The sequence below is a fragment of the Gordonia sp. NPDC058843 genome (assembly GCF_042743165.1).
In the GTDB taxonomy this organism is placed as follows: Bacteria; Actinomycetota; Actinomycetes; order Mycobacteriales; family Mycobacteriaceae; genus Gordonia.
The window spans coordinates 1-57020 of the sequence record NZ_JBHYNC010000007.1; the positions used below are offsets into that span (position 1 = coordinate 1).

Annotated in this window: 52 protein-coding genes and 1 pseudogene (1 of these 53 running past the window's edge); 32 read left to right on the top strand and 21 right to left on the bottom strand. The window is 67.8% G+C overall.

The features are described 5' to 3' along the window. Positions 1-76: 76 nt before the first annotated feature. Both ACFW3F_RS07055 and ACFW3F_RS07060 read right to left on the bottom strand, forming a co-directional pair. Positions 77-1426, bottom strand: a complete 1350-nt coding sequence (locus tag ACFW3F_RS07055; RefSeq protein WP_388055687.1) for a DUF3068 domain-containing protein — start codon at positions 1424-1426, stop codon at positions 77-79. A 157-nt stretch (positions 1427-1583) separates the two neighbouring features. After that, the gene (locus tag ACFW3F_RS07060; protein ID WP_388055689.1) at positions 1584-2504 is read right to left on the bottom strand and encodes an alpha/beta hydrolase; all 921 of its coding nucleotides are present in this window, start codon (positions 2502-2504) and stop codon (positions 1584-1586) included. A gap of 91 nt (positions 2505-2595) precedes the next feature. On the opposite strand from ACFW3F_RS07060, the gene ACFW3F_RS07065 reads away from it, so the two are divergent. After that, positions 2596-3147, top strand: a complete 552-nt coding sequence (locus ACFW3F_RS07065) for a TetR/AcrR family transcriptional regulator (protein ID WP_388055690.1) — start codon at positions 2596-2598, stop codon at positions 3145-3147. Positions 3148-3211: 64 nt separating this feature from the next. Here ACFW3F_RS07065 and ACFW3F_RS07070 read toward each other — a convergent pair whose 3' ends face one another. Next, a complete protein-coding gene (locus tag ACFW3F_RS07070) occupies positions 3212-4588 on the bottom strand; it encodes an ABC1 kinase family protein (protein ID WP_388055692.1) in 1377 nt (458 codons plus the stop codon). A 222-nt stretch (positions 4589-4810) separates the two neighbouring features. Here ACFW3F_RS07070 and ACFW3F_RS07075 point away from each other — a divergent pair, with 222 nt between their 5' ends. The 3 genes from ACFW3F_RS07075 (at position 4811) to ACFW3F_RS07085 (ending at position 7342) form a co-directional block, all read left to right on the top strand. Next, on the top strand, positions 4811-5854 hold the full coding sequence (locus ACFW3F_RS07075) for an NAD(P)-dependent alcohol dehydrogenase (RefSeq protein WP_388055694.1): 1044 nt from the start codon (positions 4811-4813) through the stop codon (positions 5852-5854). Between the two features lie 136 nt (positions 5855-5990). After that, the gene (locus ACFW3F_RS07080; protein ID WP_388055695.1) at positions 5991-6200 is read left to right on the top strand and encodes a hypothetical protein; all 210 of its coding nucleotides are present in this window, start codon (positions 5991-5993) and stop codon (positions 6198-6200) included. Between the two features lie 17 nt (positions 6201-6217). Then, positions 6218-7342: a hypothetical protein gene (locus ACFW3F_RS07085; RefSeq protein ID WP_388055696.1), complete on the top strand. Its 1125-nt coding sequence runs from the start codon at positions 6218-6220 to the stop codon at positions 7340-7342. Between the two features lie 46 nt (positions 7343-7388). On the opposite strand, the gene ACFW3F_RS07090 is transcribed toward ACFW3F_RS07085, so the two are convergent. From ACFW3F_RS07090 to ACFW3F_RS07100, 3 genes are read right to left on the bottom strand one after another with little or no spacing between them, the layout of a single operon-like run. Continuing rightward, a complete protein-coding gene (locus ACFW3F_RS07090; RefSeq protein ID WP_388055698.1) occupies positions 7389-7994 on the bottom strand; it encodes a flavodoxin family protein in 606 nt (201 codons plus the stop codon). Between the two features lie 37 nt (positions 7995-8031). Beyond that, positions 8032-8466 carry an SRPBCC family protein gene (locus tag ACFW3F_RS07095; protein ID WP_388055700.1) on the bottom strand — a complete coding sequence of 145 codons (435 nt, stop codon included), beginning with the start codon at positions 8464-8466 and terminating at the stop codon, positions 8032-8034. A gap of 15 nt (positions 8467-8481) precedes the next feature. After that, positions 8482-10125, bottom strand: a complete 1644-nt coding sequence (locus tag ACFW3F_RS07100) for a phytoene desaturase family protein (RefSeq protein WP_388055702.1) — start codon at positions 10123-10125, stop codon at positions 8482-8484. Positions 10126-10357: 232 nt separating this feature from the next. Between ACFW3F_RS07100 and ACFW3F_RS07105 the strand changes: the two genes are divergently transcribed. Further along, on the top strand, positions 10358-11209 hold the full coding sequence (locus ACFW3F_RS07105; protein ID WP_388055993.1) for an SDR family NAD(P)-dependent oxidoreductase: 852 nt from the start codon (positions 10358-10360) through the stop codon (positions 11207-11209). A 1-nt stretch (position 11210) separates the two neighbouring features. On the opposite strand, the gene ACFW3F_RS07110 is transcribed toward ACFW3F_RS07105, so the two are convergent. Together ACFW3F_RS07110 and ACFW3F_RS07115 are read right to left on the bottom strand one after the other, a co-directional pair. Beyond that, entirely contained in the window at positions 11211-12596 is a 1386-nt protein-coding gene (locus ACFW3F_RS07110; protein WP_388055704.1) for a hypothetical protein, read from the bottom strand. A 78-nt stretch (positions 12597-12674) separates the two neighbouring features. After that, a complete protein-coding gene (locus ACFW3F_RS07115; RefSeq protein ID WP_388055706.1) occupies positions 12675-14201 on the bottom strand; it encodes an FAD-dependent oxidoreductase in 1527 nt (508 codons plus the stop codon). Between the two features lie 187 nt (positions 14202-14388). Between ACFW3F_RS07115 and nadB the strand changes: the two genes are divergently transcribed. The 7 genes from nadB to ACFW3F_RS07150 all read left to right on the top strand — a co-directional run bounded on the left by nadB (position 14389) and on the right by ACFW3F_RS07150 (position 20623). Beyond that, on the top strand, positions 14389-16044 hold the full coding sequence (gene nadB, locus ACFW3F_RS07120) for an L-aspartate oxidase (RefSeq protein ID WP_388055707.1): 1656 nt from the start codon (positions 14389-14391) through the stop codon (positions 16042-16044). Between the two features lie 21 nt (positions 16045-16065). Beyond that, a complete protein-coding gene (locus tag ACFW3F_RS07125; RefSeq protein WP_388055709.1) occupies positions 16066-16431 on the top strand; it encodes a hypothetical protein in 366 nt (121 codons plus the stop codon). A 180-nt stretch (positions 16432-16611) separates the two neighbouring features. Continuing rightward, positions 16612-17460: a hypothetical protein gene (locus tag ACFW3F_RS07130; protein ID WP_388055711.1), complete on the top strand. Its 849-nt coding sequence runs from the start codon at positions 16612-16614 to the stop codon at positions 17458-17460. 134 nt (positions 17461-17594) lie between these two features. Further along, positions 17595-17888, top strand: a complete 294-nt coding sequence (locus ACFW3F_RS07135) for a metal-sensitive transcriptional regulator (protein ID WP_004020389.1) — start codon at positions 17595-17597, stop codon at positions 17886-17888. A gap of 56 nt (positions 17889-17944) precedes the next feature. Then, a complete protein-coding gene (locus ACFW3F_RS07140; RefSeq protein WP_388055713.1) occupies positions 17945-18151 on the top strand; it encodes a heavy-metal-associated domain-containing protein in 207 nt (68 codons plus the stop codon). Between the two features lies 1 nt (position 18152). Beyond that, a complete protein-coding gene (locus ACFW3F_RS07145; protein WP_388055714.1) occupies positions 18153-18338 on the top strand; it encodes a hypothetical protein in 186 nt (61 codons plus the stop codon). Next, positions 18335-20623 carry a heavy metal translocating P-type ATPase gene (locus ACFW3F_RS07150; RefSeq protein WP_388055716.1) on the top strand — a complete coding sequence of 763 codons (2289 nt, stop codon included), beginning with the start codon at positions 18335-18337 and terminating at the stop codon, positions 20621-20623. The genes ACFW3F_RS07145 and ACFW3F_RS07150 overlap by 4 nt, the downstream gene beginning before the upstream one ends. A gap of 87 nt (positions 20624-20710) precedes the next feature. Here the strand turns inward: ACFW3F_RS07150 and ACFW3F_RS07155 are convergent, their stop codons facing one another. After that, positions 20711-22183, bottom strand: coding sequence for an FAD-binding protein (locus tag ACFW3F_RS07155; RefSeq protein WP_388055718.1), 1473 nt, complete (start codon positions 22181-22183; stop codon positions 20711-20713). A gap of 141 nt (positions 22184-22324) precedes the next feature. On the opposite strand from ACFW3F_RS07155, the gene ACFW3F_RS07160 reads away from it, so the two are divergent. The 9 genes and pseudogenes from ACFW3F_RS07160 to ACFW3F_RS07200 all read left to right on the top strand — a co-directional run bounded on the left by ACFW3F_RS07160 (position 22325) and on the right by ACFW3F_RS07200 (position 32708). Then, positions 22325-23923 carry a molybdopterin-dependent oxidoreductase gene (locus ACFW3F_RS07160; RefSeq protein WP_388055720.1) on the top strand — a complete coding sequence of 533 codons (1599 nt, stop codon included), beginning with the start codon at positions 22325-22327 and terminating at the stop codon, positions 23921-23923. A 357-nt stretch (positions 23924-24280) separates the two neighbouring features. Beyond that, positions 24281-25408: a Re/Si-specific NAD(P)(+) transhydrogenase subunit alpha gene (locus ACFW3F_RS07165; protein ID WP_388055722.1), complete on the top strand. Its 1128-nt coding sequence runs from the start codon at positions 24281-24283 to the stop codon at positions 25406-25408. Beyond that, positions 25408-25713 carry an NAD(P) transhydrogenase subunit alpha gene (locus ACFW3F_RS07170; protein WP_006358004.1) on the top strand — a complete coding sequence of 102 codons (306 nt, stop codon included), beginning with the start codon at positions 25408-25410 and terminating at the stop codon, positions 25711-25713. The genes ACFW3F_RS07165 and ACFW3F_RS07170 overlap by 1 nt, the downstream gene beginning before the upstream one ends. Next, positions 25710-27242, top strand: coding sequence for an NAD(P)(+) transhydrogenase (Re/Si-specific) subunit beta (locus ACFW3F_RS07175; RefSeq protein WP_388055724.1), 1533 nt, complete (start codon positions 25710-25712; stop codon positions 27240-27242). Before ACFW3F_RS07170 ends, ACFW3F_RS07175 begins: the two co-directional genes overlap by 4 nt. 443 nt (positions 27243-27685) lie before the next feature. Further along, complete coding sequence (locus ACFW3F_RS07180) at positions 27686-28120, top strand: nitroreductase family deazaflavin-dependent oxidoreductase (protein ID WP_388055726.1); 435 nt, start codon at positions 27686-27688, stop codon at positions 28118-28120. 168 nt (positions 28121-28288) lie between these two features. After that, a pseudogene (locus ACFW3F_RS07185) lies at positions 28289-28517 on the top strand (HNH endonuclease); the annotation flags it as partial. 177 nt (positions 28518-28694) lie between these two features. Then, positions 28695-29153 carry a DoxX family protein gene (locus ACFW3F_RS07190; protein WP_388055728.1) on the top strand — a complete coding sequence of 153 codons (459 nt, stop codon included), beginning with the start codon at positions 28695-28697 and terminating at the stop codon, positions 29151-29153. Positions 29154-29276: 123 nt separating this feature from the next. Then, entirely contained in the window at positions 29277-30266 is a 990-nt protein-coding gene (locus tag ACFW3F_RS07195) for a YdcF family protein (protein ID WP_388055730.1), read from the top strand. A 135-nt stretch (positions 30267-30401) separates the two neighbouring features. Further along, positions 30402-32708, top strand: a complete 2307-nt coding sequence (locus ACFW3F_RS07200; protein ID WP_388055732.1) for a SulP family inorganic anion transporter — start codon at positions 30402-30404, stop codon at positions 32706-32708. Positions 32709-32723: 15 nt separating this feature from the next. On the opposite strand, the gene ACFW3F_RS07205 is transcribed toward ACFW3F_RS07200, so the two are convergent. Continuing rightward, the gene (locus ACFW3F_RS07205) at positions 32724-33476 is read right to left on the bottom strand and encodes a metallophosphoesterase (protein ID WP_388055733.1); all 753 of its coding nucleotides are present in this window, start codon (positions 33474-33476) and stop codon (positions 32724-32726) included. 426 nt (positions 33477-33902) lie between these two features. Here ACFW3F_RS07205 and ACFW3F_RS07210 point away from each other — a divergent pair, with 426 nt between their 5' ends. Both ACFW3F_RS07210 and ACFW3F_RS07215 read left to right on the top strand, forming a co-directional pair. Next, positions 33903-34382 (top strand): MarR family winged helix-turn-helix transcriptional regulator, encoded by a 480-nt coding sequence (locus tag ACFW3F_RS07210; RefSeq protein ID WP_388055735.1) that lies wholly within the window; start codon positions 33903-33905, stop codon positions 34380-34382. Between the two features lie 19 nt (positions 34383-34401). Further along, positions 34402-36108 (top strand): MDR family MFS transporter, encoded by a 1707-nt coding sequence (locus tag ACFW3F_RS07215; RefSeq protein WP_388055737.1) that lies wholly within the window; start codon positions 34402-34404, stop codon positions 36106-36108. Positions 36109-36574: 466 nt separating this feature from the next. Here ACFW3F_RS07215 and ACFW3F_RS07220 read toward each other — a convergent pair whose 3' ends face one another. The 3 genes from ACFW3F_RS07220 to ACFW3F_RS07230 all read right to left on the bottom strand — a co-directional run bounded on the left by ACFW3F_RS07220 (position 36575) and on the right by ACFW3F_RS07230 (position 40152). Continuing rightward, the gene (locus ACFW3F_RS07220) at positions 36575-36871 is read right to left on the bottom strand and encodes a hypothetical protein (protein ID WP_388055739.1); all 297 of its coding nucleotides are present in this window, start codon (positions 36869-36871) and stop codon (positions 36575-36577) included. 118 nt (positions 36872-36989) lie between these two features. After that, entirely contained in the window at positions 36990-37754 is a 765-nt protein-coding gene (locus ACFW3F_RS07225; RefSeq protein ID WP_388055741.1) for a dienelactone hydrolase family protein, read from the bottom strand. Positions 37755-37782: 28 nt separating this feature from the next. Next, on the bottom strand, positions 37783-40152 hold the full coding sequence (locus ACFW3F_RS07230; RefSeq protein WP_388055743.1) for an ATP-dependent DNA ligase: 2370 nt from the start codon (positions 40150-40152) through the stop codon (positions 37783-37785). 73 nt (positions 40153-40225) lie between these two features. On the opposite strand from ACFW3F_RS07230, the gene ACFW3F_RS07235 reads away from it, so the two are divergent. Together ACFW3F_RS07235 and ACFW3F_RS07240 are read left to right on the top strand one after the other, a co-directional pair. Next, positions 40226-41218 (top strand): Ku protein, encoded by a 993-nt coding sequence (locus ACFW3F_RS07235; RefSeq protein WP_388055745.1) that lies wholly within the window; start codon positions 40226-40228, stop codon positions 41216-41218. A 74-nt stretch (positions 41219-41292) separates the two neighbouring features. Continuing rightward, positions 41293-42627 carry an MFS transporter gene (locus ACFW3F_RS07240; protein WP_388055747.1) on the top strand — a complete coding sequence of 445 codons (1335 nt, stop codon included), beginning with the start codon at positions 41293-41295 and terminating at the stop codon, positions 42625-42627. A gap of 43 nt (positions 42628-42670) precedes the next feature. Here the strand turns inward: ACFW3F_RS07240 and ACFW3F_RS07245 are convergent, their stop codons facing one another. Further along, complete coding sequence (locus ACFW3F_RS07245) at positions 42671-43576, bottom strand: LysR family transcriptional regulator ArgP (RefSeq protein WP_388055749.1); 906 nt, start codon at positions 43574-43576, stop codon at positions 42671-42673. A gap of 9 nt (positions 43577-43585) precedes the next feature. Further along, entirely contained in the window at positions 43586-44647 is a 1062-nt protein-coding gene (locus tag ACFW3F_RS07250) for an ABC transporter permease (protein WP_388055751.1), read from the bottom strand. Between the two features lie 91 nt (positions 44648-44738). On the opposite strand from ACFW3F_RS07250, the gene ACFW3F_RS07255 reads away from it, so the two are divergent. The 7 genes from ACFW3F_RS07255 to crtI all read left to right on the top strand — a co-directional run bounded on the left by ACFW3F_RS07255 (position 44739) and on the right by crtI (position 51107). Then, the gene (locus ACFW3F_RS07255) at positions 44739-45353 is read left to right on the top strand and encodes a TetR/AcrR family transcriptional regulator (protein ID WP_388055752.1); all 615 of its coding nucleotides are present in this window, start codon (positions 44739-44741) and stop codon (positions 45351-45353) included. Between the two features lie 69 nt (positions 45354-45422). Next, a complete protein-coding gene (locus tag ACFW3F_RS07260; RefSeq protein ID WP_388055754.1) occupies positions 45423-46058 on the top strand; it encodes a LysE/ArgO family amino acid transporter in 636 nt (211 codons plus the stop codon). A gap of 118 nt (positions 46059-46176) precedes the next feature. After that, positions 46177-47043, top strand: a complete 867-nt coding sequence (locus tag ACFW3F_RS07265) for a YhjD/YihY/BrkB family envelope integrity protein (protein WP_388055756.1) — start codon at positions 46177-46179, stop codon at positions 47041-47043. Continuing rightward, positions 47027-47749, top strand: a complete 723-nt coding sequence (locus tag ACFW3F_RS07270; RefSeq protein ID WP_388055758.1) for a CDP-alcohol phosphatidyltransferase family protein — start codon at positions 47027-47029, stop codon at positions 47747-47749. The genes ACFW3F_RS07265 and ACFW3F_RS07270 overlap by 17 nt, the downstream gene beginning before the upstream one ends. A gap of 147 nt (positions 47750-47896) precedes the next feature. Next, on the top strand, positions 47897-48460 hold the full coding sequence (gene idi, locus ACFW3F_RS07275; RefSeq protein WP_388055760.1) for an isopentenyl-diphosphate Delta-isomerase: 564 nt from the start codon (positions 47897-47899) through the stop codon (positions 48458-48460). 44 nt (positions 48461-48504) lie between these two features. Further along, positions 48505-49446 carry a phytoene/squalene synthase family protein gene (locus ACFW3F_RS07280; protein WP_388055762.1) on the top strand — a complete coding sequence of 314 codons (942 nt, stop codon included), beginning with the start codon at positions 48505-48507 and terminating at the stop codon, positions 49444-49446. Positions 49447-49499: 53 nt separating this feature from the next. Continuing rightward, positions 49500-51107, top strand: a complete 1608-nt coding sequence (gene crtI, locus ACFW3F_RS07285) for a phytoene desaturase family protein (RefSeq protein WP_388055764.1) — start codon at positions 49500-49502, stop codon at positions 51105-51107. Between the two features lie 314 nt (positions 51108-51421). On the opposite strand, the gene ACFW3F_RS07290 is transcribed toward crtI, so the two are convergent. The 6 genes from ACFW3F_RS07290 to ACFW3F_RS07315 all read right to left on the bottom strand — a co-directional run. Next, entirely contained in the window at positions 51422-52018 is a 597-nt protein-coding gene (locus tag ACFW3F_RS07290) for a hypothetical protein (RefSeq protein ID WP_388055766.1), read from the bottom strand. Between the two features lie 154 nt (positions 52019-52172). Beyond that, the gene (locus tag ACFW3F_RS07295) at positions 52173-53672 is read right to left on the bottom strand and encodes a phytoene desaturase family protein (protein WP_388055768.1); all 1500 of its coding nucleotides are present in this window, start codon (positions 53670-53672) and stop codon (positions 52173-52175) included. Beyond that, entirely contained in the window at positions 53669-54802 is a 1134-nt protein-coding gene (locus tag ACFW3F_RS07300) for a glycosyltransferase (protein WP_388055770.1), read from the bottom strand. Before ACFW3F_RS07300 ends, ACFW3F_RS07295 begins: the two co-directional genes overlap by 4 nt. Then, positions 54789-55658 (bottom strand): carotenoid biosynthesis protein, encoded by an 870-nt coding sequence (locus tag ACFW3F_RS07305; RefSeq protein ID WP_388055995.1) that lies wholly within the window; start codon positions 55656-55658, stop codon positions 54789-54791. Before ACFW3F_RS07305 ends, ACFW3F_RS07300 begins: the two co-directional genes overlap by 14 nt. A gap of 5 nt (positions 55659-55663) precedes the next feature. Further along, entirely contained in the window at positions 55664-56380 is a 717-nt protein-coding gene (locus ACFW3F_RS07310; RefSeq protein ID WP_388055772.1) for a monooxygenase, read from the bottom strand. Next, positions 56377-57020, bottom strand: partial view of a polyprenyl synthetase family protein gene (locus ACFW3F_RS07315; protein WP_388055774.1) — the 3' portion only. It continues 499 nt past the right edge of the window; only the last 644 of its 1143 coding nucleotides appear in the window; the start codon falls outside the window, past its right edge — the gene reads right to left on this strand; it ends in the stop codon at positions 56377-56379. Before ACFW3F_RS07315 ends, ACFW3F_RS07310 begins: the two co-directional genes overlap by 4 nt.

Genomic DNA, 57020 nt, shown 5'->3' on the forward strand with positions numbered 1-57020 from the left:
CTCCTCCGCCCCAAGCACGGCGGGCGAATCGGGTGTATCCCGGTGGCGCCCGCGGTGGTCGCTCTGCTGCCGTTCCCTACTCGGGCGGGGGCTGCTTGCGGAAGGTGCGAGTGGCCGAGTCGTCGGGTGGCGTGTCGCCGACCTTGGGGATCTGCTCGGTCGGCCGCTCCCAGGGATTGGCTCCCGCCGGTGCTGCTCCGGCCGGCGGGGCATCACGCTTGATCAGCGTGGTGTCGCGCTCGTCTGCGGGCGGGGTCGTGGGCGGCGGGGTGTCGTCCACCCGGGTGTCGTCACGGCGTCCGCGGAAGAACAGCAGCGCGGCGGCGATCAGCAGGATCACACCGACGACGGCGAGGATGATCGGCGCCCACACGCCGCCGACCTTCAGCTGGTCGACGTAGCCGCTGGCCTTCGTCGTCTGGTTGGAGACGGTCTCGTCGGTCCATTTGAACGTGCCCTTCAGAGCGTCCATCCGGAACTCGCGCACAGCTTCCGGGGTGGCATCGCTCTGGTCGGGGGACTTGAAGTACTGGTGCTGGTCCTCGCGGCCGTCGACGATGGTTCCGGTCTCCGGCTCCACCCAGACGTGGCGGGTCGCGGCGGCGTAGCGGTGCATGGTGATCGGGTCGTTGGCCCGCACCCCGCGTCCGGTGATGCCCCACCAGCGGGCGGGCATCGTCAGCATCGTGCCGAGTGCCGCCTCGCCCTGCGCGTTCGGGAGGTTGGAGATATCGGTCTCCGGGACGTCACACACGAAGTGGTACGTGTTCACCCCGTCGATCGTCTCCTCGCCCTCGAACTTCGCCGCGCAGTCCTGGCGGGTGTTGAGGTCGTAATACGGGTAGTCGCGCTGCTGCACGTCGAACCCGAACTTGTACTGGTAGCCGGTGCGGTTGTCGATGGCGACCGACACGTCGTTGACGTTTCCGCCTTCGGGGACCGCCTCGAGTTGCAGCGAGCTGACCGCGCCGTTGGGTGCCGACGTCTTGCGATTCACCGACACGCGGTCGATGGTCGCGGTCAGTAGGCCGTCCTCGCAGGTTCGCGTCTCGCCCGCGGCGGCGACCGACGGTTCGGTCTCGGTACCCTCGGCATCACGCAGTCGCTCGATGAGGACGGTCTGCGCGGACTGCAGGCTCGCCTGCCGGCTGTCGGACGGTTCGGTGATGATCGAGCGCCGCTGCTGGGTGAGCGATGCGTCGAGCGTTCTTGCCCGATCCTCGGACACCGAGCAGCGATCGAAGATCACCGCCGGGAAGCGCTCACCGGTCGAACCATCCTCGGCGACGGTGGTGGCGTCGGAGGTGATGTCCAGATCGAGCGGAACCACCTTCAGCTGGGGCACGAGATAGAGCGGTATGGCGATGGCCGCCGCGATGCACGCAGCGCCGAAGAAGGCCAGCACTGCCGGCACAAAACGTCTCATGTGTGACTCCTGGAATCAGTGATCGCTCCCACCCTAGCGGTCGCATCGTCCGCAGTAGGCCACAGTGGGGGTCCGACATGCCGGGATCGCCGGCGACGGGGCGACGCAGCCCGGGCGCCTCAGCGGTTGTTGCCGAAGGCAGGCACGGGGGTGAAGGTCATCGCGGGGCGAGTGCCGTGGCGAGGAAGTCGAGTTGATCGCCGACGACCTGAGGGAACAGTGGCTCGAGGTAGGGTTCGAAGTGGCCACCCGGGTAGGTCTTGAACCGGCCGGAGGGGATACGGTCGGCCACTTTTCGCGCCGCATCGGCGGGCGCGATGGCATCGTCATCTGCCACCTGGATGAGCGTGGGACAAGTGATCCGGCCTGCGCGTCTACCCGGCGAGTAGAGCCCGATTCGCAGGAGCACACGCGCGGCAACCGTCTCGGGGTGCTCACCACGTGTGAGACCTGCGGCAGCAGTCATGCGTTCGAGCGCCGGGTCGGCGTCCTCGGTGGTCATCGCAGCCACACTGCCTGGCCGTCCGACAGAGTCGACATAACGAGGCGCGGCGTCACGCAGACCGCGCCAGGTGTCCTGCAGTGCGACCGGCGCGACTCGCAGCGATTGCCTGAGTCCGGTCGCGCGAACCGCCGCGGGACCGCTGACATGCGGCACCTGGGCGACGACGGCAGAGAAGTCCACGCCCTCGGCTGCGAGCGTCAGTACGTGACCGCCTGCGAACGATGTGCCCCAACCGATGACGGTCGTCGAGTCCACATCGTCCAGCGTGCGAGCCCATCGAATCGCGGCCCGCCAGTCATCGAGTTGAGAGGGGATGTCGAGCAACTGACGAGGTGTGCCGTCACTGTCGCCGAAGTAGCGGTAGTCGAACAACACCACCACGTAGCCCGCCGCGGCGAACCGCTCCGCATACGCCGGCAAGCGCAGTAACCGCACGCTGCCGAAGCCGTGAGCCATCACGATGACCGGCGCCGGGCCCGACTGCCGGGCCGGGCGATAGACATCGGCCGCGCAACGCACGCCGTGTGAGTGAAAGCTCGTGAACTCGCGACTGTAGGCATCGTTCGTGGTCATCGATGGTGCTCCCCTGCCCGTACCGTTCGTCTTGAATGCGCCTCAAGAAATCTAGCGCGCTCTGGAACGCCGATCAAGATAGGGTCGGTCCATGCCGCGTAACCGTCGTCTGCGCGATCGCGACGAGAAGCGAGCCGAGATCGTGGCAGCGGCGAGGCAGTTGTTCGTCGAGCGCGGCTTCGACGCTGTTCCCATCTCTCGCGTCGCGACCGACGCCGGGGTCACCGCCAACACGATCTACTGGTACTTCGCCGACAAAGACGAGTTGCTCGTCGCAGTGCTAGAGGCCGTGTTGGCCGACTCGCTCCAGCGGTATGCAGAACTGGCCGAACCGGATCTGACCGGGCGTGTGCTGTGGATCGTCAGTGAACTCCGAAGCCTGCGAACCCTGGTCGACACCGTCCACAGCAGGCGGCTGACCTCAGAGGCAGTCGACAACTGGCACAACGGATTTCACGCTGTCGCCGACGAGATGACCCGTGCGTCGCTACCGGCAGACCTCCCAACCGATCAACTCGACGCGACCTGCCACATCGTCACCTTCGTGATCGAGGGCATACTCACCCACCCGGCCGACGCCGCGACAACACGCACCATCGTCGAGACACTCGTCCGGTCGATCATCGCGGGCGGTCAGGGCTGAGCGGCCAGCACCCGCTCCTCGTTGCCCAGGCCTGTACTGGTGCGGTGAGATCCGGACTGCGGTATCAGCCCAGCCGGGCGCGGTCGGCTTTCCGGTCTCGCTCGGCCTCTTTCAGGATGCCGGCCATGTATCCGTAGATCTCCTTGTCGGACATGGCTTTCCAGCGAGGAGCCAACAGCTTGGTGTACTTCTCCACGTACAGCAGCTGTTTTCCGACGAGGACGAGCTCGCGGGGCAGTCGCGCATCGTGGGCCTTGGCGACGGCGGCGAGTTGCCGTCCGAGGTCGGTGTAGGACATCGAGCCGAGGTCGGTGGTCGACAGCGGAGTCGTCACCTTCTTGATGTCCTCGGCACCCTGAGACGTCGAACCCGGCTTGTGAACGGCACCGAGGAGGAAGATGGCCCGCCCGGCCGACTCGTAGTCCCCGCGCACCACGAGGTCGACGACGAGCTGGCGGAGGATACGCCGGGTGCGCGGCGTGAACCGGCCGACGATGCCGAAGTCGAGGAGGACCAGCTTGCCGGCGTCGTCGACGAGGACGTTCCCGGCGTGCAGGTCGCCGTGGAACAGCCCGCCGTGAAAGGCCGATTCGAGCAGGGACAGCAGCAGGTTGCGGCAGAGAGCGACACCGTCATGACCTGCGGCGCGGACGGCCGCGGCGTCGTCGATGCGGGTTGCGTGGATTCGCTCCATGGTCAGCACGCGCTGCGTCGTGAACTCGTCGTACACGCGCGGGACACGAACACGGTCGCCGAACGGTCCCGGCTGCAGGCACTCGAACCACTCACGCATGGTGTCGGCTTCGATGCGGAAGTCGAGCTCCGCGTCGAGTCCGGCGGCGAAGTCCTCCACGACGTGGCGGGCGCTGAGCATCCGTCCGTACTCGGAAATCTCCACGAGGCCGGCGACGCGTTCGAGAATCGCCACATCGGGTGCCAGCCGATCGGCGATACCCGGTCGCTGGATCTTCACCACGACCTCTTCGCCGGTGGGCAGCGTCGCCGTGTGCACCTGCGCGATCGACGCGGAGGCGATCGGCACCGGATCGAAGGTCGCGAACACCTCTTCGGGTGCCCGACCGAGTTCGGCGATGAACTGCTCGCGCATGAGTGCCGGGTCGGCGGGTTTGACGCGGTCGAGGAGGGACTCGAACTCCGCGGACATGGCATCGGAGAAGACGCCGGGGCTCGAGGCGATGAGCTGGCCGAGCTTCACATAGGTCGGTCCGAGGTGTTCGAAGGTCGTGCGGATCTCGTGGGCGATCCGCGCAGAACCCGGCGCCCGGCCCCGGAGGGCGTCGCCTGCCGTGTGGAGGACGAACCGACCGACGCCCGCAACCGCGTGAGCGGTGGTCGTCCCGAATCGCGTGAGCTCGGCGATCGGGGACACCGGGTGCAACTGCGTGCGCTGACCGTCGTCGACTGAGCTGTTGATCGTCACCGTCGGCCATTGTAACGATCATCGACGATGGATCCAGTGCCGGCGGCGCCACGGTGGAGTCGCATCTGTCGCGCCCGCGACGTGCCGTTATGGCGACGAAGCTGCGTGGGCGGGCACACTGGCAACTGTCGGACACATGCACCAGCCCGCATCTGTCCGCGTCGTCTGTGGTCTCGCACCACCACATCTGCCAGCCACCCAACGTGCACCGAGGAGTCCAGCATGCCCACCACGGTCAACGCCTATATCGCGTCGGCGGCCGATCGCCCGCTCGAACCGACCACCATCGAACGGCGTGATCTCGGTCCGAACGACGTGTCGATCGACATCGCGTTCGCCGGGATCTGCCATTCCGACATCCACACCGCGCGCGATGAGTGGGGCGGCACCAAGTTCCCCGTGGTGCCCGGCCATGAGATCGCCGGGACGGTCGCGGCCGTCGGAGACTCCGTGACGCGGTACGCCGTCGGCGACCGCGTGGGCGTGGGTTGCCTGGTCGATTCGTGCCGCGAGTGCGAACCGTGTCGACTCGGCGAGGAGCAGTACTGCGAGCGGGGCGGTGTCGGGACCTACAACGCGGTCGGTCGCGACGGACAGCCCACCCACGGCGGTTACAGCACGTCGATCGTGGTCGACGAGAACTTCGTGTGCGGCATCCCCGAAGGCATCGGCTTGGACGAGGCGGCCCCGCTGCTCTGCGCGGGGATCACGCTGTACTCGCCGCTGCGGCACTGGGGCGCCGGGCCGGGGAAGAAGGTGGCCATCGTCGGTCTCGGCGGGCTCGGACACGTGGGGGTCAAGATCGCGCACGCCCTCGGGGCCGAGGTGACGGTCCTGTCGCAGTCCCTGAAGAAGATGGAGGACGGATTGCGGCTCGGCGCCGACCACTATCACGCGACCGGCGACCCGCAGACCTTCCGTGAACTGCGCAACTCCTTCGACCTGATCCTCAACACCGTGTCGGCGAACCTTCCGATGCAGAAGTACCTCGGCATGCTCGCGCTCGACGGCACCCTGGTCGAACTCGGCCTCCCCGAACACCCGATCGAGGTCCCGGCGGGTGCGCTGATCGGAAAGCGGCGCAGCTTCGCCGGTTCGATGATCGGCGGCATCGCACAGACCCAGGAGATGCTCGACTTCTGTGCCGAGCACGGCATCGGAGCCGAGATCGAGGTGATCTCCGCGGACCGGATCAACGAGGCCTACGACCGCGTCGTGGCCTCGGATGTGCGCTACCGCTTCGTGATCGACACGTCGACGCTGTAGGCCCGGTCATGGGTGTCGCGTGATGCCGGCGGGTGATGTGCGCCGGGCCGGGGTTTGCCCGTCGGAGTGATCGGGAAACCGTACGTCCGTCAGAGGTACCAGCGAGAAACACCCAACCGGAGGGTCGACGAACCTGATGACCGAAGAACTCCCCATGGAACCGGCCGAGACCGGTACCCCCGACGCCACGCCTGACGACGCTCGACGCAAGGTCGACGAACTCGAGGCGCGAACCGTCGACGAGCCCGATTCCGACGAGCAGGTGGACCCCTCCGCTGCCACCGCGCGCAGCGACGAGGACGATCCCGGTTCGCCCGCCGCCGGGGCGTCCGAGCCGCCGGACTGAGGCGCCCGGGGCCGGACATGTCCGATGACACGCCCGTGACCGACCAGGGCGGCGACGCAGGGCGCGCGGGGGCGCTCCGCATCGTCGCCGAACACGGACTCCCCGCCACCCTGATCCATCGCGGCGAGGACCGGATTCAGCACATCGCCGACGAGTTGTCGCTGGAGTACCGCGGCCACACCGTCACGCGGGACACCACGTTGCAGATGACGCCGCGCGGTGATCTCGAGACCGTGTGGGGTACCGACGACACGGCCGGCGAGGTGATCGTGTTCGTCACCGAGATGCCGCGGCTGTACAAGCCGAGGGCCGGAGACGGGAAAGACCGCACTCCCCGCAACCTGGTGGTGCTTGCCGAGCTCGATCGCGCGCGAGGCGCGGCGGTGATCTCGCTTCCCGCGCTCGGCCCCGCGCCCCGGCGAGCGCTGCGAACCCTGATCGAGTCCGTTGCCGGGGCGGTGGTGGGCGACAGCTCGATGCGGGACTTCGAGCGGCAGCGGGGCATCGTCGTGGTCAGTGACGGCGATACCGAATACGTTCTCGTCGAGGGCTATTCACGACGGTTGAAGCTGATGGCCGGAATGGTTCGCGGCAACCGGCCGTGGCGGTTGATCCCGACCCTGACCGGTATGACGGCCGCAGCCGCGGCCGCGGCGTCGTTCGGCATCTTCTTCTCCACGATCTGGTCCATGGCGAACGCACTGAGTGCGTGGCGCCTCGCCGCGATCACCGTGCTGTCGCTGGTGCTCGCCTCCGTGTGGCTCATCACCAACAACAGGTTGTGGGAACGCACGGCCGTCACCGTGAAACCGCGCGCCCGCCTTTACAACATGGCCACGGCCTGCACGGTCGTGTTCAGCGCGGTGGTGCTCTATGCCGGGTTGTTCGTGGCCACGCTGGCCGCGGCGCTCATCGTCATCGAGGAGGGCTTCCTGGCCACGCAGCTGGGATATCCTGTCGGCCTGCGTAATTACGTGTACCTGGCCTGGCTGGCGACGTCGATGGGGATCTTTGCCGGGGCCCTCGGGTCCAGCGCCGACAGCTACGACGATGTCCTGCGGGCCACCTACGGTTATCGGGAGCGATTGCGGCGCCAGGCATCCGAGGATGCGGGCCACCTGTCCGGGACGGAGTCACACTGACAAACGCCTCGAAACGCCTCGAAAGGCCTCGAAGAATGTCGAGGGGTCACTCGTACGCCGGGAAGCTGTTCTGTGACAGCAACTTCGCAAGGTGCGCGGCGTTGCGGGCGGCGGCATGTGTCGCGGAATCGACAGGGTCCGGGACCGAGTCGAGGTCCTTGTAGTCTCGACCGCCCATCGCTTCGTCGTTCCAGTAGGTGCTGCCCTGTCCGGGGATCGTGAACCCGATGTCGTCGAGCGCGCCGAAGACGTCGGCGATGATCTTGTGCGCGCCGTCCTCGTTGCCGACGACGCCACACATCGCGACCTTGCCGAGCATGTTCGGACGGCCGGCGTCGTCGGTCTCGGAGATCTCGGCGTCGAGGCGCTCGAGAACGCGCTGGGCCACGCTGGACATGTGGCCGAGCCACGTCGGGGTCGTGATCACCAGGATGTCGGCGGCGGCCACGCGTTCGAAGATGGCGGGCCAGTCGTCGTCCTCACCCATGTCCCGCTCGACGCCGGGTTTCAGGTTGTGGTCCACGGCCCGGATGATGTCGCCCCGTACGCCCTGCTCGCCGAGGGCGTGCAGGATGTGCTGGGCGATGAGGTCACTGCTCGATTCGGCGGGTGACGGTTTGAGGGTGCAGGTGATCGCGAGTGCTGTGGTCATACCGGTTCGCGTACCCGACCCGGTGATGAGCCAATCGTCAGGCCGCGTGGTTCTCGGCCAGCATCGCGAGGCGCTTGAGGCACTCGTTCAGTCGCGGTGACATCGCGGTTTCCTGGATCATCGGCGGAATCCACCGCAGGGGGACGGTCTCCACGAACTCCTCCATGCCGATCAGAGAGCCGTCACCGTCCTTCTCGATGGTCATCCTGATCCGGGCGCGTCCGAAAGGCCATCCGGCTGCCGACAACTCGAGGAGTCCCGCCTTCGACTCCACGGATTCCGTCTCGTCGTTGAGCAGGACAGGCCACACTCCCACCGAATGATGGATCTTCGATCCCGTCTGTGGCCATGAGTGGTCGACGTCGCGGATGCGGGCTGCCCCGACGACCCACGACGCGTACAGCCAGCCGTTGGACAGCACCGACCAGACCTGCGCCGGTGTTGCACTCGTATGTCGTTCGACTCGGTTCATGGTCCGATCTCCGTTTCAGTGCTTGTCGGTTGCCGTCAGACGACGGATGACCTTGCGGTCGAACACTCTCCGGGGGAGCCCGCGGATGCCGTCCGACGCGAGGGCGGCGCGTGCGGCGTTGTTGCCACAGGCACCGTGGACTCCGCCACCCGGGTGCGCGCCCGACCCGGCGAGGTAGAGCCGGTCCACCGGTGTCGACGCACCCCCGAGGTTCGGCGTCGGACGAAAGATCAGCTGCTGGAACAGCTGTGCCGTTCCACCGTTGACCGTGCCGTGCACGAGGTTGGCGTCGGAGGCCTGGAGGTCGCGAGGGGTCTGGACGTGCCGTCCCACGATGAGGTCGGTGACGCCGGGCGCATGCTCCTCGAGTACTGCGTCCATGCGCCGGGCGAGCAGCTGCGCCGCCTCGTCGTCGGTCACGCCGCGCGGGAGATGGCTGTAGGACCAGGCGCTCTCGGTACCGGCGGGAGACCTGCTGGGGTCGGCGGTGGTCATCTGCCCGAACAACAGGAAGGGGTGCTCGGGGACGCGACCGGTTTCGATGTCGGCGGTCGAGTAGGCGATGTTGCGCGCGTCCGCGCCGAGATGCACCGTACCTGCACCGCTGAGATTGCCACTCCGCCAGGGGATCTTCTCCCCGAACGCGTAATTGACCTTGACCACGGGCGTGTCCCAGGTGAAGGTGCGCAGATCCTCGAGGACGTGAGCGGGCACGTCGTCGGCGGAGAGCAGTTCGGTGTAGAGCGCGGGCGCTGACACGTCGGCGAGGACCGCTCGTCTCGCCGGCCATCGGCGGCCGGTGCTGTCCACGACCCCGGTGGCCCGTCCGCCTCGGACCTCGATGCCGGTGACCCGGGTGTCGCACACGACGGTCACCCCAGCGCTCTCAGCGCGTCGTCGCAGCGCAGCCGACAGTTCTCCGGCCCCGCCGACAGGCACCGGGTAGCCGGTGTCCTGCCCGAGCATGGTCAGTAGATATCCCATCAGGCCACTGCCGGGAGCGTGGAGTGGGATGTCGGCGTGCAGGGCGTTGCCGAGGATCAGCAGACCGGCTTTCTCGCTGTGGAAGAGTTCTCGCACCATCTGATCCGCGGGCAGGATCAAGAACCGGGCCAGGCGCAGGGCGTCGGCCGTGCCGAGTGACCGCAGCACCGACAGTAGCGCGCGGACCGGCGGAAACGGACCGAACAGGGTGTTGAGGATCGCCGGCCGCAGCTGCTGCCACTGCTCCACCAGGTCGAGCCACGCGCGCCGATCGCGCTCGTCGAAGGTCGCCAGGTGGTCGGCGGTGTCGGCGGCGTCCGGGAACACGACCGGTGCATCGACGTCGTCGGGACCGGCGGGGTGGCCGAAGGCCAGAGGTGCACGGCTCCACCGCAGGCCGTGTGCGGCGAGATCGAGGTCGGCGAAGACCGGGGACGCCACCGCGAGCGGATAGAACGCGCTGAACAGGTCGGTCATGTATCCGGGGGTGAGTTCCGCGCTGCGGACGGCGCCGCCGACCTCGGGTTGCGATTCGAGGAGCGTGACGTCCCACCCGGCGTCGGCGAGGCGGATCGCGGCGATGAGGCCGTTGTGACCAGCCCCGATGACAACTGCGTCCGACACACTCAACGGTCGGCTCCTCTCGTTCGCGCCACGTCCGCCACCCACTTCCATTCGGTGCGCGGAGTACCCGCAGCTGATGACCGTAAACGCGCGCAGACGCGCTGGTTGCCACGCGTGGTGATCATCGGCGATGTGTAGCGCCCCGGCAAGGGGGTAGTCCGCTCGGGTGACGAACTCGTCTGAACTCCGGTCGCAACGCCCGCACCTGACGTTTCCCCCTGAGCGACTCTGGCATCCGCAGGTCTCCGACCATCGGCTTCGTCGTCGATGTGCCGGTCGGCCGGTGGTGATCACCGGTGCCGGTGCGGGGATGGGCCGGGCGCTGGCGCGACGGTTCGCTCACGCGGGTGTCGAGCTGTATCTGAGCGATGTCGACATGACGGCCATCGAGGAGACGGTGGTGTTGTGCGACAACGGCACCGGGGTGCATCTCGACGAGGTCGATGTGTCCGACGCCGACGCGATGACCGCGCATGCCGACGCCGTCGTCGCCGAATCCGGTTCGCCCGCCATGGTGTTCAACAACGCCGGGATCACGATGGTGGCCGGCGTTCTCGAGGAGGACGACGATTACGCGCGCCGGATCATGGCGGTGAACCTGGGTGGTGTCGTGAACGGCACCGTGGCGTTCCTCCCGCATCTGGAGGCGGCCGGGAGCGGCTCCATCGTGAACACCTCGAGTGCATTCGGATTCCTCGGTTCGCCCGCCCAGTCGGCATATTCGGCGTCGAAGTTCGCTGCGCGCGGCTACTCCGAGACCGTTCAACAACAACTGCGTGCCGCCGGTTCCGGGGTCCGCGTGCACGTTGTGCACCCGGGCGCCGTGCACACCGAGATCGCCGCTCGCGCAGTGTATGTGACACCGGGGGTGCGGGATTTCGTGACGCGTGGCTTCAACCATCGCCTGCCGGGCACCAGACCGGCCGCGGCGGCCGCGGCCATCCTGCACGGCGTGCTCGCCGGGCGGGACCGCATCCCCGTCGGACTCGATGCGCGCGCCATCGATGTGGGCGTCCGAGTACTGGCCGGCGCGGTGCAGCGTCCGGTGGCGACGCTGACGCGGCCGGTGTTCCGGCGGATTCTGGGGGAAGGCGCTCTCGCGGGGCCGTCGCGAGCAGCCGCCGCCGGGGCGTGACTCACCAGATGCGGGCCGGCAGACCCCAATCGGACAGCTCGGCGGCGAGTAACTTCTCGAGAGTCTCCCCGTCGACGAAACGGGTCTCGTCGAAGCCCGCCACGGTGAACGTCGCATCCGTACCAGTGCGGGTGAGCCATGCCTGGACGCCGTCGCCATATCGGTGACGGGCGTTCGGGTCGACGCCTTGGGCGACCCCCCGGACGGTGACGTCGCTCGCGACGACGCCTCCGATCACCAGCAGTTCAGGAGGTAGGACGCCGACGTTGGAGGCCACCGCGTCGGGGTACGCGGAGTCCGACGCGCCGAGTCCCGCGAGCCGGTGGGGCGGCACCAGCCAGGCCAGCGGGCGTAAATGCGCTGCCGCTGCTCGTCTCCCGATTGCCAACTCCTCGAAGGCGTTCCGACTGGCCTCGCGGATCGGCCGGAGGTCTGACGCGGGCGACGGCACCGGGGTGAGATATAGCGTGACGCCGGCGACGGCGTTGCCGCGCTCGTCGTCGTCGCCGGTTCGATCCGAGACCGGGAGACCGACCTTGACGGTGTTCTCCGGTGCGGTGTACCCGCCTGCCCGCAGGAGTCCCGTGACGACCGCGACGAACAGTGAGTTGGCAGTGCCGCCATGGCGGGACGCGACGGCGTCCCACGCCTCGGCCGTGACCGTGGCCGTCGCCCAGACCGGTGTTGCCGCGGGCGCGCGCTCGGCGAGCGGTGGGCGAGCCGGACGTGGATCGACCGCGGTGGCCCCGGCGTCGCGCCGAACGCGCCGGCCGATGACTCGGGAGACCCCGCGTGCTGCCGCGGCCACCTGGCGTGCGGAGTCGAGAAGGTCCGCCTGCAGCGGCGCGACGGGTGGCGTCGAGAGCGCGGGCACGGCCCGACGGCCGGTTCCACTGACCGCGAGTGCCTCGACGACCGCCTTGATCCGTGCCGAACCGTCCGCCACCAGATGCAGAGTGCACAGTGACAGCACGGTGCCTCCCGACGCGGTCGACGCCGCTCGGAGGCGCCAACACCGGCCCGCCTCGGGGTCGAGGTCGACCTCGCGCAGTTCCTCGACCGCCCAGCTCGATACCTGCTCGTCGTCGATCCGCACCTCGTCGACCGCGAGCGGAACGGGCTGGGATGCGCGTACCCAGTACGGACGTGCGCCGGGTACCCGCGAGTCCACCAGACGCCGATGCAGACGCCCCAGTGCGAGAGCGTCATTGAACTGACGAAGCGCAGGATCGCCGATCCCGACGGGGAACACCCACACCATCTGCTGCACGACCGACCAACCCAGGGCGCGGTGCAGGAGCCAGAAGGGCGCGTCTTCCTCGGTGAGGCGGACGAGGTCGGGCAGCGGACGGGGCGTCGGAGCCGCGGAGGCGGGGTCGGGGTGCATGCCCCGATGTTCTCAGGCGGTCGCCGTCGGCGGGGAGGGCGGTGCTCCACGGAGCCCCGCACGCCCGCCGACTTGCGCTCAGTCGTTGTGGGAAGGCAGTTTTCGCGTGGCCGGACCTTCGAGGACCTCGCCGGTGTGACTGAACCGAGAGCCGTGTAGCGGGCAGTCCCAGGACTGTTCGGCGTCGTTCCACCGCAAGACCCCGTAGAGGTGGGTGCACAGGGGAGCGACCGAACGTGTCTGCCCCGCCACCGTGCATACGCCCTCGGGCGTCACACCGGAACGCCCGACGTTGCCGTCGCCTTCCTTCGGCGCGCTGTCGGTAGGTTTCAGCAGCGAGAGATACCCGGCCGCCATGTATCCCGCGACCTGCGCGTTTGCCGACACCGCCGAGATCAGTGAGCCGGGGCGGGTGATCTCGGTCGTGCGCCAGGGCCGCAGAGTCCTCGACCAGGCCGGCTCGGACCCCAGGATCCGTCCGGTCATCGCCAGCGCCGCTGCGACGCCGTTGGTCAGACCCCACTTGGCGAAGCCGGTTGCCACCTGCACGGAGTCCACACCGGGGAGAATCGGTCCGACATAAGGCAATTCGTCGATGGTCGTGTAGTCCTGCGCAGACCAGCGAGCCACCATCCGGGCGGTGGGAAAATTCTTCTCGGTCCAGTGCAGCATGTCCATGACGTGCTGTCGCTCGGACTTCGTCCGTCCCACCTCGTGCCCGAATCCGCCGACCAACAGCAGCTCTCGGTCGTAGTCGGGTCGCGAGACCGTCCGCAGGGACACCGATGGGTTGTCCGAGCCGAGGTACATCTCGCGGGGGATGTCGCCGTCGACGGTGAACGCGGCGGCGTAGGACCGCTGCGGGTGCATCCGGGCGAAGAAGCCGCCGCGGTCCAGGAAGGGTTGTCCGGTCGCGATGATCACCGAGTCGGCACGCACGTCGCCCGCGTCGGTCGAGAGGACGTTCGGTGAACCGTGCCGCAGGCCCTGGACGCGGACGCCCTCGTAGAAGTGCCCGCCGTGCGCGCGCAGGTCGTCGGCGAGCGCCCGCAGCACGACCATCGGGTCGATCTGCGCCTGGCCGTCGAGACGGATCGCGGTGCGAACGTCGAAGGGCAACTCGGGACAGTCGACGTGCTCGACCGGGATGCCGTGGGCGCGGCAGGCCTCGAACTCCTTCTCGACCGACTTCGCCCCCGATGCGGTGGCCGCAAAGGTGAGGGCCGCCCGCTCCTCGGCGGGTGATCCGCGATGTTCGAGGTAGTGACGCAGCCAGGCCTGACCTTCGCGATTGGCCTCCACGTAGTCCTGAACGGCCGCGTGCCCGTGGCGGCTCGCGATCGATGACAGTCGGGTGCCCTGGAGCAGGGAGAGTTTGCCGGTGGTGTGGCCGGTCGCCGCGGCGCCCATGTGGCGCGCCTCGAGAACCGCGACCGACTGACCTGCGCGAGCCAGGAGCAGCCCCGCCGTCAGGCCGGTGATACCCCCGCCGACGACGATCTGGTCGAAGGTGTCGACGACGTCTATCGGCATCGTCTCCGGACGGACGTCGGGCAGGGCGTCGGGGGCTGCCGCGCCCGCGGGGTCGAACCAGAGAGTTTTCATGGTGCTCGGGGTTGCCCCAGCCGGAGGCGATCAAACATCCGATCGCAGGCGAGCGAGCTGCACGCGATCGGGGGTGTCGGCCGGTACAGCCGAGGGGTAAGGTTTTCGACTGGGAATCGAAAACGTGTCCCGGGTGTTGCCCCGGGAGCGGCGGCGGTATCGGATGCCGCGGCGAGAGGCGGTTGACATGAGCGGGTCCACACGCGCGAGCGCCGAGGTCGACCAGACGGTCCGCGCCGACCTGGTGGTGGTGGGTGCCGGGATCGCCGGACTGACCGCGGCGCTCTGGGCGGCCCGCGAAGGACTCCGGGTGGTCGTGCTCAACAAGGGTCCGCGCTGGGACGCCGACAGCCCGGAGCAACCCACCTCCACGTTCTACGCCCAGGGTGGTGTCGCGGTGGTCATGCCCGGCGCGGAGGCCGGAGACCCGGCGAACGCCGACTCGGTGGACCGCCACCTCGCCGACACGGTCGCCGCCGGCGGCGGACTCACCGACGCCACGACGTCGGGCCTCATTCTCGCCGACGGCTGGGCCTCGGTGTCGGCCCTCATCGGTTGGGGGGCCGACTTCGACCGGGACGCCGACGGTTCGCTGTTACGGACACGCGAAGGAGGTCATACCCGTCGGCGCATCATCCACGCCGGCGGTGACGCGACCGGCGCCGCGATCCAGCGCGCCCTGCACGAGGCCGTGCGACACGTGACCCGCGCAGGCGGGGATGCACCATCGATCCGGTTCCTCGACGACACGATCGCCACCGCGGTCCACCTCGACGACGGGCGGGCGATCGGTGTCGCCTGTCTGAGCGGTGGACGTCCCGGGTCGGTCGTGGCGCCGACCGTCCTGCTCGCGACCGGTGGAACCGGGCACCTGTACGCCGCGACCACCAATCCGGCCGGCGCAACCTGCGACGGCATCGCGCTGGCACTGCGGGCCGGGGCCGAGGTGGCCGATCTCGAGTTCATCCAGTTCCACCCGACGATGCTCTACACCGACGGTGCGCGGGGGCGGCGGACGCTCATCAGCGAGGCCGTACGCGGTGAGGGCGGCCGACTGGTCGACGTCGACGGCCGGTCGGTCACCCGCGGGGTCCACCCGATGGGTGATCTCGCGCCGCGCGACGTCGTGGCCGATGCGGTCCAGACCGCGATCGAGCTCACCGGACATCCGTGCGTCTATCTCGACATCGGCGACGTGCGCGACTTCGAGGCCCGCTTCCCGACGGTGACCGCCGGAGTACGCGCGGCCGGGCTCGATCCGGCGTCCGGCCGTATCCCGGTCGTGCCGGGAGCCCATTATCTGTGCGGCGGTGTCGTCACCGACGAGTCGTCCCGCACCGCGGTCGACGGATTGCTCGCGGCGGGCGAGGTCGCACGCACCGGTCTGCACGGTGCCAACCGCCTGGCATCGAACAGTCTCCTCGAAGGACTGGTGATGGGTCGTCGCGCGGCAGGCGTGGCAGTCGCGAGGCGTGACGTCCCGATCCCGGAGCACGCCGACCGGCCGGTCGAGCAGCCGGTCCCGATCCTGGATCGCGCCCGGTTGCAGGACACGATGACGCGTCATGTCGCCCTGCGACGGTCGTCGTCGGGGCTGGCCGCGGCTGCCGACACGATCTCCGCCGCGCCTCGTCGGGTGGCCGGGTCGGCGCGAGACGTCGAGGACGCGGCGCTCACGCTCACCGCCTCTGCGGTCGTCGCTGCGGCGGCCGCGCGGACCGAGTCGCGGGGCGCGCATGTCCGCACGGATTTCCCGTTGACCGCCGACGTGGCGGAGTCGCGACTGTTCCGGATCGTCGACGGTGAATTGCGTGAGGCCCGCCCTGCAGGCGTGCCCGCCTGAGGGGCGACCGGTCAAGGCGGTGTGCGCGCGGACGACGCTGCGGTGCTGATCGGGCACGACTGGGGTGCGATGACGGCGAACGCGGTCGCGCACCGCGACGACAACCCGTACGCGGCGGTGGTCCCGATGTCGGTGTGCCCGTGCCGGAACTTCGACGCTCGATCGCTGGTGGCGTATCTGCATGGAGCCGACGACGGGTGCATGCGGTCGCGCTTCACCGACCATGTCCGCGAGGTGTTGCCGGCCGGCAGTGCGGCCGCGGTCGTCGCCGGGGCGGGTCATTTCCTGCATCTCGACCGACCGGATGAGGTGAACGCGAGGAGCCTCGCGTTGGTCAGTTCAGACGCGCGGGACCAAGGGGTGGCACCGGACCGGCCCGGTTCGTAGACTGACCCGCGGGATCGTCACCACACCGTGGCCACCGGGGCGGCCACCGCACCTGCATGCCGGGGGGCTTGCTACCGGGTCGGCTCGACGCCGCCGGGCACGAGAAGACCACCGTGCGCGCGACAGTGGTGTGGTCGCTCGAAGATCTCGCGGCGATGCAAGGCATGAAGGGGAGTCCGTATGAACGGCGAGGGCTGTTGGTCGACGGTGGTGTGCCGGCCGGCCGAACGCGCGGCGCTGGGACTGTCGGGAGACTCCGATTGGTTGCTGCAGTGCCGGCTGGCGATCGGTCACCGGGGCAATCACGCCACCGATGCGAGCACGCACCCGCGGCATGACCGTCGGCTGTGGCTCGAGTGGAACGACTTCGACGACCGCGCGCAGTCCCTCATCGAACGCAACCCCTGCCCGGTCCCGTCCCCCGAGGGTGCGGCCTGTGTGTTCTTCGCCGGACACGGCGGGCCGCACTTCTACGCACGCAGCAACGGGCACGCTCCGTCGGTGATGACCGGCGCGGGCGCACCCAATCCGCAGGTCGTGGCTCCTGACCGCGCTGTCGATCCGCTGCGACAGCCTCCGCCACGGATGGGGTCGCACCGCCTGCCCGACTCGCACCCGGCCGCGTCGCTGCCGGCGCAGCCGTCGGCGCCCGTCGAACCGGATCCGTATGCGCCGTATCGCGGCGGGCGGCGTTCGACCAATGTCGAGCCCATGGCGGCCGAGGACTATCAGGGCCGACGCCACCGGACCGACGGGTACGACGTCGCCTACTCGCCGACGCCCGACCCCGCCGGGCCCCCCGTCGCCCCGTTCGACGGACATGCGCCGAACGGCCCCGCAGTCGACGGACCGGTGTTCAGCGGGCCGGGTTCGGACTCGCCGGGCATCCCTCCGGGAAACCTCCCGGCCGTGCCGGGCCCGGATCCCGGCGCCCAGGAATTCGACGCTGCGCGGGTCGCTGCCATCGGTGCAGCACTCGACGAGGTGGCCACCGCCCTGGCGAAGCTGGCTGCTGCCCTGCGCTCGTAGGGGTCTCGTACCGTGCCTCTGTACCCGCGGTGACGTTGGCGTACTGACGGATACGGTAGGGGGGTACCGTTGTCGGCCACATGCTGGTATATCTGGTCGGGCATACCCGTGAGGGGTATCCGGACGGGAGAATCATGGACGAGCACCAGCACGGCTATATCGGCCGGAAGGACGATTACCTCCGCCGACTGAAGCGCATCGAGGGTCAGGCGCGCGGGCTCCAGCGCATGGTCGAGGAAGACACCTACTGCATCGACATCCTGACGCAGGTCTCGGCGATGACCAAGGCGCTGCAGGCCGTCAGCCTCGGTCTGCTCGAGGAGCACATGGCCCATTGCGTGGTGCATGCCGCGCAGGAGAGCGACGAGGCCGGCAAGGCCAAGGTGGACGAAGCCATGGCCGCGATCACGCGCCTGGTCAAGTCCTGACCCGCCCGCGTCCGAATCCTTCCCCCACCAGCCGCAACAATCCGAGGACCACACACATGAGCACCACCAGCAACTACACCGTCACCGGCATGACCTGCGGCCACTGCGCCGCGTCGGTCCGCGAGGAGATCGAGGCACTGCCGGGCGTGACGAAGGTCGAGGTCACCGTGGACGACGGCTCGGTGCGGGTCGCGGCCGAGCGTGAACTCGGACGAGACGAGGTCGCGGCGGCCGTCGCCGAGGCCGGTTACGCGTTGGTCTGACATGAGGTCCGCTCTCACCGGGCCCCTGGCCTACGTCGTGGTGTTGGTCGCAGTTGTCGCGATCGCATTCGGCGTCGGCCGCGCGTGGGGGCCCGACGTCGAACCGGTGACCCACGACGCGCCCTCGCACGGCGTCGTCGTCACCGACGAGCCGTCGTCAGCGCCGCACGGAGGTGACCACCCGTGACCGCGGGCACCGACCAGCTGGTCGACCTCGACATCTCTGGCATGACCTGCGCATCCTGCGCCAACCGCATCGAACGCAAACTCAACAAACTCGACGGCGTGACCGCGTCGGTCAACTACGCGACCGAGCGCGCACACGTCGAGGTGCCCGTGGGCCTCGCGGCCGACGATCTCGTCGAGGTGGTCCGCGCCGCGGGCTACGACGCGTCGCCGATCCTGCCCGACCCACCGGCGGGCGCCGCGGAACCATCGCTGTCGGGGTCCGGCGATTCCGAACTCGACAGTCTCCGGCAGCGCCTCATCGTGTCGGCCGTTCTGTCGGTGCCGGTGATCGCCCTCGCGATGGTCCCGTCGCTGCAGTTCACCTACTGGCAGTGGCTGTCCCTCACGCTGGCCGCACCGGTCGTCGTGTGGGGCGCCTACCCGTTCCATCGCGCGGCGTGGGTCAACCTTCGCCACGGCGCGACGACGATGGACACCCTCGTGTCCGTCGGCACCCTCGCAGCGTTCGGATGGTCGCTGTACGCGCTGTTCCTCGGCACCGCGGGCACTCCCGGACTGACGCACGGTTTCGATCTGCTGCCGCAGCGGACCGACGGGTCGTCGCACATATATCTCGAAGCCGCTGCGGGTGTCACGACCTTCCTCCTCGCCGGGCGCTACTTCGAGAAGCGCGCCAAGCGGCGCGCCGGTGATGCCCTGGCCGCCCTGATGGATCTCGGGGCCAAGGACGTGGTCATTCGGCGACCCGGGGGCGCCGAATCCCGAATCCCCATCGCGCAGTTGGCAGTCGGCGACGAGTTCGTCGTCCGGCCCGGGGAGAAGATCGCCACCGACGGCATCGTCGTTGACGGTGCGTCTGCGGTCGACGCGTCGATGGTCTCCGGCGAATCGGTGCCGGTCGAGGTCACCACCGGCGATTCGGTGGTCGGTGCGACGGTCAACACCAGCGGCCTGCTCGTCGTGCGCGCGACCGCCGTCGGTTCCGACACCGCACTCGCCCAGATGGCCCGCATGGTGACGGCGGCGCAGGAGGGCAAGGCCGACGTCCAGCGACTCGCCGATCGGATCTCGTCGGTATTCGTCCCAATAGTGATCGCGATCTCGCTTGCCACACTGGGCTTCTGGCTCGGGGTGGCGTCGACCACCGACTTCGCCGGTGGCGATGTCACCTTCGCGTTCACCGCCGCCGTCGCGGTCCTCATCATCGCGTGCCCGTGTGCCCTCGGCCTCGCCACGCCGACCGCTCTGATGGTCGGTACCGGACGGGGTGCGCAGCTGGGCATCCTGTTGAAGGGCCCCGAGGTGCTGGAATCGACGCGGCGCGTCGACACGATCGTGCTGGACAAGACGGGCACCGTGACGACGGGAGAGATGTCCCTGTCCGGGATCACCGTCGTCGACGGCTATGACACCGAGCAGGTCCTGGGTTGGGCCGCCTCGGTGGAGTCGGGTTCGGAGCATCCGATCGCAACGGCCATCGTCGACGCCGGACACGACCACATCGATTCGCACGTCCGTGATTTCGTCTCCACGCAGGGGGCAGGCGTCGCCGGGATCGTCGGCGACCGGTTGGTGAGGGTCGTGTCGCCGAGCAAGGTCGACGTGGCCACGCCACGGTCACTCGACGATGCGGTGGCCACCGCCGAATCCGACGGCGCGACCGCGGTCGTCGTGCTGGTTGCCGAGCACGACTCCGACGATGCTCTCGGACAAGCGGTTCCGGTCGCAGTCCTCGTCGTGGCCGACCAGGTCAAACCGTCGTCGGCCGCGGCGATCGCCGAGTTCCGGCGGTTGGGTCTGACGCCGAAGCTGCTGACCGGCGACAACGAGGGGGCTGCTCGGGCCGTCGCGTCGAGCGTCGGTGTCGACGATGTCACCGCCGGTGTCAGTCCACGACGCAAACTCGAGGTGATCGCCGAACTGCAGCAGCAGGGTCACGTGGTGGCGATGGTCGGCGACGGGATCAACGACGCCGCCGCGCTCGCGCAGGCCGATCTCGGTCTCGCCATGGGTACAGGAACGGATGTGGCCATGGCCGCCAGCGACCTGACCGTCGTGAGCGGTGACCTGCGTGCGGTGGCGGACGCGATCGTCCTGGCGCGTCGAACCCTCGGCACCATCAAGGGAAATCTGTTCTGGGCCTTCGGCTACAACGTCGCGGCCATCCCGCTGGCCGCCGCCGGGATGTTGAATCCGATGATCGCCGGCGCGGCGATGGCACTGTCGTCGGTCTTCGTCGTCGGGAACAGCCTGCGACTCCGCGGGTTCACGCCGCGGCGCTGACCGGAATCCGCCCTCAGCGGCGACACCGACGCCATACTGTCGTCCGTGGACTGCTGGAGGGTGGTTTTCAGCCGGGGTGTCCGCCGGTCAGGCGCTGGTGCTCACCCGAGCGGCGGCGTGGCGTCCGGCACGGCGACCGAAGTAGGAACCCTCACCCAATTGCGTTCCGCTGCAATACCCCTTGCAGTCCTGTGCGATGTTGGTGGCACTGGCCCCGGCGGCGTAGAGGCCGGTGATCACCGCACCCGAGTCGTCGAGCACCTCGCCGTCGAGGGAGGTCGCCATGCCGCCCATGGTGAAGCCGGCGTACATTGCCTTGCCCAGTGACAGGTCGTAGACCGCCCAGGGTCCGGTGTCCTGGGGTTCGAGGAACTCGGCAGCCTTGTGGAAGTCGGGGTCTTCCTTCTTCGCGGCATTCTCGTTGTAGCGGGCCAGGGTTGCCTGCAACTTGCCTTCGGGGATCCCGAGGTCCCGTTCCATCTCCTCGATGGTCTCCCAGCCGTCGATCAGGGGAACCAGATAATTCTGCTTCTCGTTCATGTGCGACTCGTTGACGATGAGGTAGGCCGTCGAATCCGGCTGTTCGAGAACGAATCCCGAAGTCCGCGCGTGGTATGAGTCCTCGGTCACGAACCGCTCGCCGAACTTGTTGACGATGACGCCCATGACCATGCTGGCAGGCGGATAGATGGGGGCGGTGATGAATGCCTTGTCCATGTATTTCAGTGCGGCACCGGCGGACTGCCCCATTCGCAGGCCGAGGCCGTCGTCGTAGGTGTTGCCCAGCACGAACGGCTTCTCGGCGAGATGCGGGGTGTGTTCGGCGACCATGTCGGGGTTCATCACGAAGCCGCCGGCGGCGATGATGACCGAGTCCGCGCGGATGACGCCCTCCGCGTCTGGCGTCTTCCATGTCACGCCGGCGACGGCCCCGTTGTCGTCGACGACCAGTTGACGGGCGCCGGTCTCGTACCGGACCTCGGCGCCGAGCTCGTCGAGCCGGGCGACGAGCAGATCGATGACCAGCTTCGCGCCCCCGGTCTCCCCTGGTACCGGCACCTTGTGTCCGCGCGGCGCGGGCACGGCCTGGTCCTTGAACGGCCAGACCTTCTCGTTGCCGGTGAACATCAGTCCCTCGGTACCGGGCTGGATGACGGCCTTCTCCGGATAGAAGCTGCGCTCGAAGGTGAAGCCCAGACCCTCGAGCCAGTTGAAGTGGTCGACGCTGTCCACGCAGTACGCGTGGATCTTGTCGGCTTCGGGATCGAGCGACACCGCGGTGAGGTACTTCTCCATCTCCTCGACGGAGTCCTCCTGGCCGGTGGCCTGCTGTACTGCGGTGCCGCCGCCGAGATAGAAGAACCCGCCCGACAGCGAGGTGGTGCCGCCCGGTGCTGCGGCGCGCTCGAGGAGTAGTACGCGCGCCCCGTTGGCGGCGGCCTCGGCGGCGGCACACCCGCCGGCGATGCCGAACCCGATCACGACGACGTCGACCTCGTCAGAGAACTCACTCACCGAATCGAGTGCGACGGTCTCGGGGATCTCGGTACTGGTAGCCATGCCGCTCAGATTAGCGGACAAACTAGAACCTGTTCTAGTCGTTGATAACGATTGATGGTCCGGCGAGGCCCTCGGGTCACCAGTGGGTCTCGCAACGGTCGGCCCATGGTGTTTTCACAGGATTCTTCGCTATGAAGAAGTATGTCCTCTACTACGAAGCGCCGTACTTCCGCGGCAGCGCCGGCGCTGGCCGGGGTGGTCGCCGTCGGTGCGGCGCTGGCCGCCGGAGAGCTCGCGGCGGTCCCGGTGTCGCCGGACGCGTCCCCTTACTTCGCGGTGGGTTCGTCGGTCGTCGACCATTCACCCGAGGCGGTCCGCAAGTGGGCCATCGAGACGTTCGACGTGTACGACAAGCTCGCGCTGTTCATCGGGATGGGCGTCCTCATCGCCGTCCTCGCGGCGGTGTGTGGCTATCTCGAACGACGACGGCCACCGCTCGGCTGCCTCGTGATCGCCGCCTTCGGGCTCGTCGGAGTGGTCGCTGCGTTGAACCGTCCGGATGCGACCTGGACGCATGCGCTGCCGTCGGTGGTCGCGGGGGTCGTGGGCATCGTCGTGCTCCGGATCCTGATCGCCCAATTGGGTTCCGTACAGGTGGGTCCCGCCGACGGCGAGTCCGTAGAGGTGGACTCCGGGTCTGCCGAGGATCAGCCGAAGCCGGCTGCGCGGTCCGCTTTCACCCGTCGGTTCGTACTCACCGCCGGCGGTGTGGCGGCCGCCGCCGTCGTCGTCGGTGTGGTGGCAAGGCGAGTTCTCGCCGACACCGCGGGCGTCGTCGCCGATCGCGCCCGGGTGTTGTTGCCGCGCGCTGCCAGCCAGGCACCGCCGATCCCGGCCGGTGCAGACCTCGAGGTCCCGGGCGCAACGCCGTTCATGACCAGCAACGCGGACTTCTATCGGATCGACACAGCTCTCCAGGTCCCGACGCTCACCACCGGGGACTGGCAACTGCGAATTCACGGGGACGTCGACCGCGAGGTGACGCTGTCCTGGGACGATCTGCTCGCCATGCCGATGGACGAGCGGATCGTCACGCTCTCCTGCGTCTCCAATGAGGTCGGTGGCGACCTCGTCGGCAATGCGAAGTGGCTGGGAGTGCCGATGCGTGAGGTCCTGGGCCTCGCGGGTGTCCGCCCCGGCGCGGACATGCTCCTGTCCACGAGCGTCGACGGATGGACCTGTGGCACACCGATCTCGGCGGTCACCGACGATCGCGACGCACTCCTGGCGATCGGCATGAACGGCTCGCCGCTACCTCTCGAGCACGGATACCCGGTCCGGCAGGTGGTGCCGGGACTGTACGGGTACGTCTCGGCGACGAAGTGGGTCGTCGACTGGGAGGTCACGCGATTCTCCGAGGCCAAGGCCTACTGGACGACGCGCGGGTGGTCGGCGCTCGGTCCGATCAAGATGGCGTCGCGCTTCGACCGTCCGGCCGACGGCTCCGAACATCCGGCGGGCGAGGTCGTCGTCGCCGGCACCGCATGGGCCCAGCACACCGGCATCGAGCGCGTCGAGGTGCGCGTCGACCAGGGTCCGTGGCAGCCGGCTGAGCTCACCACGGAGTACAGCATCGACACCTGGCGGCAGTGGAAGTTCCGTTGGCAGGCGACGAAGGGCAATCACACCCTCGAGTGCCGGGCGATCGACCAGGAGGGCGAGCCGCAGATCGAGCGCTACCAGGCGCCGGCCCCCGACGGCGCGAGCGGGCTGGACGACCGCACGTACACCATCGTCTGATCACGGGCCCGTCGTAGCCGTTCGGCGGTCGCGACACGCCTGAGGACAACACCTGTGCAGACATCTGTCCAGAAATGCTGAAAACCCCAGCGTCAAGGGTTGAGTGAGGTATCCGACTCACCTGAGCTGTCGCTGAGAACGCATGTTATGTTCAACGCACCTTTATGTGAGCCGGGTGACAGCCAACCTGTCCTATCCGTGCACCTCGTGACCTGCGCCAGGTCGTCCGTTCCGCCGACACATGGCGGAGCTGCACGATCTGAGGGCGGGTCACCTCGTTGACAAGACGCGCCGAGTGCCGGCGCCGAACCGGCGGCGCGGCGGTGAGCCGTGCCGAATTCAGACAGGGTGAGACAGATGACAGTGGGTGTCGTGCGCGAGACGGCCGAGGGGGAGCGCCGCGTGGCGCTGGTCCCGAAGGTCGTCGCCGCGCTGGTGGGCAAGGGTGTGCCCGTCGTGGTGGAGTCAGGGGCCGGTCTCGGCGCTCTGATCCCCGACGAGGCGTACACCGAAGCCGGTGCGACGATCGGTGATCCGTACGGGACCGATGTGGTGCTGCGGGTGTCGCCGCCGTCGGATTCGGAGATCGCGAAGCTGCGAAGCGGACAGAAGCTGATCGGCTTCCTCGCGCCGCGGAACGCCGACAACCAGATCGGTACGTTGCGCGAGGCAGGTGTGGAGGCGTATGCGGTGGAGGCCATTCCGCGTATCTCTCGTGCGCAGGTGATGGACGCGCTCAGCTCGCAGGCCAACGTCGCGGGCTACAAGTCGGTGGTCGTGGCGGCGGATGTGTCGACGCGGTTCTTCCCGATGCTGACCACCGCCGCCGGAACCGTGAAGCCGGCGACGGTCCTGGTGCTCGGTGTCGGTGTGGCAGGACTGCAGGCACTGGCGACGGCCAAGCGCCTGGGCGCGCGGACCACCGGTTACGACGTGCGTCCCGAGGTCGCCGAGCAGGTCCGTTCGGTCGGCGCGCAATGGCTCGATCTGGGCATCGACGCCGCCGGTGAGGGTGGGTACGCCCGCGAGCTCACCGATGACGAGCGCGCGCAGCAACAGCAGGCGCTCGAAGACGCGATCAAGGGTTTCGACGTGGTGATCACCACCGCTCTGGTGCCTGGTCGTCCAGCGCCGCGCCTGGTGACCGCGGCCGCGGTCGAGGGCATGAAGCCGGGCAGTGTGGTCATCGACCTCGCCGGTGAGACCGGCGGCAACTGCGAGCTGACCGAACCGGGTCAGACCGTGGTCAAACATGACGTGACCATCGCCGCCCCGCTGAACCTGCCGGCCACCATGCCCGAGCACGCCAGCGAGCTGTACTCGAAGAACCTGCTGGCGTTGATCGAGCTGATGCTCGACGACAACGGCACCATCACACCGGATTTCGACGACGAGGTCGTCGCGGCCGCGTGTGTCACACGTGAGGCCGGCGCCGGGAACGACGTGAGCGGGCCGAAAGACGATCAGCAGGAGGTGTCTGCCTGATGTATTCCGGACTTCTCGCGAATCTCGCGATCCTGGTGCTCGCCGGGTTCGTCGGCTTCGCCGTCATCTCCAAGGTTCCCAACACCCTGCACACGCCGTTGATGTCGGGCACCAATGCCATTCACGGCATCGTCGTGCTCGGCGCACTTGTGGTCCTGGGCAAGTTGCCCGCCGACGCCGGGTGGGGTGTGCGCATCATCGCCTTCGTCGCGCTGGTGTTCGGCACGCTCAACGTGATCGGTGGCTTCGCGGTCACCGACCGGATGCTGGGCATGTTCAAGGGTAAGAAGGAGGCGGCCAAGTGAACGGCTCGCAATTGGTACTCGCGGCGGGCGCGCACACCCCGAGCGAGGGCGTCGCCTATCTGGTGACCGCGCTCTACATCGTCTCGTTCTCCCTGTTCATCTACGGCCTGATGGGTCTGACCGGACCCAAGACCGCGGTGCGCGGCAACTGGATCGCCGCGGTGGGCATGGGTCTGGCCGTCGCCGCGACCCTGCTCTACGTGTGGAACGAGGGCGCTGTCGGTTCCGATGGGCACTCGACCGAGGGCGTGCCCACCATCAACTGGGTACTGATCGCGGTCGGCCTCGCTCTCGGTGTGGCGCTGGGTATCCCGCCGGCCCTGAAGACCAAGATGACCGCGATGCCGCAGCTGGTCGCGCTGTTCAACGGCGTCGGCGGTGGCACCGTCGCGCTCATCGCATGGGCCGAGTTCATCGAGACCTCAGGGTTCTCGACGTTCCACAACATCGAACCCGCTTCGCCGCTCGTGATCGGTTCGCTGATCGCCGCGATCATCGGCTCCATCTCGTTCTGGGGATCGCTGGTGGCTTTCGCGAAGCTGCAGGAGATCATGCCCAAGGGCCTGGAGAAGACCTTCGTCTCCAACGCCAAGCTGTTCCAGGCCGCCAACATCGTGCTGCTCATCGTCGCACTCGGTGTGGCGATCTACCTCGGAGTCGACGCGTCGAACGGTGGGGGCGCGAGCATCTGGTGGATGGTCGGTCTGCTGGTCGCCGCGGGCGTGATGGGACTGTTCGTGGTGTTCCCCATCGGCGGCGCGGACATGCCGGTGGTGATCTCGCTGCTCAACGCGATGACGGGTCTCTCGGCTGCGGCCGCGGGTATCGCGCTGGACAACACGGCGCTGATCGTGGCCGGCATGATCGTCGGTGCCTCCGGTTCGATCCTGACCAACCTCATGGCCAAGGCCATGAACCGGTCGATCCCGGCCATCGTGTTCGGCTCCTTCGGTGGTGGCGATACCGCTGCCGCAGGTGGTCCCGGTGCCGAGGGTGGCACGGTCAAGGCGACCTCGGCCGCCGACGCCGCGATCCAGATGGCCTACGCCAACCAGGTCATCGTCGTTCCCGGTTACGGTCTGGCCGTGGCCCAGGCCCAGCACGCGGTCAAGGAGATGGCGAAACTGCTCGAGGCCAAGGGCGTCGAGGTCAAGTACGCGATCCACCCGGTTGCCGGCCGCATGCCCGGTCACATGAACGTGCTGCTGGCCGAGGCCGACGTCGAGTACGACTCGATGAAGGAGATGGACGACATCAACGGCGAATTCAGCCGGACCGACGTCGCCATCGTCATCGGCGCCAACGACGTCACCAACCCCGCCGCGCGCAACGATCCGAGTTCGCCGATCCACGGCATGCCGATCCTCAACGTCGACGAGGCGCGATCGACCATCGTGCTCAAGCGGTCGATGAGTTCGGGTTACGCCGGCATCGAGAACCCGCTGTTCTTCGCCGACGGCACCAGCATGCTCTTCGGTGACGCCAAGAAGAGCGTCGACAGCGTCATCGAGGAACTGAAGGCGCTCTAGCGGTTTCACGCACCTCCCCGAGGCCCCGGCAACCGTTCTGGTTGCCGGGGCCTCGTACGTTCTTGCTCCGCTCCCTGAGGTGCGGGGAGCGCAAGCCGCCGGGCCGAGCAAGCGACGAAGGAGCGCGTCGAGGTCGACGAGCCTCGAAGGGCTCGGTGAGACACGTTGCTAAACCCTTCGTGGCTCGCTTCGCTCGCACCTCAGGGAGCAGGGGGTGGCCCTCCGCAAGTTCCAGGCGCTCCTCAGGGAGCAGTGGGTGGCCCTCCGCAAGCTCCGGGCGCTCCTCAGGGAGCAGTGGGTGGCGCTTCCGCAAGCTCCGGGCGCTTCTCCGGGAGCGGGACTGGTCGCGGTGTCCAGTCGTGATCGAGCAGGAATCGAGAAGCCGTCGGCCTGTCGACGCCGTTACTGTCGGCTCACCATCGGATAACCCATCGGAGGAAGTCATGTCCCTGTCACTGCGGTCCCTGTCACTCTGGTATCAGCGAAAGATGAACGAGCGCACAGTCACCCGCATCCGGAAGAAGTCCGGATCGATGTGGGGGATGGAGATGCTCATCCTGCGCACGACCGGTCGGCGCTCAGGTCTCGCGCGCGAGACGCCGCTGAGCTGGTTCGCCGACGGTGACGACTGGCTGGTCGTCGCATCGGGTGGCGGCGATCGGAACCCGGACTGGTTCGCGAACCTGACGGCCCATCCCGATGGCGTGTCGGTCGAGCGCCACGGGGAGGAGCCGGTGGCCGTGCGGCCGGTCGTACTCGACGCGGATGAGCGCGCGACGGCGTGGAACCGGGTGGTCGACGCGCAACCGAGATACGCCAAGTACCAGAGGAAGTCATCGCGGGAGTATCCACTCGTCAAGCTGGTTGCCTCTCGGTAGTGATCTCCGGCCAGGATCGAGACCGCCCGGAGACGGCGCGCGGCGCGGTTGATGGGGTACCTCGAGAGTGTTCCGCGGAACACTCGTGACCTCGGGTTGAGCCCGAGAGATTATCGGTGCCGGGCGATACATTTCTTCTGTTCCCTTCGTTCGGTTCAGGGGGTTGCGCTGGGGGTCAGTGCTTTTCGTTGCGGTGGGGACTTGTCGTCGATGCATCGATGATGCTGATCCGGTGTCGTTGCCTGATGAGGTTCTCGAGGCGAGGGTGTTGGGGTATGCCGCGCAGATCACGGCTCTGACAGCGGATCTTCGTGGACTGGTGGGGGAGTTGGATGAGCGGGAGTCGTGGCGGGGGCCGGGGATTCATTCGCTGGCGCGCTGGCTGTCGTGGAAGGCCTCTGCATGCCCATCATGTGCAGTTCTGGTCGGCGGCGTAGTCGTCGGGTCGTCGTCGCGCTACTTCGGAAAGCCGGACCGTCCTCGAGGATGTGCAGTCCGGTTCGGCGATGAGTTCTGACGAGTAGGCATGTCTATCCCTGCACAACACACTCGCACGAGCCGCCAGGAGAACATCATGAGCCGCAACACCGTCACCAAGGACACCGCCGACCCGACGACCACGACCCCCGCGTCCGACGTGCCGCAGCCGGCACGCCGGAACAGGCGTCGCACAACAGGAATCGTTATCAGTGTGCTGGTCGGGGCCTTCCTGACCTTCGATGTCGTGATCAAGCTGACGAGGCCGCAGGAGGTGGTCGATTCGATGGCGAAGCTCGGTTTCCCGATCGATCAGGCACTGGTGATGGGTGTCGTGCTGCTCGTCTGTCTCGTCGTCTACGCCATCCCGCGCACCGCAGTCCTGGGCGCCCTCGGGATCACCGCCTATCTCGGCGGTGCGGTCACGGCGAACATGCGCATCGAGGCGCCGCTCTTCGACACGGTCTTGTTCGCCGTCTACTTCGGCGTGCTGATGTGGATCGGGCTGGTCCTGCGCCGCCCCGAGTTGCTGAAGGTGGTCGGCCTCAAGCGCTGAGCGGCTCCGACCTCCTGTTCGACGGCCCCGCACCCGTTACCGATCTGGGATCGGACGGGTGCGGGGTCGTTGTGCACTTCTCGTACTGTTACGCGAGTGACTGGTGTGACCAGAGTTAAGCGGATGAAGCTGGCGGCTGCGGCAACGATCGCGGTAGCCGGACTCGGTGGCGTGGCGGTCGGGACCCTGCCCGGGCCCGACGCCTCCGTGGTGACGACCGCTTCGGCGATCGATCCGGCGGGTCTGTACAACAACGCGCAGTCGAAGTTCGCCGGGGGCGATGTGGCGGGGGGTCTCGAACTCCTGCAGCAGGTCCTCGCGGTGGCCCCGGCTGACTCTGATGCACTTGCACTGCAGACGATCTGGTCGGACCAGCTGGACGACGTCGTTGTCGGCCGCTCGGCTCTCAACCGGCTGTCGATGATGAACCCGGCGCTGGCGACCACCGCGCGCAACATCATCTCGGGTGTCGCGACGGCCGCGCAGATCGTTCCGAGTACCACTCCTAAGCCGGTGTCCGGCCGAGTGGCCATCGTCGTACTCGGATACGGGCTGAACGCGAACGGGAAGATGGCGCCGGAGCTCGTCAATCGGGTGTCCGCGGCGAAGGCTCAGTCCGAGGTGACGACCGGTGCACCCATCGTGGTGACCGGAGGTGTGCCGAAAAACGGCGTCACCGAGGCGGCAGCGATGCGGAAGTGGCTCGTGGACAACGGGATCGCTGCGAGCCGCATCCTCACCGAGGACAAGTCGGGGTCGACCGTCGGCAATGCGCAGAACACCGCCGAGATCCTGCGGGCGCAGGGAATCCGCGACATCGTGCTCGTCACCTCTCCCAACCACATCCGACGCGGTGCGGCGGACTTCGGGGCAATGGGACTACGTGTCGTCGGGTCACTCACCACCGCGACGGACCTCGAGAAGTACCAGACCCCGCTGGCCAAGTCGCAGCAGACCGGCATCAGGCTCGAAGCGACCCGGACCGCGCGTATCCCGGCCACCCACGAGCCCGGTCTGCTGCCGCAGAACCTCCCCGAGACCGGCCCCGGCCTCATCCCGGAGATCGGCGGCAAGATCCTCCAGGAGCTCCTGAAGGCGGGATCGTCGGCCTGACGACCCGATCTCAGCGCACCCGGGCGCGGATCGCGGTGAAGTGAATCACAGTGCTGCCCTGCTGCCCTGCGGTTTCACAGCAGGTCGACGCATGAGTTCATCTGGAGTCAACAATCCGTCGGTAGCGTCGGACATATGCGAAAAAAGGGGAGTCGGGGCCCCGGAATTCGCGAGGTGATGCGGTACGACTTGCCGGCATCTCTCGTGGTTTTCCTTGTGGCTCTTCCATTGTCATTGGGTATCGCGATTGCATCCGATGCCCCCGTGTTGGCCGGGCTCATCGCAGCTGTCGTCGGCGGAATCGTGGCGGGAATGATAGGCGGTAGCGCACTACAGGTTTCGGGTCCGGCCGCCGGGCTGACCGTGGTGGTGGCCGACATGGTCGCCAACTTCGGTTGGCGCGTCACCTGTTTCATCACCGTGTGTGCGGGAGTGTTGCAGATCCTGTTCGGACTGAGCCGGGTTGCGGGAGCTGCATTGGCCATCGCACCGGTGGTCGTCCACGCCATGCTCGCCGGCATCGGCATCACCATCGCGTTGCAGCAGGTCCACGTACTGCTGGGCGGCAGTTCGGCGAGCAGTGCCTGGGAGAACGTGACCTCGCTGCCCGCGGGCCTGGCCGACATCGAGACGTCGGATGCCCTGGTGGGCGGCACCGTGATCGCCGTTCTGCTCATCTGGCCACTGCTGCCGGCTGCGGTGCGCAAGGTGCCCGGCCCGCTCGTCGCGATCGTCGGTGCCACGGCGCTGGCCATCGTCTTCGGTCTGGATGTCGAACGGGTCAGCATCGACGGCAACTTCTTCGAAGCGATCACGCTCCCCGAACTGCCGGACAGCAGCTGGGGCGCAGTTCTTCTCGGAGTGTTGACGGTCGCACTGATCGCGAGCGTCGAGTCGCTGTTGTCGGCGGTCGCGGTGGACAAGATGCACACCGGTGCGCGAAGCGATCTCAACCGTGAGCTGCTCGGACAGGGCAGTGCGAACATCACGTCGGGGATCCTCGGCGGACTGCCGGTCACCGGCGTGATCGTGCGCAGCACCACCAACGTCAACTCCGGGGCTCGGACCTCGGCGTCGGCGGTGATGCACGGTGTGTGGGTGCTCGTCTTCGCTGCACTCCTCACCGGGCTGGTGGAGCAGATACCGATGGCGGCCCTGGCAGGTCTGCTGGTGGTCATCGGAATCCAGCTGGTCAAGCTGGCGCACATGCGAATTGCCCTGCGTACGGGCGATCTGTGGGTCTACGTCATCACCGTGGTGGCGGTGGTGTTCCTGAATCTGCTCGAGGGTGTGGGCATCGGCTTGGCCGTGGCGATCGGAATCGTCGTCTGGCGAGTTGTCCGTGCCGAGATCATCTCCGAGCCAAGCGGTGTCGAGGGCTCGCGACAGTGGACGGTGCGCGTTCGAGGCTCGTTGAGCTTCCTGTCGCTGCCGAAGCTCAACAAGGCCCTGACAGCCGTGCCGGACGAGGCGCACCTGACACTCGAACTCGACACCGACTTCCTCGACCACGCGGCGTCGGAGATGCTCGAGGACTTCCGCTGGGCGCATGAGGCGGGCGGTGGCACGGTGCTCGTCGTCGAGAAGGGCCGGGCCCGTCTCGTCGATGCCCCTCGCCGGCCACCGCGGCGCCATACCTCTGGCTTCGCCGGCCTGACGCCATGGCGCAACCGAACCGAGTCGGAGGCGTCGGTGACTCCGGACCGTCCGGCCGCGCTCCGATCGGTGCTCGGCGGCGTCGACGAGTACGAGAACGAGCATGCCGACGCCCTTCGTGCGATGCTCGCCGATGTCACCGAGTCGCAGGATCCCGATTCGTTCTTCGTGACATGTGCCGATTCGCGGTTGCTGCCCAACATCATCACCGCGAGTGGCCCGGGTGATCTGTTCACCGTGCGCAACGTGGGCAACCTGATACCGACCCGCAGCGACGATGTATCAGTAGAAGCCGCACTCGAATTCGCCATCGTCGAGTTGGGAGTGTCGTCGATCGTGGTCTGCGGACACTCGTCGTGCGGGGCTATGCACGCGCTGCTCGACGGCGAGCAGTCCGCGGACGACGCCGAGGAGTCGATGGCCTCGGAGACCGGGGCCGGGCGGACGCCCATCCAGCGCTGGCTGCGGCACGCCATCCCCAGCCGGGTGGCGTTCCGGCACGGACATCCGGCCGGGCGCGCCGCCGCCGAGCTGGGTCTGGCCGAGGTGGATCAACTGGCCGTGGTGAACGTGGCGAAGCAGATCGAGACACTGGCCCGGCACCCGCTCGTCGGCCGCGCCGCGGCAGAAGCGCGGCTGCGCATCGTCGGACTGTACTTCGACATCGCGACCGCACGGGTCTACGAGGTCACCTCGCAGAGCATCGCACCGGTCACCGGTGACGATTCGGCCGGCTCGCCCCGCTCCCGGCGCCGCGACCGGGAGACGACGTCCGCACCTTCATGACCGAGTGGGCACGCGTCAGAACATCACCGATCGGAAGTGGGTGACGAACCGCTCGTCGTCGTAGAGGTGGAACGCGATCCCCGGCGGCTGACCGCGATTGACGACGTCCCGGCCTTCGAAAGGGAGGTTCAGCGTCGACGACACACCCGGTGCAACGCACAGGGGGCGGTCGGCGAAGGTGGTCACCGCCGGGGTGTGCGCATGTCCGCACAGGAACGCGACGATGTTCGGGTGTCGCCCGACCAGGGCCGCGAGACGTTCCTCGTCACGCTGGCGGATCGAGTCCATGAATGGCATGTGCAACTCGACCGGCGGATGGTGGAAGGCGATGAACACCGGGGTGCCGGCAGTCGTCGTGCCGAGCTGATCCGACAACCAGGCAATCGTCGCGTCGTCGAGGCGGCCGTCGTTGCGTCCGGGAATCGAGCTGTCGCACATCAGGAACAACACGTCGGAGCCGTCGCGTCCGCGCACCGTCCGGGCGTGATTGATCGGTCCGGAGGTCTCGGTGCCGATAAGGGCCGCGCTGAACGGTTCGCGGATGTCGTGGTTGCCTGCGGTGATCAACATCGGCAGCGGACTGTCGAGCACCCCGTGGGCCTCGCGGTATTCGCTCGCGGCACCCTCATCGGCGATGTCGCCGGTGACCAGCAGGACGTCGATCCCGGCGGCGCGAGCATTGATGTAACTCAGCGCGGCCTGGATGCGGGCCCGATTGAACCGCGTCCCGTTGAAATGCAGGTCGCTGATGTGGGCGACAACGAACACGAAGAGCTCCTGTCACGGTTCCTGACTCCCACGAGGCTAACCGCAGCCCGCGTCCGACGGCGCATCGCCTCGGGAGCGCGAGGCACACGGCACTTTGGCGCCATCGATGTGGCTCAGCCCGCTTCGTCGTGCCGGCTGTTGTAACGCCCGACGATCCGTGAGCGACATCGGTGGTGAGTCGCCGACCTGCCAACCCCCGACCCGGCAGGTCGGCGACCGCTTTCTCTCCTGTCGATGTCGAGCTTCGGTGCGGTGGACGCAACACTCTGCGACACCGTCTGGCGACATCTGGCTGTCGGTCTCTGGTAGCCGACTCCGAGCCGGTTGCATTCTCCGGCCGTCGCGCGCACACTTGCGACGGGCAACTAGTTGCACTGTGCAACTAATTGCAAAGAGAAAGTAAAGATTCGCGTAAAGGGGGCGCTGATGCTCGATCAACAGGCGATCGACGACCTGTTCGAGACGTTGCTGCGCTTCGTCCGAATCCGCGAGCGCGCGGTCCACACCACGTTCCGAACCCACGAGGGGGAGTTCGAGGCGGCCGCGTTCAAGGCGCTGTTCCCGCTCTCCCGACGGTCGATGCGGTCCCGTGAGCTCGCCGAGACGATGAATGCCGATCCGTCGACGGTGAGCCGTCATGTGGCTCAACTCGTGGATCTCGGACTGATCCACCGCGAGGCGGACCCCGACGACGGACGGGCCACCCTCCTCGTCATCACCGACGCCGGCCGGGACCGTGTTCTGGCGATGCGCGAGATGCGACGATCGGCGATGGCCGACGTCATGTCCGAGTGGACCGACGACGAACTCCACACACTCGTTGGGCTTCTCGGCCGTTTCGTCGATGCCGCCGACGCGGCCCTCAACCCCGCGTGTCCGGCTCGTAAGCCGGACGCGGATGCGTGAAACCCCTGAAAGGACAGCAATGACAGACTCCTCGGCGGCTGCCGAAACGGCGGCACACGACGATGAGGTCGCCGGGGCCGGGTTGACCCATCGGCAGATCCTGACCATCCTTGCCGGACTCATGATGGGCATGTTCCTCGCCGCCCTCGACCAGACCATCGTGTCGACCGCGATCCGAACCATTGCCGACGACCTGCAGGGCTACGACATGCAGGCCTGGGTGACCACGGCCTACCTCGTCACCGCGACGATCGTGACTCCTCTGTACGGCAAGCTGTCCGACCTTTACGGTCGCAAACCCTTCTTCCTGCTGGCGATCTCGATCTTCATCGTGGGTTCGTTGCTGTGCACGATCGCCACGTCGATGTACGAGCTGGCCGCGTTCCGCGCATTCCAAGGGCTCGGTGCGGGCGGTCTGATGACGCTGGCGCTGACCACGATCGGTGACATCGTGCCGCCGCGCGAACGCGCCAAGTACCAGGGCTACTTCCTCGCCGTGTTCGGCACCTCCAGTGTGCTCGGTCCGGTCCTCGGCGGCCTGTTCGCCGGACAGACGACGATCCTCTGGGTCTCGGGGTGGCGGTGGGTGTTCCTGGTCAACGTGCCGATCGGGCTCGTCGCGCTGTTCGTCGTCTACAAGGTGCTCAACTACGACCAGCAGAAGGGTGTCGGTGGGCGTACCGACTACTGGGGCGCGACGGCGCTCGCCGTCGCGGTGGCGCCGCTGCTCATCGTCGCCGAGCAAGGACGCCAGTGGGGCTGGAGCTCTGGGCTGTCCATCCTCTGCTACGGAGTCGGCGTGATCGGCATCGCCGCATTCATCTGGATCGAGCACAGAATGGGTGACGACGCACTGATCCCGTTGCGCGTCTTCCAGAATCGGGTGTTCAGCCAAGGCATCGTCATCTCGGTCATCATCGGTGCGGTCATGTTCGGTGGTATCTCGATGCTGCCGCAGTACTTCCAGGTGCTTCGCGGATCGAGCCCCATGATCGCCGGGCTCCAGATGCTGCCCATGGTGCTCGGACTCATGACCGGCTCGATCCTGTCGGGCCAGCTGATCTCGCGTACCGGTCGCTACAAGATCTTCACGATCATCGGCGCGGTGCTGATCACCACGGGCACCTTCCTCCTGCACCTGGTCGGTACCGAGACCCCGGTCTACCTGGTCATGCTGATGGCCGCGCTGCTCGGCTTCGGCCTCGGCAACCTGATGCAACCGATCACCCTTGCGATGCAGAACATCCTGCCGCCCACGGACATGGGACTGTCCACCGGTACGGCCACCTTCTTCCGCCAGATCGGCGGAACCCTCGGCGTCGCGGTCTTCTTCTCGATGCTGTTCTCCTTCATGGGCCCCAGCATCAGCGACGAGATGGCCTCGGCGGCAACCCAGCCCGAATATCGGGCTGCGGTCGTGCAGGCTTCGCAGAGCAGTGACCCCCAGGTCAGCGCGTTCGGGAAGTCACTGATCGCGGCCGCCCAGAACCCCGGCGCCGCAACGGGTTCATCGGACAGCGTCATGAGCGACACCTCGGTCATCGAGAAGCTGCCGGCCGAACTGGCACAACCCATCAAGGAGGGTTTCGCCAATTCGATGGACCGGGTGTTCCTGGCGGTGTCGATCATCTCGCTGCTGGCCATCATCGGCACGATCACCTGGAAGGAACTCCCGCTGCGCCAAGGGCGCCCGATCGGCGAACCGGAGCCGACGACCGCCTCGTGACAACGCCCCCTGCTCTCTGATCCGAGAGAACTGCTGAACCGCTGCTCCCCGAGGTGCGAGCGACATGCGAGTCATCCCCTTGCTCCCTAATCCGAAAGAACCGCATAACACCTGGTCCCTGAGGTGCGAGGAACGCAAGCGACGAGCCACGAAGGGCTCGGCGAGACACGTTGCTACCCCCTTCGAGGCTCGCTTCGCTCGCACCTCAGGGAGCGGAGGGGTGTGCTTCTCGTACCTCAGGGAGCGGAGGGGTGTGCTCCTCGTACCGCAGGGAGCAGCGGGGTGTGCTCGTCCACGTCAGGGAGTGGTGCGCCAGATGGGCCCGAACTTCCGCCCTGTAGGTGGGTGGCACCGCAAAAGCGCTACCTGCCTCGATAGGCGCTAGTTGCAGATAGCGCGGCTGATGGGAAGTAGCGCTTATCTGAAAGGGCGACTCCGAGGTGGCAGCCCAAGTGTTTCGTGACCCTCAGGAGGCGCGGGCGGTGGGGAGATCGGTGGCGTAGCGGATCACCGAATCGACTCGGCCGAAGCGCCGTTCGATGATCACGATCGCCTCGGCGAGCTGCTCGGGATCGTCGACATCGGCCACGAGCGCCGTGGTGTACCCGTTGTTGCGCACCATGAACGGCAAGACGGCAGAGTACTCGCTGCTGACGACGGCCACCGGGATGTCGAGGCGGAACAGGGTGTGGGCGTAGTCGATGGCGGCGGGGTCTTCGAGGACCACGAGCGGGACGGAGGCGGTGTTCTTGCTTCTTCTCATGTGTCGAGAGTGGACTCGTAGTGTGGGGTCGGGTTCGGAATCTTCTGTGGATTGGCTGTGAACGTCATCGCGACAGTGCATCTGACTGTTTGCTGTCCGGCCGGAAGCCGGAACCGACTCACTCGGACAAGGTCCTGCGGAACAGGGCCTCCAGTTCGGTGAAGTGATGTTCGCAGGCCTCGTGATGGTAGGCCTCCAGGTCGGACATCGTATAGCCGTGCGGTGCACCGGGATAGACGGTCGCCGAGTGCGCGACGCCGCCGCCGGTCAGGGCGTGCTCGAACTGGGCCACCGCCGTGGCGGGTAGCGATCGGTCCTTGTCGGCATGGATGGCGAGCACGAAGGCGTCGATGCCGACGAGATGCAGATGCGGACTGTCACGGTCGTCGGTGACCAACCCGCCGGTGTGGAACAGGCCCACCGCGGCCACGTCGTCGGGCCGGGCGGCGGCGATGTTCAGCGCAAACCGCCCGCCCATGCAGTAACCGGTGACACCGACGGGCCCGGGAGCGACGCCCGGCAGGGACCGCAGCGCGTCGAGGTAGGCGACGAGGTCGGGACGTACCGCGTCGGGAGTGAGCGTCCGGGCCCGTGGCATGGCGGAGGCGAAGAACGCGGCCCGCGCCTCGGGCAGGAGAAGGTCATCGGTGGGGGCCCACTCGGTGGCGGACCCATACCGATGGAACAGGTGGGGCACGAGCACGACGTATCCCCACGACGCGATGCGGTCGGCCATGGCCTCGATCCGCGGCCGCAGCCCGATCACGTCGGTGAGGAACAGGACACCGGGCTGGAGGGTGTCGCCCGATGGTGAATCCGGCCGCGCCACATAGGCCTCGGTGTCGGCGTCGGCCGCGGCGATGGTGATCGTCTCACCGGTCATGGGCTTCACTCCTGTCTTCGTCTCGGCGTCAGAGGTCGCCGGGAAGTTTGTCCCGCCGGATTCCGCGCCAGCTGGGGTGACGCAGGTGGCCGGCCGTCGTCCAGTCCATGAAACGGACCTCGCCGACGATCTTGGGCAGGACCCACACCGCGCTCGACGCGACGGGACGGTCGAGTTTGTCGAGGAACGGCGACCGCGAGATCTCCAGCGGGCCGAGTTCCTCGGCGAGCGAACGCAGCTGTGCGTCGGTGAATCCGGTGCCGACCCGTCCGACGTAGCGGAGTCCGGTCTCCTCCGGCAGACCGATGAGCAGCGACCCGATGGTGTTCGCGCGGTTGCCGCGCCCCGGTCGATATCCGCCGACGACGACCTCGATGTCGCTCCAGTTCTTGTGTTTCAGCCAGGTCGTCGAGCGCCGTCCCTGCTGATACACCGAGTTACGGCGTTTGGCGACAACACCTTCCAGATTGTGTTCGCGGCTGTACTCGACGGCAGCAGACCCCGGCGCGGGGAGCAGCGGCGGCACTTCGACGAAGGCTGAGTTGCGGAAGGCAGGGGCCAGTTCCTCCAGCAGTTCGCGTCGGGCCGACCACGGCTTACGCAGCAACGAGGAGCCGTTGAGGAACAGGATGTCGAAGAGGTGGAGCCGCAACGAATACGGCTCGTCGGTGTGCCTGCGCGAGGTCAGAAGGGTGAAGTTGGTACGGCCGGAGGAGTCGATGGCGACGACCTCACCGTCGAGCACGACGTCCATCAGGCCGAGATCGTCTGCGAGCCCGCCGAGTTCGGGGAAATCTGCGGTCATGTCGATACCCGATCGGGAGGTGAGCCGGAACTCGCCGCCGACCGAGCGGACGAGGAGCCGATACCCGTCCCACTTTCCCTCGAATGCCCAGTCACGACCGTTGAGCCCGTCGATCGACTCGTCGGTGGCGAGCATCGGACGCGGGTCGGTGAGGCTGTCGGGGACGATCGGACGCGGCTCGTCGCTCATGAGGTGGGCGAGCCAGTTCTTCTCGCCGGTCCGGATCAGTGCGTATCGGCCCTGCACGCGCTCGCCGTGGAGGCGCACGATGACCTCTTTGTCGCGCCACTTCTCGAGCTCGAATGTGCCCTTGTCCCAGATGGACACGTGGCCGCCGCCGTACTCGCCCGCCGGGATGTCGCCTTCGAAGTCGGCGTAGTCCATCGGATGGTCCTCGGTCTGCACCGCGAGTCGATTCTGATCGGGGTCGGTGGGCAGGTTCTTCGGCACGGCCCACGACACCAGGACGCCGTCGTGCTCGAGCCGGAAGTCGTAGTGCAGCCGGCGGGCGTGATGTTCCTGGATCACGAAGATCGGTGCCCGGTCCGTCGCCGGCTCCGCGGAATCGGTCTCTTCCGGGGGGCCCTCGGCTTCGACGCGCTGCCGGTGCGCCTCGTCGCCGAAGGGTTCGGGCGTCTTCGACTGATCGCGCTTGCGCCGATACTCCTTCAGGTTGATGACCTGGCCCGCCGCCTGCTCGACGACGGGTTCGGGCTCGTCGTCATAGGGATCGTCGAGTCCCTCGAGGAGGTCACCGAACTCCTCCACCCGGTCCAGCACCTCGGTGTAGAGCAGTTGGGAGAGGGCAGGGTCCTCCATCTCCTCCCAGGTGCGCGGGGCGGCCACCCACGGCTGCTCGCGTCCGCGCAATGAGTACGGGGCGAGTGTGGTCTTGGCGGCGGTGTTCTGGCTCCAGTCGATGAAGACCTTGTCGTCACGCAGCGACTTCGACATCTTGGCGGTGATGAAATCACTGTGCTGGCGGGCGAACTCGTTGGCGACCTCCTGGGCCACCTTGCGCGCCGCATCCGACGGCACGGGTTTCGGGAGCCGCGCGTAGAGGTGGATGCCCTTGCCGCCGCTGGTCACCGGGTAGGTCGTCGCCCCGCCGAGCCAGTTGCGGATCTCGCACGCCACCTCCGCGGTCCGGTGCAGCGGCACCTGTGGACCTGGATCGAGGTCGAAGACGATGCGGTTGGCCATGGGCGCGCCGTCGGGCCCCATGGGGAGCCGCCACTGCGGCGTGTGGATCTCGAGCACAGCCATCTGGGCCAGCCAGACCAGCGTGGCGCGATCGTCGGCCATCGCGTAGGAGATGACCCGCTCGCTGTGCTGGATGCCGTGGCGTCGAATCCAGTCCGGTGCGCTGTCGGGCACGTTCTTCTCGAAGAACGGGGTGGACTCGACGCCGTTGGGCCACCGTTTGCGGGTGATGAGGCGACCCCGCACGTGGGGCAGGAGGACGTCGGCGATGCGCGAGTAGTAGTCGATGACCTCGAACTTTCGGGTCCCCGCCGCCGGATAGAGCACCTTCGAGAGATTGGTGATCGAGATCCGTCGGCCGTCGACCTCCAGAGTCTCGCCGCCTGCCATGCCGTCCATTGTCCACAACGTCGGCCGAGAACGTCTCGCTGCTTGCCGCCATCTGACCCCAATCCCTGGCAGAATGGCCCCCATGCGCTCGATCTGGAAGGGCGACCTCAGCTTTGGCCTGGTCAACGTGCCGGTCAAGGTCTATTCCGCGACGGAGAGTCACGACCGCAAGTCGTATCAGGTCGACTCGTCGGACGGCACCCGCATCCGGTACCGCCGCGTGCGCGAGGGCACCGACACCGAGGTCGAGTACGGCGACATCGCCAACGCCTACGAATCCGAGTCCGGCGAGACGGTGATCCTCACCAAAGAAGACCTCGGATCGCTGCCGGTGCAGAAGAGTCCTGAGATCTCGATCCTGGAATTCGTGCCCGCCGAGCAGGTCGATCCGATCTACTTCGACAAGCCGTACTACCTCGAACCGTCGTCGAAGTCGCCGAAGGCGTATGTCCTGCTGGCCAAGGCGCTGGAGGAGACGGATCGGCTCGCGATCGCCTCGTTCACCCTGCGGAACCGGACACGCGTGGCGGCGCTGCGGGTCGTCGACGGTGTGATGACGTTGCAGACGCTGCTGTGGCCCGACGAGGTCCGCAAACCCGACTTCGGCTTCCTCGACGATGACACCGAGATCCGCGATCAAGAACTGCAGATGGCGGCGTCCCTGATCGAGTCGATGGCGTCGGACTACGATCCCTCCGAGTTCGAGGACACCTATCAGAACGAGCTGACCAAGCTCATCGAGGCCAAGTCCGAGGGTGGGGAGGCGTTCCCCGAATCAGAGGACGAGAACAAGGACACCGAAGACTCCGACGTCGCCGATCTCCTCGCCGCGCTGCGTGCGTCGGTGAAGGACAGAGGGGACTCGGACTCCGAGGACGCGCCCGCCAAGAAGGCGCCGGCCAAGAAGGCGCCGGCCAAGAAGGCTGCGGCCAAGACCGCCGCGAAGAAGGCGCCGGCCAAGAAGACCGCCGCCAAGTCGACCGCGAAGAAGGCGTCCTCGGGCGGTTCGGACAGCGCGACGACCAAGAAGGCACCGGCCAAGAAGTCCTCGCGGAAGGCGAGCTGACCCGCTCCACCGGAATTCGGTGGCCCCCGAAAATCAGGTGGCACCGCGGACTGCGATTCGGGCAAGCTCGTAGGGTGAAATCCGCCGCCGACGCCCGTCTGCCCCGCGCGCTGTTGCCGTTCGCGCGCCGGCAGTACCGGTTGCTCGCGTCCGGACTGATCCTCGCGATGTTCGCCGACGGCGTGTGGACGATCGCGGTGATCTGGCAGGTGATCGCGCTCGGCGGCGGACCTGGTCAGGTGTCGCTGGCAACCGGCGTGGCCGCGGTGGGAATGTTGTTCTCCACACTGGCCGGTGGTGTCCTTGCCGATCGGATCTCGCAGCGCCACATCATGATCGGACTCGAGGTAGCGAAGATGGTCGCGTTCGGCGCGATCGGGCTGGCATCGATCACGGGAGTGCTGCAACTGTGGCATGTGGTGCTGGCGTCGCTGCTCGGCGGCATCACCACCGGGATGTACTACCCCGCGTACTCGGCGTTGCTGCCACGGGTCGTCGCTCCGTCGGAGTTGCAGGCGGCCAATGGGATCGAGGGGTTCTTCCGTCCTGTCGTCTTCCAGGCGGTCGGCCCCATGGTCGCCGGCGCCGTCATCGGTGCGTGGGCGCCGGGGCCCGCGGTGCTGATGGCGGCTATCGCGGCCATCTTGTCGAGTGTCTGCTATCTCGGGATGGCGCCGGTCACCGCGCGCCGGTTCGGGGAGACGGCCGAGGAGCAGCCGGAGATCGCCGACGGTGCCGGCGTTCGTCGGATCGTCACCGACCTGGCGGAGGGATTCGGCTACATGGCCCGGACCCCGTGGCTGTGGGGGACGCTGCTCTTCGCATGCGTCCTGGTGCTGGCGACGCTCGGCCCGATAGAGGTGCTGGTGCCGTTCGCGCTGCGCGAGCGTGTCGACGGCGGCGCGACCCAGCATGCCTGGGTGCTGGCCGGATTCGGACTCGGCGCGGCCGCGGCATCGCTGGTCTTCGCCTCGATCCCGATGCCGCGGCGGTACCTGACCGTCATGTTCTCGCTGTGGGCGTTCTCCAGCCTGCCGTTGGTGCTGATGGGCCTGGCCGACTCGACATGGATGTTCATCGCCGCCGGAGTGACCTTGGGTGTCCTGTTCGACGGTCCGATGGTTCTGTGGGGCACGCTGTTACAGCGTCGGGTGCCACCGGCGCTGCTGGGCCGCATCGCCAGTCTCGACTTCTTCGTGTCGGTCGCGCTGATGCCGGTGTCGATGGCGATCGCGGCTCCGGTCTCGTCGGCGATCGGGCTGACCGCCACGTTCGTGCTCGCCGGGCTGCTTCCGGTGCCGGTCGCGTGGGCGTTCTACTTCGCCGCCCGTATGTGGCGCGACGAGATCGAGAACCCGCTGGTCGACGCGGAACACCCCAAATTGGTCGACCCCGCGACGATTCCATGACCCGGAGCCGCGCGTGCCGCGGCTTCGGACTGTGGAGACGGCGTCAGAGCCCCCGGGCGGCGCCGTCGATCACTGCTGTCGTGAGTTGTTGCAGCAGAGGTGAACTCAGCTTCCAGTACTGCCAGTACAGCGGGACGTCGATGTGATGGTCGGCGACGAGGCGTACCCGGCCGGAATCGAGGGCCTCGGAGATCTGGACGACCGGCACAGCGCCCCAGCCGATGCCGAGTTCGACGGCGCGGTGGTACTCGGTCGACGCCGGGATGTAGACCGCGGGTGGGTCGACGGGGCCTCCCGCCAACGCCGCCGAGATGTTGCGCTGGATGTGATCGTTGCGGTCGAACTGCACCATCGGGGCTCGTGCCAGCGAGTCGGCGTCGGGTCCATCGGGAAGCCAGGTGTCGATGAATTCCGCTGTGGCGACCGGCAGATACCGCATCGTGCCGAGGGAATGGAGTGTGCAACCTCGGATCGCGAGGGGTTCGGACGTCACCGCGGCCAGGACGTCACCGGTGCGGAGCATTGCGCTGCTGCGCGTTTCGTCGTCGCGGAAGACCTCCACCGCCACGGCGTGTTCGCGATGGAACCGGGCCAGCACCGGTAGCAGCCAGGTGGCCAGCGAGTCGGCGTTGGTGGCGATGGGGAGGTGAACCCGTGGCCGCGCTGTCAGCGGGAGATCGCCGTCGGCGGCGGTCCCGACGAACTCGGCGCGAGTCTCGGCGAGCAGCAGCTCCCACTGTTTGGCCAGTCGGACGAGGACCTCGCCGTCGGGCGTGGCCGTGGCCGGTTTGGTCCGGCGTAGCAACACCCGCCCGACAGCGGATTCGAGGGCCTTGACCCGCTGGCTCACCGCCGACGGGGTGATATGGAGGGCCGTGGCGGCCGCGTCGAACGTGCCTTCGCGCAACACCGCGGCCAGCGTCCGTAGGCCCTCCTGGCTGATGTCCACGAGCCGAGGCTAGACGACGCCGGTCTGCCCGCGTCGTCCCCGCAGCACGCCGAGTGCCAGAAGCGCCGCTCCGACGGCCATCCAGCCGAGGAGTACCGCGACCGGTCCGGCAACGCTTGCCTCGGGGAAGTACGCCGCGCTCCGCAGCAGCGTGCCGCCTGCACCGGGAGGGAGCCACTGCCCGATCGCGCCCCAGGGGCTCGGCAGCAGATACGGCGAGGATGCGAGCCCCGACAACGGGTTCGAGATCAGGATCATCACCAGCGCCGACAGTCCGACCCCGGCGGTACCGAACAGCGTGCCCGCCCCGACGGTGAACCAGGCGATCGCCGCGATCATGGCGGCCGCTGCCAGCCCGACCACACCGACCCCGCCGTCGATGACGCCCAGCCACGACCAGACCGCGGCGAAGCCGAAACCCGCGACGAGCGGACCGAGGACAGCCACGGTCACCTGCATCGCAACTCGACCGCGCAAGGCGACGGCCGCTGCACCGCCCACGGCCATGCCGGCGATCAGCAACGGCAGCAGTCCGGCGGCGAAACCGGTTCCGCGCGAGTCAGTTTCGGGGGTGGGCACGACCGATTCGACGGCGACCGGTATGCCCCGGGCGGTGCCGATGCCGCTGCCGACCCCGGCGACGACCTGCGCCAGCACGGGTGACCCGGCCTCGGCGGTCAACACGGTAACGCCGCCGGGGCCGACCGTGATCGCGCCCACCAGGTCGCGGCGTTCGATCGCGGCACGGGCGTCGTCGGCATCGGCGAGCCGCTCGACGGCGAACGCATCGTCGCCGGCCCGCTCGGCGAGTGCCGACTCGATCGCCTGCGCGGCGGGTGGGGGAGCGACGAGACCGATCGGGGCCTGGTGCGGTTCGGGGTCGACGGCCAGCGACACGAACATCGCGGCGATCGCGACCACGACCGCGGGGATGAGAACGATCATCGCGGTCACGGTCCGCCAGTTCGGTGCGTGTGCGGGACGGGACGCGCCGGCGGATCGTGCGCCGTCCGGTGCGGTGTCGTCGGACGGAAGGGGTCGGGCTTCCGGTTGGTGCAGGTCTGCATTCATGACGTCTCCTAAAAAGAACGAACCTTCGTTTTAGAGTATGCGCTTGACGGACGGACGAAACAAGAACGAATATTCGTTTTAGACTGTTCGCATGCCGAAGATCAGCGACGAACGCAAACTCGAGCGCAGTCAGCAGATCCTGGAGGCCGCGCGTCGATGCTTCGCCGGCAAGGGGTTCCACCGGACGTCCATGTCCGACGTCATCCGGGAGTCGGGACTCAGTGCAGGAGCGGTCTACTCCTACTACTCCTCGAAAGAGGAGCTCATCGCGGCGGTGGCGAGGTCGGTGTTCGTCGCCTACGAAGCCGGGATCAGCAGCTTCGACGATCCGCGGACGCGGCCGGCGTCCCCGGAGGAGGCGGTTCGCCTCCTCGCCGCACGAATCATGTCCGAGATCGCCCCGCTGTCCGACGGGTTCCGGATGGTGCTCACCGTCTGGGGGGAAGCGGCCAACAGCCCGGAGCTGCGCGAGACCGTGCGCGACATCGTGCTCGGCCTGCGCGCAGTCTTCGAGCGGGTGCTGACCAGGTGGCGCGACACCGGGCACGAGCTGCCGGCCGAACCCGCGGAGCTCGCGCCCGTTGTCGTGTCGGTGATGCAGGGCGCGGTCGTGCAGCAGGGACTGGTGGGTGACCTCGACCTCGCGTCGTACATCGACACCGTCTGCGCGGTTCTCCGGGCGTCGGGCATGGGTGGCCCCAGATGAAGCTGAGCTGATGATTCGTCAGAAACTTTCGCTGTACTGACGAAGGGCTGCGACCCTAGCGTCGTCCAGGTGACCAGCTATCTCCTGCCCGCTCTCGCCGGACTGCTGACCGGCGCCGGACTCATCATCGCCATCGGACCCCAGAACGTCTTCGTGTTGCGCCAGGGCGTCGCGCGTCGGCACACCGCGCCGATCGTGGCGGTCTGTGCCGTCTCCGACATCGTGCTCATCGTTGCGGGCGTTGCCGGGCTCGGCGCACTCGTCGCCGCACACCCGGCGGTCGTGACATTCGCCAAGGCGGCCGGTGGACTTTATGTGGGGGCGCTGGGCGTGCTGGCCGCCAGGCGTTGTGTGCGCAGCAACGAGGTCATCGCGGCGGATACCGCCGGGGCCGCCGACAGGTCCGCCGAGTCCACCGGGCGGTGGGTCGCGGTCGGTACGGCGCTGGCCCTGACCTGGCTTAACCCCCACGTCTACCTCGACACCGTCATCACCATGGGTGCGATTGCCAACGGGCACGGAAACGGCAAGTGGGCCTTCGCTTTCGGCGCCTGCATCGCGAGTGTCCTGTGGTTTGTCGCGCTCGGCGGCGGGGCCCGCAAACTGTCCGATTTCTTCGCCAGTCCCCGCGCCTGGAAAGTGCTCGACGCGGTCGTCGCGGTCATCATGCTCGGCATGGCGGTGGCGCTGTTCGGGTCGATCTGAGGAGGGGATCGATGGTGTTCGGACATCGCCCGAGGGGCCTCTCGACACGCCGCGGCGGCGTAGGTGAGGAGTTTTCGGGTATTCCGGAGGGGTGACACCGCGCCGATCGGCCCCCACGGTGACTCGCGAGACCACGATCCGCGAGCACGCGAAGACGTTCGACGTGCGCGCCCTTCTGTCCGACGTCCGCACCGTCCTCGGGCGCGGGGACCTCGCCGCGGCCGCGGCGACCCTGACCTACTACGCCGCGATCGCCGTGGTGCCGTGGGCGCTGCTCGCGATCTGGTCGACCACGTGGATGCCGGGTGCACCCGACGAGGAGTCGCTCGCCGAGTTGCGGGTGCTCGTCCCGGCGCAGATGGGCGGCCGCGGCGTCTTCGACGAGGCGGTCGCGGTGGGTACCGGACTGTCACTGATGAGTGCTCTGGTGATGCTGTTCCCGGCATCGTTCTACGGCGAGGGAATCCGCCGCGCGTGCGTCACGCTGCATCCGCGCGAGGATCGCTTCACCGGATGGCGTTCCCGGATCTGGGTGCTGGGCTTGCTGGTCGTCCTGCCCCCGCTCACCTATGTCGTGGTGATGGTGAGCGGAACACTGACCACGCTGGCTCCGGACGGAGGCGGTTCCGGGGGGTTCGCGGACCTTGCTCTCCGTGTCGTCGTCGAGTTCATCACGGTGTGGCTGACCCTCACGGTCGCCCTGACATGGGTGTACTGGCGAGTGACGCCCGGACCTCAGACCCTGGGCGTCGCGGCGCTGGCCGCGCTCGGGACCGCATCCTTCATCGCCGGGTTCACCCAGGGATTCTTGTTGTTCCTGTCGCTGCCGATCGACGTCGGAATCCCTTACGGTGGTCTTCGGGTGATCGGTGGGGTGGTCGCCGCGGGCCTGTGGCTCTACGTCGCGCATGTCATCGTGATCGTGGGGTGGGCATTCGGCCAGGCCATCGGGATGCAGGGAGGCGAGCGTGTCCACCGAGCCTGATCACCTGGCCCAGGGAAGCGAACAGCGTCCGGCGTCGGCTCGGGAGGTCGCACTCGAAGCCTGGTCCGAACTGCACGGCGGCATCGATCCACGGACCAGCTTCTGGGTACGCAACTGGGTGTTGATCAGCCACGGTTGCGCGCGCCCGCTCGTACGCCTGGGGATCTCCCCGAACACGGTCACCGCACTGGGAGTCATCGCCACCGCACTGGCGCTGTGCCTGACCATCCTCGGAGACTGGTGGGCGCTGCTCGCGGCGTTCGTGATCCTGCTGGCCGCACTGCTCGACGGCATCGACGGCGCGATAGCCGCGCAGACCGGCACCGCATCGCGATGGGGACGCATCAACGACGCCGTCGCCGACCGGTTCTCAGACGTCATGCTGGTCGGCATCCTGGTGGTCGTGGGTGCGCCGGCGTGGCTCGGTGCGACGATCGCCGTCCTCACCTTGATCCTCGAGATCACTCGCGCGACAGCACAGGCAGTCGGGATGACCGGTCCGGGTGCGGTCACGGTGTGGGAGCGTCCGTCGAGGGTGATCCTGGCGGTGATCGCCGCGGCGTGTTCGACCCTGTGGTGGAAGGCAGACATCGGCTTCGCTCATGCGCTCGCCACCGCCATCGCCCTGATCGGCGTCGTGCTGGCCGCCGTGGGGACGATCCAGTTGGGAATCGCGGTGCGCCGACAGACCCGCGGACTGGGCTGAGAAGGGGCGCAGTCGGCTGGATTCGGTCCGGATCGCCGGGTTGGCCTCGCTCCCCATCCGGACCGGACGTCGGTGACGAACAATGGACGACGTAGCTCGACCCGACGAGCTTCACATGATGATCGCAAACCCGATGAGGATGCCTGGATGACGAACGATTCGGTAGTTCTCGCCGACGCCGATGGCCGCCCCTGTGGCACGGCAGACCGCGAGAGCGTGCACGGATTCGACACCCCGCTGCACTTCGCCTTCTCGTGCCACCTCGTCGACAACGGCCGCATCCTGATGACCCGCCGGGCCCTGTCCAAGCGCAGCTGGCCTGGTGTGTGGACCAATTCCTTCTGCGGACATCCGCGCCCGGGCGAAGACGTGGTCGATGCCGTGCACCGGTATGCCCGCCGTGAACTCGGCATCGACGTCGCCGACGTGCGATGCATCCTGCCGGATTTCCGCTATCGGGCCGTCGACGCGAGCGGGATCGTCGAGAACGAGATCTGCCCGGTGTTCGTGGCGCGACCCCTCGGAGAGCCGGAACCGGCCCCGGACGAGGTCGCCGAACACGTGTGGACCGACGTGTCCGACGTGTGGTCCCTCGTCGAGCGGACACCCTGGGCGGTCAGCCCCTGGTTCGTCGAGCAGGTGCGTCAGTTGCCGGGGCACACCAGCGCCTATGACACCCATCCGGCGATGTCGCGGGCGTCGAATTCATGACGTCAGGCAGATCCGTTCAATTCATGAGGACGAGGAGCGGTCGGATGATGCACATGCCCGGTCATACCGGGGTGGTTCCACCCCACCGACGCTACGACGAGGTCGCCGAGGCCAGCGCAGCGCTGGTGATCAAGTCGTATTCGAGTTCATTCGGGCTCGCGTCGCGACTGCTACCCCCGCGGATCCGCCGCGACATCCAGAACATCTACGCGCTGGTCCGCGTTGCCGACGAGATCGTCGACGCGCCCCGCCCCGAGCAGGGACTCGTCGACCGCAGCAACGAACTCGACCAGCTCGAAGAACAGACCAGCGTCGCGCTCGTCACCGGGTCGAGCAGCAATCTCGTCGTCCACGCCTTCGCCCAGACGGCGCGACGGGTCGGGATCGACCTCGACCTCGTCGGACCGTTCTTCGACTCCATGCGCAGCGACCTGACCCAGGTCCAGCACGACTTCGACTCACTGGCGACCTACATCTACGGGTCGGCCGAAGTGGTGGGTCTCATGTGCCTGCGCGCGTTCCTCGACGGCGAGCCCAAGTCGGCGGCGCAGTACGACCACCTTGCGCCGGGCGCGCGTCGACTCGGAGCGGCGTTCCAGAAGATCAACTTCTTGCGCGACTTCGGCGAGGACTGTGACGGTCTCGGCCGGCGCTACCTCGTCGGCCTCGACCCCGACGACCCGGCCGACTCCGCCTGGGCACTCTGGCTCGATGACATCGATCTCGACCTCACCGCCGCCGCGGCCGCCATCCCGCACCTACCGGCGGGAAGCCGGGTCGCGGTGTGCACCGCGCACGACCTGTTCGCCGAGTTGACCGCCCGCCTCCGCGAGTCGTCGGCCACCGAGGCCCGACGCACCCGCGTGCGAATCCCCAACCCCGGCAAGGCCCGGATCGCCGCCGCCGCCGTCGCGCGGCGTGGCATGCCGCGGACCACCCCACGTGCCGACGCCTTCGGCCTCCAGCGACGAAAGATCAACGTATGAGCGGGTCCGGAACGCGCCGTCCTGCGTGGGCTCCGCAGAAGAGAGACCAACGCATGAGCGAACCCAGACGCGTCGTCGTCATCGGTGGTGGAGTCGCCGGACTGGCCACGGCCGCCCTTCTCGCCCACGACGGGCACGACGTCGAGCTGGTGGAGAAGAACGACGAACTCGGCGGTCGAGCCGGTTCCTGGGATCGCGACGGGTTCCGCTTCGACACCGGCCCGTCGTGGTGGTTGATGCCCGAGGTCTTCGACCACTTCTTCGAGATGCTCGGAACGTCGACCGCCGAGCAACTCGACCTCGTGCGTCTCGATCCCGGGTATCGGGTGTTCTTCGGCGATCGCGAGGACTCCGATGAGAAGCCCATAGACGTCTTCGGCGACCGTGAACGCAACCGGGCTCTCTTCGAGCAGATCGAACCGGGTGCGGGAGCCGCACTCGACAACTACCTGCGGACCGGTAGGCAGGCCTACGACCTCGCGGTGGAACGGTTTCTCTACACCAGCTTCGATTCCCCGCGCGCCTTCCTCGGCCTCCCGGTACTGCGGCACGCGAAGACCCTCGTCACCCTGCTGACGACGTCGCTGCAGTCCTACATCGCCGCACGGTTCACCGACCGCAGGCTCCGTCAGGTTCTCGGGTATCCAGCGGTGTTCCTCGGCTCCTCGCCTGAGCGCACCCCCGCGATGTACCACCTCATGAGCTGGCTCGACCTCGCCGACGGTGTGCGATACCCCAACGGGGGTTTCACCACCCTGGTCGACGCGCTCGAGCGGGTGGCACGCGAACGCGGCGTACGGATCTCGACCGGTACGGCCGCGACCGCAGTCCTGACACGGAAGCACACCGGAACCCGGTGGGCGCGGTGGCGCCGTCGCGCCGGGGTGGCCGGGGTGCGCGTCGAAGACGCTGACGGTGCCAGGCGAGACCTGTTCGCGGACATCGTGATCGGTGCCACCGATCTCCATCACCTCGAGACGAGGCTGCTGCCCCGGGAACTGCAGACCTTCCCCGACCGCTACTGGAAGCGCGCCACCTCCGGTCCGGGTGCGGTGCTCGCGCTGCTCGGCGTGCGCGGCGAGGTGCCCGAACTGGCGCACCACTCGCTGTTCTTCACCGACGACTGGAAGACGAACTTCGACGCCATCTTCGAAAGCCCCACGCGTGTCCCGGACCCGGCATCGCTCTACGTGTGCAAACCGTCGGCCACCGATTCCTCGGTGGCGCCGTCGGATTCGGAGAACCTCTTCATCCTGGTGCCGGTGCCGCCCGATCCGGGGCTCGGCCACGGTGGTGTCGACGGCGGCGGCGACCCCGACATCGAGAAGGTGGCCGACCGCGCCATCGCGATGATCGGGCAGTGGGCGGGCGTTCCCGACCTCGCCGATCGTGTCGTCGTGCGGCGCACCATCGGCCCCGCCGACTTCGTGGACTCGGTCAACTCCTGGTGCGGCGGTGCTCTCGGCCCGGCACACACGCTTCGGCAGAGCGCGTTCTTACGTTCGACGAACCGGTCGCGCAAGGTCGACGGGCTCTATTACGCGGGATCGAGCACTCGTCCCGGCATCGGCCTGCCGATGTGCCTGATCAGCGCCGAACTCATCCGGAAGAAGCTTCGCGGCGACCGGTCGGTGGGGCCGATGCCGGTCGGGAGTCGCTGACCTGCAGTGACGGGTTGCTCCGTCGAGGTTTGACAGCCCGGTCACCCGGGTATGAGCGCGTGACGGTGCTCACAGTGAGCGGGCGAAAGGTCCGGGTGACATGGAGAGATCACGTACGAGTTCATGGTGGCGCGGCCCGCGGTGGGTATGGTCGCGTCGGAATCTCACGCCGCAGGAGCGATTCAACCTGGAAGCCTCGCGTGTACCGGTGGCGGTCGTGACCGCGTCCCTGGGCGGGCATGCCTACACATACCGCGATCGGGTCTGACGCAGTCGAGTGCACCGACCGATTACCGAACCGGCGATCACACGCCTTAGATCTGCACCTGGACGATCAGTGTGCTAGCTCCAGGCTGGTCCAGTTGGACGAGATCGGGATTGCTCGGTGAACCGGTGGTGAGTCTGCTCTGCTCGTTGAGCGCGGCGGAGAAAGTGGTCGTGGACAAGCTGTTGGATATCCGAAAATGCCACCGCACGGTTGCTGTCTGCCGACCGCCGCAACCTGGTATCACACTACCCATCAACTCGAACCCCAACGTGTACGAGCCTCCCGGGGTCACTCGACCTGGCGATCGGTCTTCCTTGCTCACCTGGTCTTTTCGTTCATCATCGTCCACCCGCACACATCTATCGATGTCGTCATCGACGGCAATCGTCACGTTCGCCGAGGGGCGAACCCTCGAGCTGTAGAGGTCGGACTCGATGTACCGGAAGCTCACCTTGAATTGTGGTGACGCGTATCCGGGCGCGGGGCCGGCCGTCGATCCCAGGTTCGGGAGAGCTCGCGCGAGATCGTCTAGTGGCGACGCCGACGACGCGCCGGCGCCGGCCACCACCTGGACGCCCGCGATGGTCGCCGCAATCACGGTGACGAGCAAGCAGAACCGGGAACCTCTTGTCGGCTGGGCCATTTGCCGATTGTAGTGGACAAGCGAACTTCAATCCGGGGATCTAGTGAGCCCGATCTCGTTGCATTCGTATCCGAGCGGTCCGGCGATCGCGGGTCGCGCTGCACCCACCATGATTCGGGCAGGAACAAGCGACGTCGTACGCCCGGCCCAACACTCAGCGATGCGCGGGCGCCGGACCGACCAGGTCCGCGACGATCTTCGCCGACATGACCACGAGCGGCAGACCGCCACCGGGATGCGACGATCCGCCGACGAGGTAGAGGCCCGGTATCGGTGAGGTGTTCGACGGCCGCAGGAACGCCGAGCGCGGACCGTTCGACGACGAACCGTAGATCGAGCCACCCGGTGTCCTGGTACGACGTTCGAGGTCGGCCGGCGAGACGATCAGGCGGTGACGGACCCGGCCAGTCAGGTCCAGGCCGCGGTCGGCCATCACCTCGAGGACCTGGTCGGCATAGGAGTCGGCCAAACCCGCAGTGTCCCAGTCGACGCCGTGCTCAGGATCGTGTCGGGGTGCGTTCACCAGCACGAACCACGCGCCCGTTCCCGGGCCGGGCACGATCTCGGGGTCGGCCGGGGCGGAGATGTACACGGTCGGTCGCGCAACAGGCCGCGGCGGGCCGCGGAACCCGAAGACCGCGTCGAACTCCTCGTCGTAGTCCTCGGCGAACAGCACCTGGTGGTGCGGCTGGGCCGGCGGGTCGTCGAGGGCGAGGAGGAGCACGAACCCGGACAGGGACGGCGTCGTCCGTCGCAGCAGCGCCGAGGGACGGCGGGCCGCGCGACGCGGCACCAGACGGTCGTAGACCTGCCGGGCATCGGCATTGGCGACGACCACATCCGCGGGTCGCCTGCTTCCATCGGTGAGCACCACGCCGTCGGCCCGGCCATTGCTATCCATCGAGATCCGGTCGACCTCGACACCCAGTTCGATCCGTCCGCCGAGTTCGGTGAGACGGTCGCGCATCGCGCCGGCGATCCGGCCCAATCCGCCTCGCACGTACCATGATCCGAACGCCTGCTCGGACCACGGCACGGAGGCGAGCGCCGCTGGTGCGCGGCGCGGGTCGGACCCGGTATAGGTCGCGTAGCGGTCGAGCAGCATGCGTAGGCGCGTGTCGTCGAGGTAACCCTCGCCGAGACCGCGCAGCGTTCGCCACGGCGCGACGGTACGCACGTCCGACGGGGTGGCGATCCCGCCGATCATCGTGCGGATGCTCATCGGAGATTCCAGGAACGGCTCGTGCGTGACATCCCAGACACGTTGTGCGCGTTCCAGAAACGACGACCACTGGGCACCCCGCCCCGGTCCGAGGGCGGCGTCGAGCGCGGCCGGGATGTCGTCGAGGGTTCCCGGCATGTCGAGGACGGTGCCGTCGGGGAAGCGGTAGCGGGCGGCGACCGGGAGGCGTTCCAGGGTCAGGGATTCGTGGATCGGCGATCCGGTCGCGGCGAAGAGCTCTTCGAACACATGCGGCATGGTGACGAGTGACGGGCCGGTGTCGAACACGAAGCCGTCGTGCTCGATGACCCCGAGCTTGCCGCCCACGTCGTCGAACTGCTCGAGGACGGTGACATCATGACCGGTCGAGGCGAGACGCATGGCGACGGCCAGCCCACCGACGCCCGCGCCGATCACGAGGACTCGGGTCATCGGCGAACCTCGATGGGTCGTCCCTTCCATTCCAGGCCTCCGCGGTGCCGTGCGAGCGTGGAATCCACTGCGAGGCCGGTGAAGACGAGGATCGACAGCGGGTGGCCGAGGGCGTCGGGCCACTCGCGGCCGCCGGTGCAGCGGGCCGACACCATCCGTGCGGCCACGCCGGCGAGGTACCCGACGAGGCCGGTTCGCGAGCCGAACAGCGCTGCGGCCGCGGGGAGTACGTACATCAGGCACAGCAACCCGGTGGCCGCCAGCGTTCCGCCCGGCGACCCGAACGCCGACCAGAGCGACTTGCGGTAGCCCGCGCGAACCTCTCGCCAGCCGTGATACATCCGGCAGGAGGCGACGCCGCTTCCCTCCGCAACGACGCCGCGGCCGCCGGCCGCCTTGATCGCACGCAACAACGCGATGTCCTCGAGCACGACGTCGTGCACCGCCGCGTGGCCACCGGCGCGCCGGTACGACGCGGCATCGACCACCAGGAACTGACCGTTTGCGGCCGAGAGGGATTCGCGCGATGAGCGCTCGGCGAGCCCGAGTGGCAAGGTGCTCAGCCACGACCACTGCAGGAGCGGCTGCACCAGTCGTTCGCCCGCACCTTCGGCGACCTGCCGTGGGTACGGGCTCACCAGGTCGAGTCCGGTGTTGCGGAGCAGCGCGAACGACGAGGTGAAGGCATGCGGCTCGACCACCACGTCCGCGTCGAGGAAGACATAGACCCCGTCGGAGAACGCCTCGTCCGCGAGTTGGGCACAGGCCCAGTTCTTTCCGAGCCAATCTGGAGGCGGCGTGGTACCAGTCAGGACGTCGAGTCGGTCATCGAACTCGGTCAGTCGGGCGAGTACGGCATCGGTTCCGTCCACCGAGCCGTCGTCGAGCACGAGGATCCTGATCGGACCGGGCCAGCGGTCGGCAGCTTCGAGGACGGCGAGCAGGCACCGTTCCGCGGTCTCGGCCTCGTCGCGCATCGGGATGAGCACCGAAAGCGGTTCCGGCGCCGGGATGTCGGCGAGATCGGGCCGGCGTACGCGGCGAGCGTTGTCGAGGGTCAGGGCCAACGACGCCAGCGAGAGCGCGGTACCCGTGGCGACCAACGGGCGTAGCAGGTCAGACACCCGCACGGCGACCCTTGATCTCGACGACCAGCAGCGGGATGGCGACGAGGCCCATCAAAAGTCCGCCGGTGAGGGCGACCGACGGGCGGCCGAAGAAGACCGCGTGGGCCATCACCGACGAGAAGTAGGTCCACAGATACGCAGTCACCGGCACGGCGTCCGTTCCGGCACGGCCGGTATCGGTGCTCTCGTCACGGCGGATCAGGAGGTCCAGCGTCGCGACGATGAGGAACGAGACCAGCAACCAGCCGGCGAAGTTCGTCAGCGGGATGTCGGCCACCCCGGGCAAGGATGGGGTCGGGTACCGCCACACCCAATTGCCCTGGTCGACCATCTGCGGATCGAGGAACACGTCCCACGCCGTCAGTGCGTACGCGCCGATTACGGCGGTGGCGGGTCGTGCCCACCGCCCGGCGATGCCGATCGCGCGGATGAGTCGTCGGGTCACGACCAGCGCGGGCCACGACATCATGATCCAGGCCAGCGGGACCAGCACCGGCACGCCGAGGACCTTCAATCCCAGGCCGTCGGTGTACTCGTAGGTCCCGAACGGGAATCCGGTGCTCACGCCGACGGACTCGGCGACCAGGCCGCCGCCGCCGGCCACCACCGCGAGGACGACCGCTGCTGCGACGCCGCGGGTCGCGGCCGCGTGGACGAGCGACGCCGACGCCAGGAGCAGCACGCTCGCCACGGTCAGCGGCAGGGTGCCGCCGCCGGTCAGCGGAAACGCGATCTGGACGCCGATCGTCGCCGCCAGCAGGATCCACGCGACGGTGACCAGCCCCCGATTCCACGACGTGGTGCCGTCCGTCCGCGATCGAGGCGTCGGAACCGAGCGGTCGGGGTCGGTGCTGTGCAGGAGACTCACGCCGACCTCCCCTCGTAGGTGCCGACGACATCGGTGACGGCGAGTCGGGCGAACAGCTCCTCGGCATACCAGCGCGACGGTGCGGTGCGGCGGACCGCCGACAGATGAGCGGGGGAGCGATAAGCGAAATCGGTCAGATGCTGGGCCGAGTCCCAGATCGAGAACGTGCCCTGCACACCGATCGGGAGTTCGCCGACGCCGAGTGCCAGCCGATTACCCTGTGCGCCTGCGAGTTCGGTCGCCACCGGCGGGACGGCGCGCCAGAACGACGCCATCGTGGTGGGCCGCAGGCGCGCCCGGGTCAGCGCGGCGACCGGGCCCGACCACCCGGCTCCGGGTCCGCGGTGGTCGGCCGACGGACGCGTCGTCTCGAACGGGTCGACACGCGACCACCGTCCCTTCGATCGGAGCGGTCGCATGGTGACCCGCAGTTCCTCGGTGCTCGAATCCTGCCAGCGTCGAAAGACTGCGGAATCTTGTGCTGCCGAGGCGGACTCGTCGTCGTACCAGACGGTGAGGGCGGCCCAGTGCTTGAGGTCGGCGCTCTCCATGGTGAACGTGCGCGCGGTGCCGGTGCCGAGGAGCTTGGCGAAACGGAGGCCGGGTGTGCGGCGGAGGGCCCGACGGCCGGACGACATCCGTCCGAGCGCCGGCAGGACCCGGTCGACACCCCAGACGCGGAGCTCGACCGTCGGTCCGGCGGGAGCGGTCATGCGCGCCGCCACACGCAGCGTTCGATCAGGGATGTCAGGGCATGCCGGCTCAGTGAATCGATCGGAGCGTCGTCGACGATCCCGAGCGCCTCCTCGGCGAGGTCGACGATGCGCTGTTCCACGCGTTCGACGGCTCCGGTGGAGTGCAGGACCTCGCGCATCCGGGCGGCACCCTCCGCATCGAGATCCGGGTTGCCGAGACAATCGGCGATCACCCGGCGCTCCATCCGCCCCGCCGATTCCTCGGCCACCGCGATGAGCATCGTGCGCTTGCCTTCCCGTAGATCGTCGACGGCGGGCTTGCCGGTGACCTCTTCGTCGCCGAAGACGCCCAAGATGTCGTCGCGGAGTTGGAAGGCCTCGCCGGCGGTGAGGCCGATCCGATCGTAAGCCTCGAGCAGTGCCGACGGGGCGCCGGCGAGCGTGCCGCCGAGTCGTAGCGGCTGGCCGATCGTGTACCGCGCGCTCTTGTAGCGCAGGATGCGCGCCGTGCGGTCGGCGTCGGTGCTGTCCTCGGTCTGACTGAGCATGTCCAGGTATTGGCCGGCGTAGGCCTCGTCGCGCATCGCCGACCACGTGTCACGAACGGCTCGGCGGGTATCGGAGGTCGCGTCGTCCACCGCCGCCGCGGCGAGATCGT

Excerpts from the sequence above, each read along its gene's own strand:
- ACFW3F_RS07055 (WP_388055687.1), bottom strand. The coding sequence starts at position 1,426 with ATGAGACGTTTTGTGCCGGCAGTGCTGGCCTTCTTCGGCGCTGCGTGC.
- ACFW3F_RS07060 (WP_388055689.1), bottom strand. The coding sequence starts at position 2,504 with ATGACCACGAACGATGCCTACAGTCGCGAGTTCACGAGCTTTCACTCA.
- ACFW3F_RS07065 (WP_388055690.1), top strand. The coding sequence starts at position 2,596 with ATGCCGCGTAACCGTCGTCTGCGCGATCGCGACGAGAAGCGAGCCGAG.
- ACFW3F_RS07075 (WP_388055694.1), top strand. The coding sequence starts at position 4,811 with ATGCCCACCACGGTCAACGCCTATATCGCGTCGGCGGCCGATCGCCCG.
- ACFW3F_RS07080 (WP_388055695.1), top strand. The coding sequence starts at position 5,991 with ATGACCGAAGAACTCCCCATGGAACCGGCCGAGACCGGTACCCCCGAC.
- ACFW3F_RS07085 (WP_388055696.1), top strand. The coding sequence starts at position 6,218 with ATGTCCGATGACACGCCCGTGACCGACCAGGGCGGCGACGCAGGGCGC.
- ACFW3F_RS07090 (WP_388055698.1), bottom strand. The coding sequence starts at position 7,994 with ATGACCACAGCACTCGCGATCACCTGCACCCTCAAACCGTCACCCGCC.
- ACFW3F_RS07095 (WP_388055700.1), bottom strand. The coding sequence starts at position 8,466 with ATGAACCGAGTCGAACGACATACGAGTGCAACACCGGCGCAGGTCTGG.
- ACFW3F_RS07100 (WP_388055702.1), bottom strand. The coding sequence starts at position 10,125 with ATGGAAGTGGGTGGCGGACGTGGCGCGAACGAGAGGAGCCGACCGTTG.
- ACFW3F_RS07110 (WP_388055704.1), bottom strand. The coding sequence starts at position 12,596 with ATGCACCCCGACCCCGCCTCCGCGGCTCCGACGCCCCGTCCGCTGCCC.
- ACFW3F_RS07115 (WP_388055706.1), bottom strand. The coding sequence starts at position 14,201 with ATGAAAACTCTCTGGTTCGACCCCGCGGGCGCGGCAGCCCCCGACGCC.
- nadB (WP_388055707.1), top strand. The coding sequence starts at position 14,389 with ATGAGCGGGTCCACACGCGCGAGCGCCGAGGTCGACCAGACGGTCCGC.
- ACFW3F_RS07130 (WP_388055711.1), top strand. The coding sequence starts at position 16,612 with ATGAACGGCGAGGGCTGTTGGTCGACGGTGGTGTGCCGGCCGGCCGAA.
- ACFW3F_RS07135 (WP_004020389.1), top strand. The coding sequence starts at position 17,595 with ATGGACGAGCACCAGCACGGCTATATCGGCCGGAAGGACGATTACCTC.
- ACFW3F_RS07140 (WP_388055713.1), top strand. The coding sequence starts at position 17,945 with ATGAGCACCACCAGCAACTACACCGTCACCGGCATGACCTGCGGCCAC.
- ACFW3F_RS07145 (WP_388055714.1), top strand. The coding sequence starts at position 18,153 with ATGAGGTCCGCTCTCACCGGGCCCCTGGCCTACGTCGTGGTGTTGGTC.
- ACFW3F_RS07155 (WP_388055718.1), bottom strand. The coding sequence starts at position 22,183 with ATGGCTACCAGTACCGAGATCCCCGAGACCGTCGCACTCGATTCGGTG.
- ACFW3F_RS07160 (WP_388055720.1), top strand. The coding sequence starts at position 22,325 with ATGTCCTCTACTACGAAGCGCCGTACTTCCGCGGCAGCGCCGGCGCTG.
- ACFW3F_RS07165 (WP_388055722.1), top strand. The coding sequence starts at position 24,281 with ATGACAGTGGGTGTCGTGCGCGAGACGGCCGAGGGGGAGCGCCGCGTG.
- ACFW3F_RS07170 (WP_006358004.1), top strand. The coding sequence starts at position 25,408 with ATGTATTCCGGACTTCTCGCGAATCTCGCGATCCTGGTGCTCGCCGGG.
- ACFW3F_RS07180 (WP_388055726.1), top strand. The coding sequence starts at position 27,686 with ATGTCCCTGTCACTGCGGTCCCTGTCACTCTGGTATCAGCGAAAGATG.
- ACFW3F_RS07190 (WP_388055728.1), top strand. The coding sequence starts at position 28,695 with ATGAGCCGCAACACCGTCACCAAGGACACCGCCGACCCGACGACCACG.
- ACFW3F_RS07195 (WP_388055730.1), top strand. The coding sequence starts at position 29,277 with ATGAAGCTGGCGGCTGCGGCAACGATCGCGGTAGCCGGACTCGGTGGC.
- ACFW3F_RS07200 (WP_388055732.1), top strand. The coding sequence starts at position 30,402 with ATGCGAAAAAAGGGGAGTCGGGGCCCCGGAATTCGCGAGGTGATGCGG.
- ACFW3F_RS07210 (WP_388055735.1), top strand. The coding sequence starts at position 33,903 with ATGCTCGATCAACAGGCGATCGACGACCTGTTCGAGACGTTGCTGCGC.
- ACFW3F_RS07215 (WP_388055737.1), top strand. The coding sequence starts at position 34,402 with ATGACAGACTCCTCGGCGGCTGCCGAAACGGCGGCACACGACGATGAG.
- ACFW3F_RS07220 (WP_388055739.1), bottom strand. The coding sequence starts at position 36,871 with ATGAGAAGAAGCAAGAACACCGCCTCCGTCCCGCTCGTGGTCCTCGAA.
- ACFW3F_RS07225 (WP_388055741.1), bottom strand. The coding sequence starts at position 37,754 with ATGACCGGTGAGACGATCACCATCGCCGCGGCCGACGCCGACACCGAG.
- ACFW3F_RS07230 (WP_388055743.1), bottom strand. The coding sequence starts at position 40,152 with ATGGCAGGCGGCGAGACTCTGGAGGTCGACGGCCGACGGATCTCGATC.
- ACFW3F_RS07235 (WP_388055745.1), top strand. The coding sequence starts at position 40,226 with ATGGCCCCCATGCGCTCGATCTGGAAGGGCGACCTCAGCTTTGGCCTG.
- ACFW3F_RS07250 (WP_388055751.1), bottom strand. The coding sequence starts at position 44,647 with ATGAATGCAGACCTGCACCAACCGGAAGCCCGACCCCTTCCGTCCGAC.
- ACFW3F_RS07255 (WP_388055752.1), top strand. The coding sequence starts at position 44,739 with ATGCCGAAGATCAGCGACGAACGCAAACTCGAGCGCAGTCAGCAGATC.
- idi (WP_388055760.1), top strand. The coding sequence starts at position 47,897 with ATGACGAACGATTCGGTAGTTCTCGCCGACGCCGATGGCCGCCCCTGT.
- ACFW3F_RS07280 (WP_388055762.1), top strand. The coding sequence starts at position 48,505 with ATGATGCACATGCCCGGTCATACCGGGGTGGTTCCACCCCACCGACGC.
- crtI (WP_388055764.1), top strand. The coding sequence starts at position 49,500 with ATGAGCGAACCCAGACGCGTCGTCGTCATCGGTGGTGGAGTCGCCGGA.
- ACFW3F_RS07290 (WP_388055766.1), bottom strand. The coding sequence starts at position 52,018 with ATGGCCCAGCCGACAAGAGGTTCCCGGTTCTGCTTGCTCGTCACCGTG.
- ACFW3F_RS07295 (WP_388055768.1), bottom strand. The coding sequence starts at position 53,672 with ATGACCCGAGTCCTCGTGATCGGCGCGGGCGTCGGTGGGCTGGCCGTC.
- ACFW3F_RS07310 (WP_388055772.1), bottom strand. The coding sequence starts at position 56,380 with ATGACCGCTCCCGCCGGACCGACGGTCGAGCTCCGCGTCTGGGGTGTC.